Raw genomic sequence first — 57,149 nt, 5'->3', positions numbered from 1 at the left:
TGAGAAAATTGCGGCTGACGTTGGTGTCGAGTTAGGAACCCTTTCTTCATCCCAATTCAGCGATGGGGAAATCAAAATCAACATCGACGAAAGTATCCGCGGTTGCCACGTTTACGTCATCCAATCAACAAGCTCTCCGGTAAACGACCACTTGATGGAACTTTTGATCATGATCGATGCTTTGAAGCGCGCAAGTGCCAAAACAATCAACATCGTGTTGCCTTATTATGGTTATGCACGCCAAGACCGCAAAGCGCAATCACGTGAACCGATCACAGCGAAACTGGTGGCGAACATGATCACCAATGCTGGCGCTGACAGATTGTTGACACTTGATATGCATGCTCCTCAAATCCAAGGTTTCTTCGATATCCCGGTTGATCATTTATTGGGGGCTCCGTTGTTGGCAAGCTACTTCTTGGATCATGAAGTCTTGCATGATGACGTAGTCGTTGTTTCGCCTGATCACGGTGGCGTGACAAGAGCCCGCAAACTGGCTGAATTCATCAAAGCTCCGATTGCCATCATCGACAAGAGAAGACCGAAAGCGAACGTTGCTGAAGTAATGAACATCATCGGTAATGTCGAAGGTAAAAAATGTATCCTGATCGACGACATGATCGACACTGCCGGAACAATCACATTGGCTGCCCAAGCACTGCAAGATGCAGGCGCGTTGGATGTCTATGCTTGCTGCACACATGCTGTATTGTCAGGTCCAGCCATGGACCGCATCAACAACTCCGTAATCAAAGAATTGATCGTTACTGACTCGATCAATATCCCTGCTGACAAAGTCAGCGATAAAATCGTAATGGTTTCCGTGTCACAATTGATTGCTGAAGCAATCAAACGTATCCACGAAAACCGCTCAGTAAGCCCGTTGTTCCAAGAAAAATTCGTAATCATCGACTAAAAATCCGTTAGACAAAAAAAGTCCTCCCTTGGAGGGCTTTTTTTGTTTGGAGCTGCGGTTGTAGCTTCGTAATGCGGCTGGAAAACATGAATAACTCAAAAGAATCCATGTTTTCGAGCCCCCAACCCCCAACAGCCCCTAAAAAACCAAACCCCACATCACCGAAACCCGCAACAAACCAAAATAAAAAAACACCCGCCAGTCCCAAAAAGGGACTGGCGGGTGTTTGAAATCGGATACGATTATTTTGCGTCTGCTTCCAGGCTGGCGAATCCTTCTTCCAACACTTTTTTCAATGTGTTAGCGGATAGATCCATTTTTTCCTGTTCTGCATCAGATAAAGGAATTTCGATGATGTTGCGGATACCGGCACGGTTGATGACTGCCGGCACGCCGATGAAGATATCTTTGTGGTTATATTCCCCATCCAGATAGACGGATAAAGGCATGATCGCATTTTCGTCATTCAGGATTGCTTTTGTGATACGGGCTAAGGCTACGGCGATACCATAGAAAGTCGCTCCTTTTTTCTCGATGATTTCATATGCGGCATCGCGCACTTTGAAGAAGACATCGACTAAAGCTTGTTCATCAACAGCTGAAGTTTGTTTCACCCATTCGTAAATTTGCAGGCCGCCAACATTAGCGTGGGACCATACAGGGAATTCTGTGTCGCCGTGTTCCCCTAAGATATAGGCGTGAACGTTACGGGCATCTACGCCTACAAGCGCAGAGATGCTTTGACGGAAGCGAGCGCTGTCCAGTGAAGTGCCGGAACCGATGACGCGGTTAGCAGGAAGTCCTGAAAATTTCCAAGTCGCATAAGTGAGCACATCCACTGGATTGGATGCTACCAAGAAAATGCCGTCGAAACCGCTAGCCATGATTTCTCCGATGATTGACTTGAAGATGCGCAAGTTTTTGCTTACTAAATCGAGACGTGTTTCACCAGGTTTTTGAGCAGCTCCTGCAGTCAATACAACGATATCAGCGTCGTGGCAATCTGCGTATGATGCTGCATAGATTTTCTTGGGTGAAGTATAAGCTAAAGCGTGGGAAAGATCGATGGCGTCTCCCTCTGTTTTTGCTTTGTTTATATCAATGATACCCAACTCATGACCAATATTTTGTGTAACCAATGCGAACGCATAACTTGACCCTACAGCGCCGTCACCGACTAAAATAACTTTTTGTCCTGTATTTCCACTCAATTCTGCCATTATAATGCTCCTCTCGCTATTTGCTGATTCTATTATAACACTAAACAAAGGTGATTACTCTTTGGGCCTATCCCGCTCGGCAAAGATTTTCAGAATCAGCGAAGATTGCGCGAATGTGATAGACAGTGAACAACCTGTGAAATATTATATAAAGATATTATAAAATAAAACGCTGTTGTTTTCAATGGGGAGTTGCGATTTTGTTCACAATATTTTTTGCGGGTCCCAATCCGATTTCTTACGATTCTCCGATGATTGTGGTATACTGTTCGAAAGCAAACTGTGCGGATGATATCCGTGCGGCCTTTTTTGGCGTAATAGAGCAGAAAAGCACACACTTGCTCTTGCAAACATAACTATGACTGGAAACAATAGGGGAATATAAATGAAAATGATCGTTGGATTGGGGAACCCAGGTCCTAAGTATACCGACACGAAGCACAATGTCGGCTTTATTGCTTTGGATGAATGGGCTTTTCAGAATAAAGAGAAATACAATAAAAATAAATTTGAAGCCTTGTACATAGAAACGACCGTAAACGGTGAAAAAGTTTTATTCGTCAAACCGTTGACTTTCATGAATGATTCCGGAAGAGCGGTAAGACCGTTGATGGACTACTACAGCATTCCGATCGAAGATCTGGTTGTCGTGTACGATGATATGGATATGCCGGTAGGCAAAATTAGACTTCGCCAAAAAGGTGGAGCTGGCGGACATAATGGCATCAAAAGTTTGATCCAGCACTTAGGGACACAGGATTTCAATCGGATCCGCATCGGAGTAGGACGGCCCCAACATAATATGACTGTCATTCAGCACGTGTTGAGCCCTTTTCCAAAGGACGAGCACGCCGAAATGTTGCACTCAGTACGGGATAGTGTCGAGGCGATCGACCATTTCATCAAAGGGAACAATTTTTTGGAGACAATGAATCAATTCAATAAAAAAGGTTAGGTTCAGCTTCAGCTGGACCTCTTTTGTGTCTGCCGCACAGCCTGCATAGCTGAATCAAGATGAAAGCGATAACCTTTTTCCGCAGAACATACCATGAACGAGGAGAATATTCATGAAAGAAATAGAGAAATATTTAAAAAGCACGAAAAATATACAGACAGTGTTGTCTGAAATCACTTCAGAACTACCGCAGTTGGTAGCTGGGCTTTCCGGATCAGGCCGCAATCTGTTGACGAATATCCTGTTCGAAGAATTGCAGAAGCCGGTCATCGTCTTGACCCCCAATCTGCTCCAAGCGACCCAAGTGTATGAGGACATCAGTCAAATCGCACCCGAAGTTCCCATCCATATTTTCCCTGTGGAGGAATCGGTCGCGGCGGAACTGGCTTTTTCATCACCGGAATACCGAAGCCAACGGGTCGAAACGTTGGATTTTCTGAAGAGCGGCAAAAAAGGGATCGTCGTGATTCCGGCTGCCGGATTCAAAAAAATCCTCTCTCCAGCTTCAATCTGGGAAACGCATTGTCTTGATTTTTCCATCGGCATGGAGTTGGACCTGGAAAGCCTGCCTGAAAAATTGGTCGCAATGGGCTATACCCGTGAACGGATGGTTGCCAGCCCAGGGGAGTTCAGTATACGCGGAGGCATCATCGACATCTATGCCCTGAACGAAGAGAACCCACTGCGTTTGGAACTTTTCGATACCGAAATCGATACATTGCGCTACTTTGATGCCTATAGCCAAAAGTCCAGCGCATCCATCGAAACCGTCCGGATTTTGCCGGCGCATGACACCATCTTCACGAAAGAGGAGATTGCGAAACAGGCCGGCGCGGTAGAGAAAAAAGCTGGAAAGGCCATCAAAGGCATCAAGAATCAAGAAGTCAAAGAAAGTATGACACGTATCTTCTCCGAGCTGACGGACAACATGAAGCGCGGCGAACTATCGAGGGATCCGCAACTGTACACAAGCTTGGTCTATCCGGAACAGCCTACGGTTTTGGACTATATCGCCGAAGACGCGCTGCTGATCGTGGACGATTACAGTCGCATCCTTGAGGTGGAAAGGACAATCGAAAGCGAATCATCGGAATGGAAAATGGCCAAAGTGTCGGAAGGCGTGTGTCTGCCTTCACAGGATTTCAGCGCAGATATCCGCGAGGTGATCAAAAAATCCAAACAGCACCGCATCTATTATGCACTGTTCCACAGAGGCTTCGGAAATATGCGGTTCCACGGAGTCTATCCTTTCCAATACCGAACGCTGAACAACTTCTTCAGTCAGATGCCGCAAGTCAAGTTGGAAATGGAGCGTTGGCTCAAGCAACATATGACGGTATTCATGATGGTCCCTTCTGCCGAACGTGCCGAAAAGGTACAGCGGATATTCGCTGATTTCGGCATCCATAGCTATATCAAAGGCAACGATCCGTTTATCGAGAACAAAGTGAACATCCTGGTCGGCGGAATGGCGAACGGTTTTGAATTGCCGCAGGAAAAAGTCGTGTTCGTCACCGAAAAAGAACTTTTCAACAAAGTAACGAAGAAGCAACCGCGCCGCCAAAAAATGACGAATGCGGAGAGATTGAAGAGCTACACAGAACTGAATCCTGGTGATTACGTCGTTCATGTGAATCACGGGATAGGCCTCTATACGGGAATGGAAACCATCGAGGTCGGTGGTGTCCACCAGGATTACATGTCGATCGCTTACCAGGAAGGCGCCAAATTATTCATTCCTGTGACGCAAATCCATTTGATTCAAAAGTACGTGTCCTCCGATGCCAAAACGCCTAAAATGCACAAGTTGGGCGGGACGGAATGGGCGAAAACGAAAAAGAAAGTCGCCTCGAAAATCGAAGACATCGCCGATGAATTGATCGAACTTTACGCTAACCGGGAATCCGAAAAAGGCTATGCCTATCAACCCGATACGCCGGAGCAACTCGACTTCGAAAATGCCTTCCCGTACACAGAAACCGATGATCAATTGCGCAGTGCCGCTGAAATCAAAGCGGACATGGAGAACGTCAAGCCGATGGACCGATTGCTGGTCGGTGATGTCGGATACGGCAAAACGGAAGTGGCGATGCGCGCCATCTTCAAGGCTGTGCAGGAAGGAAAGCAAGCAGCGTTCCTTGTCCCTACGACCATCTTGGCACAGCAGCACTATGAATCGTTGACGCAACGGTTTGAAGAGTACCCATTCGAAATAGGTTTGCTGAGCCGTTTCCGCACGAAAAAACAGCAGGAAGAAACATTGGCCGGCATCCGGAAAGGCACGGTCGATATCGTCATCGGCACGCATCGGATCTTATCGAAGGACGTCGTGTTCGCTGACTTGGGATTGTTGGTTGTCGACGAAGAGCAACGTTTCGGTGTGAAGCACAAAGAGCGCTTGAAACAGATGAAAGCCTCTGTGGATGTCTTGACGTTGACGGCAACTCCGATCCCGCGTACCCTGCACATGTCGATGCTGGGGGTCAGAGATCTCTCTGTCATCGAAACGCCGCCGGCAAACCGTTATCCGGTCCAGACATATGTCATGGAACAGAATAACGGAGCCGTCCGGGATGCGATCGAAAGGGAAATGGCCCGTGGAGGTCAAGCCTTCTACCTCTACAATCGGGTGGAAACAATCGAGAAGAAAGCCGAAGAGATCCGCGAGCTCGTACCTGATGTCCGTGTCGCAGTGGCGCATGGCCAGATGACCGAGGTCCAGCTCGAGAATGTCATTATGGATTTTATCGAAGGCCGCTACGATGTGCTTGTCACCACAACCATCATAGAAACGGGTGTGGATATCCCAAACGTCAACACACTCTTCATAGAAAATGCCGACCGGATGGGATTGTCGCAGCTCTACCAACTGCGAGGACGTGTAGGCAGAACGAATCGGATTGCCTACGCCTACTTGATGTATCAGCCGAATAAAATGCTGACTGAAGTCAGCGAGAAAAGACTGCAGTCCATAAAGGAGTTCACGGAACTGGGTGCAGGATTCAAAATTGCCATGCGTGACTTGTCCATCCGCGGAGCAGGGAACCTTTTGGGTGCGCAACAACACGGCTTCATCGACTCGGTCGGATTCGATCTGTACTCCGAGATGCTGGGAGAGGCAGTTGCGGCTAAACGTGGCCTGAAAGCGAAAACGAAGCGTTCAATCGTTGAAATCGACTTGAGCATCGACGCGTACATACCAGCCGATTATATCGAGGATGAGCGCCAGAAAATAGACTTCTACAAACGGATCCAACGCATCGACGGCGTGGCTGATTACGATGAAATCGATGCGGATCTGATTGATCGCTTCGGCGATTACCCGCAAGAGGTTTCCGATCTGCTGGAGGTTGGTCTGATCAAAAATTATGCCGAAAAGAGCCAGATTGAAACAATCAAACGCCAAGGCGAAACAATTGTCATCACCTTTTCACAGGAAGCGACAGTCCGCTTGCAGGGGCCGGCAGTGTTTGAAGCCCTCAGCAAAATCCCGTTGAAGGCCCAAATCAATTTGAATAATGCCAAATTGGGTGTCAGTCTGGTCATCGGGAAATTACCGAACCGCCAATGGTTGAATCATCTCAATGCATTCGTCAAAGCGTGCGTCGCCGAATCGGACGAAACAACGGGAGCAACCGATGGAAAATAATCGCTTGAAGCAGATGATGAAGGGTGCGTTGTTGCTGTCTTTGGCCGCTTTTATCAGCAAGGTGCTCAGCGCGGTGTACCGAGTGCCATTTCAGAACATGGTGGGAAATACAGGTTTTTACGTTTATCAGCAGGTTTATCCTATCTATGGCATCGGTATGACCTTCGCTTTATCGGGTTTTCCGGTATTTTTTTCGAAGCTGATTGCGGAAACGCCGGACAGCGGGACCCGCAGAATGATGCTGAAGCGCAGCTTAATCATACTTGGCGTCTTTGGCTTCATCCTGTTCATGGGTATCTATGGCTTTTCCGGTCAACTGGCGCTCTTGATGGGTGACCCGGAGTTGAAGCCCATTTTGCAGTCGGTATCCTGGATGTTTTTGTGGATGCCGATACTGGCGACGATGAGGGGGTACTTCCAAGGCAACTACCGCATGGAACCGACAGCGATTTCGCAGGTGTCGGAACAACTGGTGCGTGTAGGGGCGATCCTTTTCGCGGCTTATCTGTACACGAAAACAAAAGGTGACCTCTATGCGATGGGCGCAAATGCCATGAGCGGCGCGACTGTAGGTGCGGTTCTGGGCAGCCTGATCCTATTGATCGCTTATTACAAAGAAAGGCGGAATCATGATTCGCCAACGCTTGATGGGCGACACCTGAAACAGGAGGCGCCCGCCGCACGATGGGGACGCCTGATCCGCCGCTATGCGACTGAAGGGGCGACGATTTGCTTGCTCAGCGCTATCCTGGTCCTGTTCCAACTCATCGACTCGTTTACGCTCTACAACGGCTTGCTGGATGGCGGTACAGCCAGTGATTTGGCAAAAAATGTCAAGGGCATCTATGACCGTGGCCAACCGCTTGTGCAGCTGGGCATGGTCGTAGGGACCGGGTTTTCGGCCAGCTTCATTCCGATGATGAGTCATGCGCATGCACAAAATCGCCAAGGCGAATTTACGCGATCCGCCGTGTCTTTGCTGAGGATGACAAGTGTCTTTTCAGCAGCCGCGGTGACGGGGTTGCTGGCTATTTTGCCTAATGTCAACAACATGCTCTTCGGGGACCGGGAAGGCATCGCGGTTTTGTCCGTATATATTTTGGCCATTTTTGCGGCTTCAATCATGACCGCCTATCATTCGATCCTGCAAAGTCTGGGTCAGTACAAGATTTCCTTGGTTGCCCTGGCAGCGGGTCTTGCGGTCAAGTTCTTCGGCAATCTGCTGTTGGTGGAACGGTTGGGGACGATGGGGGCAAGCATTGCTTTGATAGCCGGTTTGGCTGCCATGGTGTTGGTGCTTTGGATGAACAGTGAACGCGCCTTGCGGGATGTCTGGTTCACGGATCACTTTTTCCTCAAACTGCTGGCTGGATGCGTTGTCCTTTTTGTTACGGTATGGGCGTTGCGGATCGGTCTGGAAAGGTATCTCTTCACGGATGGAGGCCGGCTGACGGATTCCGTGATAGCTGCGGTGACGGTTTGTGCTGGTGTGGGCGTATTCTTATGGTATATTCTAAAAGTGAGGCTCTTTACTTTGCGGGAGTGGATAAGCATTCCGTTCGGGAAAAAACTGCTGCGCAAATTGCCGGATAAAACGAGCGGCTTAAAATAGGAAAGATTTCCAGAAGGAGAAATATATGGGTAAAATTGAAATAATGGGGCTTGGAGCCGGAGATTTGGAACAACTGCCGTACGGCGTATACAGTCGATTGCTGGCAGCTGATTTCGTCCATCTGCGGACCAAAGAGCATCCTGTCGTTGAAAATCTGAAGGCTGCAGGCGTGCAGTTTGAAAGTTTTGATGACATATATGAATCGAAGGATAATTTTGATGACGTATACCGTCAGATCGCAGATCAGTTATTGGATAAAGCAAAAACGCAGGATCTGATTTATGCAGTGCCGGGACACCCGTTGGTTGCGGAGGATTCCGTCAAGCATCTGCTGGAGAACGAGGCGGGGATCGAAGTGGAAATCGTTGGAGGGAAGAGTTTCATCGACGATTTCTTTCAGGCGGTAGCCATTGATCCGATCGAGGGTTTCCAATTGTTGGATGGGTTGACCTTCCACCAGGACCAGCTGAGCTTAGGCAATCACCTGATCATCATGCAAGTTTTCAATGAATTTGTGGCCAGCGATGTGAAATTGAAGTTGATGGAGAAATATCCGGATGAGCACCAAGTGGCTTTGGTCGATGCGGCAGGGACAAAGATGCAGAAAGTGACCTGGTGCCCGTTGTACGAGATGGACAGGCTAGAGGGCGTGCACAACTTGCTCTCCTTGTATGTTCCGCCGCTTGAAAAAGATGAGCGAACCAAAAGCTTTGAGTTGACCCAAACCTACATGGATGCCATCGTAGAAAAAGATGTTTGGGTGCAATCGCAGACACATGAAAGTCTGTTGCCCTATCTGAAGGAAGAGTGCGAAGAAGTGGCCGAGGCGATTCAGAACGATGATATCGATAACCTGATCGAAGAGTTGGGCGATATTCTGCTCCAGGTTTTCTATCACGCCTCATTCGGCGAGCGGGAAGGGTTTTTCACGATGGAGGATATCCTGGAAACGTTGAATAAAAAGTTACGCAGACGCCATCCGCATGTTTTTGACGGGGTGAAGGCTGATACGATCGAGGAAATCGATAAAATGTGGCAAGCGATAAAAGCAAAAGAAAAGGGGAATTCCGATGAGACTAGATAAATTTTTGAAAGTATCCCGCTTAATCAAACGCAGATCAGTAGCCAAAGAAGTGGCGGACAAGGGGCGCATCCTGATCAACGGCAAGCAAGCGAAGTCGAGTTCGACTGTAAAAGCCGGCGATGAAATGACGCTGCAATTCGGGAATAAGACCGTCGTCGTGCGCGTCGACAAAATTGTGGAAACGACCAAGAAGGATGAAGCACAGGAAATGTATACCCTCATCAGCGAAACGGTTGCACCAAGAGCGGAAGAAAATCGCTTCTGATGATGCGAAAGGCCATGGACAATCCGCGCTGTTTCTTCTATACTTTTACATGAGTAAAACTATTCGGAGATAATGTGGGTGTGGAAGTTTTCAAGGAGGCGATCAGGGTGAATGAAAAGACCAAGAAAAAGACAGCTGACAACGTAACCGTCATGCAAAATGATTTCACGAAGGCGCAGCACAGTCAGAAACGTATATTTCAGAGGGCGAAGAAAGCCCATATGAGAAGATTGTCGCTGATCTTTTTCTTCGGCGCTGCCCTGATTGTGCCGTGCCTGTGGAAAACAGTCGGCAACTGGCTGGAAATCCGTAATCTGGATGCAGCCATCGCTTTGGCCCAAACAGAGAAAAAACAGGCTGAGGACGAAAATACGCAATTGACCTATGAAGTCAAATTGTTGCAGGATGATGAATACATCGCCAAATTGGCGCGCGGTAAATATTACTTGAGCAAGGATGGCGAGATCATCTTCAGTTTGCCTGAAGATAATCAGACAAAAATGGCCGAGAAACAAGAGAATGCGGCAGATTCTGATTCATGAATACAGCAATGAATAAAGATTCTATTTTTTTCTGCATAATCCGTGTTATAATTAGTTGAGCAAAAATGAAGGAGGAACTTTTTTTTTATGTCAATTGAAGTTGGGAATAAAGTATCAGGAAAAGTTACAGGGATTACAAATTTTGGTGCATTCATTGATTTAGGTGGCGGTAAGACAGGATTAGTTCATATTAGTGAAATTTCTGATACTTTTGTAAAGGAAATAAAGGATGTTTTGAAGGTTGGCGATGAAGTGACCGTTAAGGTTATGTCCATTGCGGATGATGGGAAGATCGGTTTATCCATCCGTAAAGCTGTGGACAAGCCAGCAGGGGAAGTTTCCAGACCTCAACGAGAAAGCAGACCTTATCAAAAAAGTACAACTCCTCGTCCAGAAGGCTCTTTTTCCAAAGGCAGAAAAGATTTCTCAGCCCATCAGGACAAAGGTCTGAAAAATGACTTTGACTCGTTGATGAGCAGCTTCTTGAAGGACAGCGAAGATCGTCTGACTTCCATCAAGCGCAATACGGAAGGCAAACGCGGCGGCCGTGGCGGCAGACGTGGATAGAAAACAGTAATTTCTAGAGGTTGGGCAAAAGGGAAACCGATTGTCGCACCCTCTTTTTTGCTTTACGAGTAAAGAGAGCAGGGATGTTATGCAGGAATATATTCTGCGTCTATGCAAAGAGTTGGGACGCCAACAACTTTGGGATAATGAGAGCCGCTTGCTTTTGGCGGTATCCGGCGGTGTGGATTCCATGGCGTTGCTGGGGCTTGTCCAACAATTGCCGCCGGAATGGCAACCACAGTTCGCGGTGGTGCATATCCACCATCATCTCAGGGAAGAGTCGGACGAGGAATACCGGATGGTCAGAGACTACTGTGAGACCCAAAAAATCGCTTTTTTTGCCGAACACTGGAAAGAAGAAAGCCACCCAAAGTCAAACCTGGAAATGGCAGCAAGGGAATTCCGCTATGCCTTCTTTGCTGATATGATGGAAAAATGGCCAGCGACCCACTTGGCGACAGCACATCACGCGGATGATCAGCTGGAGACGATCCTGATGCGCCTGGTCAGGGGCAGCACGCTGAAGGGCATCTCCGGAATCGCTGCGACGCGCATTTTTGGTCGTGGGCAGCTCGTCCGCCCATTGCTGCAGTTCCAAAAAGACGAGCTCTATCAGATTTGCGGAATAGCCGGGATCCCTTATCGGGAAGACAGCACCAATTCGGAGCTGACTTTCACGCGGAACAGATACCGAAACAGCATCATTCCACTACTGAAGGTGGAAAACAACCAAGCATCCAGGCACTTCGGCGATTTTTCGGAAGATCTGCAGGATGTGTTGAGGGTCGTTCAACCTGTTGTCTCCCAGGCGTTTCGCTCGTTGTTCAACAAGGTTGAAGCGGACTGGGTATTGGATCTGACCGGATGGCAAGCGTGTGACGTTTCCTTGCAACGGCTCGTGCTCAGTCATTTTGTGACGGAGCGGTTGATACCGGCAGGGCAACTCTTCCGCAGGAGCCAGCTGACTGCCATCATGGATCTTATCGAAAACCAGTCTCCCCAAAAGCAAATATCTTTGGCGGGAGGGTGGCAGGCCAGAAAAAGGTATGATAAACTTACTTTCTTATCCCCCGATTCAGTCAGGATCGATTTTTCCGATTTTTCTGAGCAATTGGAGCTAAATAGATGGGTAACCTTGCCTTCTCATGGTAGAATAGGATTATTTCATAACGATAATGCGGTTTCAAAAGAACTGCCGCTGGAGGCTCTGAGCGTTGGAATCACTGACGAATCGGCGCTGATGCCTTTTACGGTACGTTCCCGGCATTCGGGCGACAAGATAGTATTGAACAAAAATCAGCCATTCACAAAAAAAGTGAGCCGGCTTTTTGTGGATAAAAAAATTCCGGATGAAGAAAGACGTAACGCCTGTATCGTCACTGATGACGAGGGACGTATTTTATGGGTGCCGGGCTATGCCCAGTCCGTCTGGTTGTCCGAGAATGACAAAGAACAAACGCGTTACAGATTGATTTACATTAAATAAATTTTTGAGGTGAAAGAAATGTTGCATCCTGATATCAAGGAAGTATTATACAGTGAAGAAGAAATCAGCGCAGTAGTCAAAGACTTGGGCGCGCAATTGACGAAAGAATATGAAGGGAAAAATCCATTGGTGATTGGCGTGCTGAAAGGTGCAGTCATGTTCATGACCGACTTGTCGCGCGCGATGGCATGCGATCTGGAATTGGATTTCATGGACGTCTCCAGCTACGGAGCCGGAATGGAATCAAGTGGAGATGTGAAGATCCTGAAAGATCTGGATACGACCGTGGACGGCCGCGACCTGTTGATCGTCGAGGACATCATCGATACCGGAAGGACGTTGAGCTACCTGATCGAAATCTTTAAATACCGTAAAGCCAAATCCATAAAAGTGGTCACTTTGATGGACAAGAAAGAACGCCGCGTCGTTGATTTGGAAGCGGATTACATCGGAATCAACGTTCCGAACGAGTTCGTCGTCGGATACGGATTGGACTTCAACGAAAAGTACCGTAACCTCCCTTATATCGGGGTTTTAAAAACCGAAGTTTATGAGTAAAATCATTCGTTAAAATTGGTCAGATATGATATGATTAGTGAGATACCAGTATATTGTACAAACAAAAAAGATGAGACGTAAGATAAAGTCTGCGAAGAACGATATCTGACGAGGAGGTTCTAATGAAAAAAAATAATTTTCTTAAAAGCAGCGGCTTTTATGTGCTGATCTTCCTTGCGATCATTGCAGTGGTTTCGATGATTACAGGCGGCATGGACACAGAGACGAGCCAAGAAATTTCCGCAAGCGAATTTATGGATGCCTTGAACTCGGAAGAGGTGGATAGCTTTACGATCCAACCGGGTGCAGGCGTTTATGAAATCAGCGGTGAATACCGCACCGAACAAGAACTGGAAGTGGCTGATTCATCCAGCGATCTGCTGTTGTTTGATGATACGACCAGTACTACAACGAAGAATTTCACAACCAGAGTTTTACCGAATGATGAAACGCTGAAACAGATCACGGACATCGCCGAAACGACGGATACACAGATGGTGCCGTTGGAAGAAGATCAGTCCGGCGCATGGATCAGCATCCTGTTCAGTGTATTGCCGATCGTCATCTTCATCTTCTTCATGTACATGATGATGGGACAAGCTGGAGGCGGGCAAGGCGGTAACCGCAATGTCATGAACTTCGGAAAAACAAAGTCAGAGGATGCAACCAAGAAACCGATGAAAGTACGTTTTTCAGACGTCGCTGGTGCAGAGGAAGAGAAACAAGAGCTTGTTGAAGTTGTGGAATTCCTGAAGGATCCTCGTCGTTTCACGGCGCTTGGAGCGAGAATTCCGGCTGGGGTTTTGCTGGAAGGACCTCCTGGAACAGGTAAGACCTTATTGGCAAAAGCTGTCGCTGGTGAAGCCGGTGTGCCTTTCTTCTCGATTTCCGGTTCGGAATTCGTGGAAATGTTCGTCGGTGTCGGTGCCAGCCGTGTGCGTGATTTGTTCGAGCAAGCAAAAAAAGCGGCTCCTGCCATCATCTTCATCGATGAAATCGATGCTGTCGGACGTCAACGTGGCGCCGGTATGGGTGGCGGACATGATGAACGCGAACAAACACTGAACCAATTATTGGTTGAGATGGACGGTTTTTCCGGTAATGAAGGCATCATCGTAATTGCCGCTACCAACCGTTCGGACGTACTCGATCCGGCTTTGCTCCGTCCAGGCCGTTTTGACCGCCAGATTTTGGTTGGCAGACCGGATGTAAAAGGCCGTGAAGCGATACTGAAAGTACATTCCCGTAATAAACCGTTGGCAAGCAACGTCGACCTGAAAGTTGTCGCGCAACAGACGCCAGGCTTCTCTGGGGCCGATCTGGAAAACCTGTTGAACGAAGCTGCCTTGGTTGCGGCCAGACGGAACAAAACAAAAATTGATGCTCTTGATGTTGACGAAGCGCATGACCGTGTAATTGCCGGTCCTGCCAAGAGAGATCGTGTCATCAGCAAACGCGAACGTGAAATGGTTGCTTACCATGAAGCCGGTCATACGATCGTCGGTATGGTGCTGAGCGATGCGCGTATTGTCCACAAAGTTACGATCGTTCCGCGCGGTCGCGCTGGAGGATACGCAATCATGCTTCCGAAAGAGGATCGATTCCTTATGACGAAGGATGAATTATTGGAGCAAGTTGTCGGCTTGCTTGGTGGACGTGTTGCGGAGGAAGTTGTCTTCAACGTCCAAACTACAGGCGCCAGCAACGACTTCGAACAAGCTACCGGCTTGATCAGAAGCATGGTTACTGAGTACGGTATGAGTGAGAAGCTGGGCACTGTGCAGTATGAAGGGAACCATCAAGTATTCGTCGGGCGTGACTATGGCCAAACCAAAGCTTACTCCGAAGATATTGCTTACCAAATCGACTCGGAAGTCCGTCGTATGATGAGTGAAGCGCATGTCAGAGCGCGTCAGATCATCGAAGAACACCGTGAACAACTGAATTTGATCGCTGCAAAATTGTTGGAATTGGAAACATTGGACGAGAAAACAATCCGCAGCTTGTTCGAAACCGGCCAAATGCCTTCGGACTCGAATCCAGAAGAATTTCCAAGTGAAAAAGCGCAGTCTTTTGAAGAAGCCAAACGGGCCCTTGAGAAGAAAGAGGCTGAAAAAGTTCGTCAAGAAGAGCAGATGCTTGCTGATGACGAATCCGAAGTTTCATCTGAAGATTCATTGCCAGTTGCTGATGAAAAAGCGGAAAATGAAGCTACAGATACGGAAGAAAAATAAAACAAATAGCGTTTTGCAAAAAGTCTGGGATGACAATCCCGGACTTTTTGTCATCAAAGAGCAACTCTGCAAAAGTAAGTGAGCAAAGTATAGTTGCTTTCGTTCCGACCTATAGTAGAATGATAGAGAAACAATTTAAGAATGCGATGGAGGATTATATATGAGCGACTATTTAATTAAAGCGTTAGCCTATGAAGGACAATTCCGTGCCTACTCGATTGACGCTACAGCAGCGGTTGCAGAGGCCCAAAGAAGACATGATACATGGAGTGCCTCTTCTGCAGCTTTAGGCCGCACGATGGTAGGGACGTTGTTGCTGGCAGCTGCCGGTTTGAAGAACGAAGAAAAAATGACCGTCATCGTGAATGGGGATGGCCTGGGAGGCCGCATACTCGCAGATGCGAACGGTAAGGGCGATATCAAAGCCTATATTGCAAACCCGAATGTCAATCTCTCCTTGAACGACCATGGCAAATTGGATGTGCGTGCAGTTGTGGGGACGGAGGGCACCTTGACCGTCATCAAAGATTTAGGGATGAAAGAACCGTTTACGGGACAAGTTTCGCTTGTCAGCGGTGAATTGGGCGAGGATTTCACCTACTACATGGCAAATTCTGAGCAGATACCTTCGGCCATCGGTTTGAGCGTGTTGGTGGACACCGACGATTCGATCAAAGCTGCTGGCGGTTTCATGATCCAGGTGATGCCAGACGCCAGTGATGAAGCCATCACGAAAGTGGAAAAGAATATTGCAGCCATTCCGTTGGTTTCCAGATTGATGGAAAACGGTGAAACACCTGAACAGATTCTGACGCGCATATTGGGCGAAGAAAATGTGGAAGTGTTGGAGAAGATGCCTGTGCGTTTTCACTGCGATTGTTCAAGGGATCGTTTCAGCGAAGGGTTGAGTTCGATCGGCAAGACTGAGCTGCAGGAAATGATCGAAGAAGATCATGGCGCTGAAGTTGTCTGCCATTTCTGTGGCGAAAAGTACCACTATTCGGAAGCAGATCTGCAGGAACTGGTGACGGCCATTGATGAAAAGCGCGCTGCCAACATCTGATGGCGTCGGCTTCTCTCTTGTAATGCGGTTTCACGTAACCTACAATGAAAGTAATCTATCCGTTTGACGGAACTGATCAGTAAAATCTATCTGAGCTGGAGGAATCGACATGGTAAAAATAGTCTCTTCAATTGCAAGTTTGATCGGGGAAACGCCGATAATCAAACTGAATAAAGTGGTACCCGAGGGTGTGGCTGATGTTTACGTCAAGCTTGAATCATTCAATGCAGGCGGAAGCGTGAAAGATCGCATCGCTCTGAATATGATAGAAGTGGCGGAAGAAGAAGGCCTTCTGAAGCCTGGGTATACAATCGTGGAACCGACCAGCGGGAATACAGGCGTCGGCTTAGCAATGCTGGCTGCGGCAAAAGGCTATAAAGCCATTTTTGTGATGCCTGATACGATGAGCATGGAAAGACGCTTATTGTTGGCAGCTTATGGCGCCGAATTAGTTTTGACACCTGGAGCTGAAGGGATGAACGGTTCAATTGCGAAGGCAAGGGAAATCGCAGCGCAACCGGAACACTTTATGCCGATGCAATTCGATAATCCAGCCAATCCAGCTGTGCATGAAGCCATTACCGGCCCGGAAATCATCGAGGCGTTTGAAGGCAAGACGCCGGATGCCTTTATTGCCGGAGTCGGAACGGGCGGAACCGTGACTGGAGTCGGCAAGGCATTGCGCAAAGTCAATCCTAACGTGGAGATCTATGCTCTGGAGCCGACCGACTCGGCTGTACTGAGCGGAAAGCCGAAAGGCCCGCACAAAATCCAGGGTATCGGGGCGGGCTTTATCCCGTCTGTCTTGGACACGACACTTTACAACGGTATCGTCCAAGTCTCCAATGAACAAGCCTTCGAAATGGCTCGCCGTGTTGCGCAGGAAGAAGGCATACTGGTGGGCATTTCAGGCGGGGCTGCCATTGCCGGTGCGATCGAAGTGGCCATCCGTTTGGGCAAAGGCAAGTCCGTCTTGACTGTGGCGCCGGATAGCGGCGAACGTTACCTCTCCACGCCTCTGTTCAGCGTACAATAATAAATGGATAAGAAGGACAGGCCGATCGGATGGCTTGTCCTTCTTCTTATTGTTGACGCGTCATCTTCAATCAGGCAAGATATTTTTCTTTTCTTACTGATTGTAAGATGATAGAATGGTCCAAGAGTTTTTCGAGCATCCAGCAAACGGATGGGATCACCATAAATAAATAACAAAGGAAGTAAAAAATGTATAAAATTGGCAATATAGAAATCAATAATCCAGTCGCAGTCGCACCGATGGCCGGAATCAGCAACGCCGCCTTCCGTGTTACCGTCAAAGAGATGGGCGCCGGTTTGGTCGTCTGCGAGATGATCAGCGACAAGGGCATTCAATTCCGCAACGAGAAGACTTTGCGGATGCTGCACATCGAGCCGAATGAGTATCCGTTGAGCGTGCAGATCATGGGCGGCAACAAGGATACATTAGTAGAAGCGGCAAAATATGTGGCGGAAAACACAGAAGCAGCCATCATCGACATCAACATGGGCTGCCCCGTCAGCAAAGTCATCAAGGCGGAAGCAGGGGCAAAGTGGTTGTTGGATCCGGGCAAAGTCTATGAAATGGTTTCCGCTGTCGTGGATGCCGTTGATAAGCCTGTAACCGTGAAAATGCGGACCGGTTGGGACTCCGATCATCTTTTTGCAGTTGAGAATGCTTTGGCTGCAGAACGCGCTGGTGCAGCCGCAGTTGCGATGCACGGCCGCACACGCGTACAGATGTATGATGGCAAAGCCGACTGGAACATCTTCAAGGAAGTCAAACAAGCTTTGACGCGTATCCCATTATTGGGGAACGGAGATGTGAAGACTCCTGAAGATGCGAAGCGGATGATGGACGAAACAGGCGTGGATGGTGTCATGATCGGCCGGGCTGCCTTGAGCAACCCTTGGATGATCAAACAAACAGTCCACTATCTGGAAACCGGAGAGATGTTGCCGCAGTCGACCCCGCGTGAAAAATTAGAAATTGCAAAACTGCACTTGGACCGATTGACCGATCTTAAGGGCGAAACAGTCGCTGTAAAAGAATTCCGCAGCATCGCGGGTTATTACCTGAAAGGCATTCCGCGTGCTTCAAAAACAAAAGCTGCAGTCACGTCTGCATCCAGACAACAAGAAGTTGTCGACTTGTTGGATCGGTTCATTTTTGAAATAGAAGAACGCGAAGCCTCGAAAGAAGCGCCTACATCCGAAAAAATCGAAATAAATAGCTAAGACGGCTTGATTTTTCACTCTTTTATTGGCAATATTAAGAAGATTATGAAACAAGTAGATTTAAGAACGGAGTGACCTCATTGAGTCAAGAAAAACATTCAGAAGAAATGAATGACCAATTACTGATTCGCCGTGAAAAAATGCTGACTTTACGCGAAGAAGGAATTGAACCCTTTCAAAATGGTTTTGTAAGAACACATTTATCCGCAACTATCCATCAAGATTTCGATGCTTTTACGAAAGAGGAAATCGAAGCAAAAGATGAGACCATCGTTTCCGTAGCCGGCAGAATCATGACAAAACGAGGCAAAGGCAAGGTTGGTTTTGCACATTTGCAGGACAGCAAAGGCCAAATCCAGATTTACGTGCGCAAAGACGCTGTTGGGGAAGAGAATTATGCAATCTTTAAACAGGCCGATCTCGGCGACATCATTGGCGTAACTGGCCCAATCATGAAAACAGATGCCGGTGAAGTCACCATCAAACCGACGCAACTTGTGCATTTGACGAAAGCCTTGCGTCCGTTGCCTGACAAATATCATGGGTTGACTAACGTTGAACAAAAATATCGTCAACGCTATCTTGACTTGATCAGCAACAAAGAGAGCTTCAATAAGTTCGTGCAACGCAGCCAAATCATCAGCGAAATCAGAACCTATCTGAATGGCCTCGGCTACCTTGAAGTCGAAACGCCGACTTTGCACAACATGGCTGGTGGGGCTACCGCAAGACCTTTCATCACGCACCATAACGCATTGGATATGGAATTGTACATGCGCATCGCGTTGGAGTTGCACTTGAAACGCCTTGTGATCGGCGGCATGGAAAAGGTTTATGAAATCGGTCGCGTATTCCGTAACGAAGGAATCGACACAACCCATAATCCGGAATTCACGATGCTGGAAATGTATACAGCCTATACAGACTTCCACGATGTGATGGAAGTGGTTGAAGGCATCTTTGAGACGGTTACAACCAAGGTCAAAGGCTCCTCAACAGTGGTCTATGACGGCATTGAAATCAACTTGGCCGGACCATATCCGCGCATCCACATGGTTGACGCAGTCAAATCCGTTACAGGCGTCGATTTCTGGGCACCGATGACGGATGCAGAAGCGCAAGCTTTGGCGGAAAAACACAATGTGCCTTTCACGAAGAATATGACGGTAGGGCACATCATCAATGAATTTTTCGAGGCATTCGTGGAAGACACGTTGGTTCAGCCGACATTCATCTACGGTCATCCGCTGGCAATCTCTCCATTGGCACGTAAAAATGAAGAAGATCCGCGCTTTACGGACCGTTTTGAAATCTTCATCATGGGCAAGGAATACGGAAACGCCTTTACCGAACTTACGGATCCAATCGATCAAAGAGAACGATTCGAAGCGCAAGCGATGGAAAAAGAGCAAGGCAATGACGAAGCGCATGGCGTGGACGAAGACTTCATCGAAGCTTTGGAATACGGTATGCCTCCGACCGGCGGATTGGGCATCGGCATCGACAGATTCGTGATGATGTTGACCGACAGCCAATCAATCAGGGACGTCCTGCTGTTCCCAACGATGAGAAACCTAGAGATTTAACTTGGATGTAAGGGGCTGCCGCAATCTGCGGTAGCCCTTTTGTATGTTTAAGGAGCAGCTTACTCCAGTTGCTCCCGTATTCGAATAATAAAAATTGAAAAAAACCGGAAAATATTACAAATAATACAAGACAAATGGTTGACGGACAGAATTATACATGTTATGATTCATAAGGTGATTTTATACACAGATTCCTGAACAATATCTTTCAGTCGTGCTGACTGGTGTATGATTGTCACAGAAAGAATAGTAAGTCGAAATATTCGATTTATTTATTTTTTTAACTAAAAAGGAACCACCTGGATGTGTGGACCTAGCTATCCCATCGAGGAAGGAGGAAAATCAATGCCTACAATCAATCAATTAGTGCGTAAACCTCGCAAATCTGCTATTGTAAAGTCAACTGCTCCTGCTTTAGGAAAAGGTTACAATAGCTTCAAGAAATCTCAAACAAATACAAACTCACCTCAAAAGCGTGGTGTTTGTACTCGTGTGGGTACAATGACTCCGAAAAAACCTAACTCAGCGTTACGTAAGTACGCTCGTGTACGTTTGTCTAACTTGTTAGAAGTTACAGCTTACATTCCTGGTATCGGACATAACCTACAAGAACATAGCGTGGTGCTAATCCGTGGCGGACGAGTAAAAGACTTGCCAGGGGTACGTTATCATATCGTTCGTGGCGCTCTTGATACAGCTGGTGTAGCCAACCGTATGCAAAGCCGTTCTAAATACGGAGCTAAGAGACCTAAGAAAAAATAATTAAACAATAAACGAAAAACAAAAGTTAAGGAAGGAGGAATTTGAATGCCTCGTAAAGGTCCAGTTACAAAACGTGAAGTAATGCCAGATCCGATTTACAATTCAAAATTGGTGACTCGTTTAATCAACCGTATCATGGTTGATGGAAAACGTGGTAAAGCTGCTACAATCTTATATAACGCATTTGAAATGATCAAAGAATCTACAGGAAACGACCCGTTGGAAGTTTTCGAACAAGCTATGAAAAACATCATGCCTGTTTTAGAAGTAAAAGCACGTCGTGTAGGGGGTTCTAACTACCAAGTTCCTATCGAAGTACGTCCAGATCGTCGTATGGCTTTAGGATTACGTTGGTTGGTAAGCTACTCTCGTCTACGCGGTGAAGATACTATGGAAGAGCGTCTAGCTAAAGAAATTATGGATGCTGCTAACAACTCTGGTGCTTCAGTTAAGAAACGTGAAGATACACATAAAATGGCAGAAGCTAACAAAGCTTTCGCTCATTACCGTTGGTAAAATTTTCTTGCAAGAATTTTTTCTTGCAAGAAATTTGCTTTATGGTTGTATAAGTCACCATTTTTTTAATAAAATGGACTTGCAATTACTTTTACAAGAGAGAGGTGTTTGAAGAAGATGGCACAAAGAGAATTTTCTCTACATAATACGAGAAATATCGGTATCATGGCTCATATTGACGCTGGTAAAACAACGGCAACTGAACGTATTTTGTACTATACCGGTAAAATCCATAAGATCGGTGAAACCCACGAGGGTGCTTCACAAATGGACTGGATGGAACAAGAACAAGAACGTGGTATTACCATCACTTCAGCTGCTACTACTGCACAATGGAAAGGGTATCGCGTTAACATCATCGATACTCCCGGACACGTGGACTTCACTATTGAAGTTGAACGTTCCCTACGTGTATTGGATGGCGCTGTCGCTTTACTTGATGCACAATCAGGCGTAGAACCTCAAACTGAAACAGTTTGGCGTCAAGCTACAACTTATGGTGTTCCTCGTATTATATTCGCTAACAAAATGGACAAAATGGGTGCAGATTTCTTATATTCTTTAGGAACTCTCCATGACCGTCTGAATGCTAATGCGCATCCGATTCAATTACCGATTGGTTCTGAAGATACATTCAAAGGTATCATCGATTTAGTCGAAATGAAGGCTGAAATCTATGACAACGATGAAGGTACTGAATACCATGAAGAAGATATCCCTGCGGAATATCTTGAAACGGCTGAAGAATGGCACACTAAATTAGTTGAAGCTGTTGCTGAAACTGATGAAGCTTTGATGGAAAAATATCTTGATGGTGAAGAAATTACGAAAGAAGAATTGAAACAAGGTATTCGTACTGCTACATGTAATGTAGAATTTTTCCCGATGCTTTGCGGTTCTGCTTTCAAAAATAAAGGCGTTCAATTATTGCTTGACGCAGTTATTGACTACCTTCCATCACCATTGGATGTTGCTGCCATCACAGGTACTGACGTAGATACTGAAGAACAAATCGCTGTTCCTGCAAGCGACGAAGCGCCATTTGCAGCCTTAGCATTTAAAGTTATGACTGACCCGTTTGTAGGCCGTCTGACATTCTTCCGCGTATATGCTGGTACTCTACAAAGTGGTTCTTACGTTCAGAATGCCACTAAAGGCAAACGCGAACGTGTAGGCCGTATCCTACAGATGCACGCTAACCACCGTAACGAAATCCCAGAAGTATTTGCTGGAGATATCGCTGCTGCAGTTGGTTTGAAAGATACAACTACAGGCGACACTTTGTGTGATGAAAAGAAACAAGTAATCCTTGAATCCATGATTTTCCCGGAACCAGTTATCGAAGTTGCTATTGAGCCTAAATCAAAAGCTGACCAAGATAAAATGGGTATCGCGCTACAGAAACTTTCTGAAGAAGATCCTACTTTCCGTGCTTCCACTAACCCAGAGACTGGTCAAACGATCATCGCTGGTATGGGTGAGTTGCACTTGGACATCATCGTTGACCGTATGAGACGTGAGTTCAAAGTTGAAGCTACAGTAGGTGCTCCTCAAGTATCTTACCGTGAAACATTCCGTCAATCAGTTCAATCTGAAGGTAAATTCGTTCGTCAATCAGGTGGTAAAGGTCAATTCGGTCACGTATGGGTTGAATTTACTCCTAATGAAGAAGGAAAAGGCTTTGAGTTTGAAAATGCTATCGTCGGTGGGGTTGTTCCTCGTGAATACATCCCTGCAGTTGAAGCTGGTTTAAGAGACGCAATGGAAAACGGTGTGTTGGCTGGTTATCCTTTAGTTGACGTTAAAGCTAAATTGTATGATGGTTCTTACCATGATGTCGATTCATCTGAAACAGCATTTAAAGTTGCTGCTTCACTTGCTTTGCGTAACGCAGCTAAGAAAGCTGACCCTGCAATCCTTGAACCAATGATGGCTGTAGAAATTACAGTTCCTGATGACTATTTGGGAGATGTAATGGGTCATGTAAGTTCTCGTCGTGGACGTATCGAAGGTACTGAAGCACGCGGTAACGCACAAATCGTTAAGAGCAGCATTCCATTGTCAGAAATGTTTGGATATGCTACAACTTTACGTTCTTCTACACAAGGCCGCGGAACGTTTTCAATGACATTCGATCATTACGAAGCTGTTCCTAAATCTGTTCAAGAAGAAATCATCAAGAAGAGCGGAAAAAATAGCGAAGAGTAATCTCGCTGTTGCTTAGCTTGTATATTGCTTTTTCGAGCACAAATCGGTATACTTTATACGATAGACGATTAAAGTCTAGACAAATTATAAGCACTCAATATGAGGAGGAAATGATTTAAAATGGCAAAAGTAAAATTCGACCGTTCAAAGCCCCATGTAAACGTTGGTACAATCGGACACGTTGACCATGGTAAAACAACATTAACTGCAGCTATCACAACAGTTTTAGCTAAAAAAGGGTTCGCTGAAGCATCTAACTATGCTGCAATCGACAACGCTCCAGAAGAAAGAGAACGTGGTATCACGATCAACACTTCTCACGTTGAATACTCAACTGAAACTCGTCACTACGCTCACGTAGACTGCCCAGGCCATGCTGACTATGTTAAAAACATGATCACTGGTGCTGCACAAATGGACGGAGCTATCTTAGTAGTTTCTGCTGCTGATGGTCCAATGCCACAAACTCGCGAGCACATCTTGTTGTCTCGTCAAGTTGGTGTTCCTTACATCGTAGTATTCTTGAACAAAGTCGACATGGTTGACGATGAAGAATTATTAGAATTAGTTGAAATGGAAGTTCGTGACCTGTTAACAGAATACGATTTCCCTGGCGACGATGTTCCTGTAATCTCTGGTTCAGCTTTGAGAGCTCTTGAAGGCGACGCAGCTTACGAAGAAAAAATCTTGGAATTGATGGCTGCTGTTGACGAATACATCCCAACTCCAGTTCGTCAAACTGACAAGCCATTCATGATGCCTATCGAGGACGTATTCTCAATCACTGGACGTGGTACTGTTGCTACAGGCCGTGTTGAACGTGGACAAGTCCGCGTTGGTGACGAAGTTGAAATCGTCGGTATTGCTGAAGAAACTAAGAAAACAGTTGTTACCGGTGTTGAAATGTTCCGTAAATTATTGGATTACGCTGAAGCTGGCGATAACGTAGGAGCTTTGTTACGTGGTGTTACACGTGAGCAAATCCAACGTGGTCAAGTATTGGCTAAACCAGGTTCAATCACTCCACACACAACTTTCACTGCTGAAATTTATGTACTTTCAAAAGAAGAAGGCGGACGTCACACTCCATTCTTCACTAACTACCGTCCACAATTCTATTTCCGTACAACTGACGTTACAGGCGTATGTAACTTACCAGAAGGCGTTGAAATGGTAATGCCTGGCGACAACGTTACTATGACTATCGAATTGATCCACCCAATCGCTATCGAAGACGGAACTAAGTTCTCTATTCGTGAAGGTGGACGTACAGTAGGCGCTGGCGTTGTAGCTTCAATCACTAAATAATTTTATTTCAAAATAAAATTCGAAAAACGGGAGCCTCGGCTTCCGTTTTTTTTTTTTTGAAAAATTCCGATATGGGAAGGCGCTCTTGAATAGAGCGTCTTTTTGTGTTGGAGTTGGAGCAAAGGGGCTGCCGGAGAGAGAAACCCAGAATTTTTACCATATCAGCTTTATCCATATTAATGTTCATAATATATAGAAGAAAGAGGATTTTCGACCGGGTGTACTGAATCAAACCATTGCTGGCACACTTGTATTTTTGCTGATATATTGCCCAATTTTGAGCATTTTTTGTTGTGACTTCATTCCATGTGAGCTATCTTTACGCGATTTACATGATTAAATCGATTTTATGACGTACTCGCAGCACTTATTGAGCGCGTATTAACCTTTTATTGCTGGTAGGGCAACTTGCACAGTCTCCAGCCGCGAGAGCGCCTTGTTCATGTCACATTTCATGACGCGAGTCGTCATCATTTTGATGATTTTCTTTTTTTTAGGGTGTAAAGTAAGAAACATCACAAAGCAGTAATACACCAGAAAAATTATCAGCAAAAGGAGAATCTATATGGAGAACATTAATTATGCAGATACAACTTTCGTCTTCCTCGCAACAATCCTTGTCATGATGATGACGCCGGCTTTATCCCTATTCTACGGAGGGATGGTCCGGAAGAAAAATGTCCTCAGCACGACGATGCACAGTTATGCTGCCATCGCTATCGTTTCTATCCAATGGCTATTATTCGGATATTCTTTTGTATTCGGAGGCGACTCAAAATTTTTCGGCGATTTGTCCTTCACATTACTCAACGGTGTAGGCTTCACGCCTATTGATTACGCACCGACCATTCCGCATCAACTATTCATGATGTTCCAGATGGCTTTCGCAATCATCACCCCAGCCTTGATTTCAGGAAGCATCGCGGAACGCATGAAGTTTCCCGCATTCCTTGCCTTCATCCTTTTATGGACGACTTTCGTCTATGATCCGATTGCCCACTGGATCTGGGGAAATGGCGGTTGGATCCGCGAACTGGGTGCACTCGACTTTGCTGGCGGGAGCGTCATCCATATCAGTTCCGGTATATCGGCTCTGGTAGCAGCCATTTATCTAGGCAAAAGAAAAAACCACGATTCCGTCAAGCCGCATAATATTCCGATGACGATGATCGGCGCCGGCCTTCTGTTGTTCGGCTGGTTTGGCTTCAACGCCGGAAGCGCTCTGGCGATCAACGATATTGCACTGGATGCCTTCATCACTACAAACACTGCCGCTGCCACAGCCGGCATAAGCTGGATTATCTGTGAATGGATCATCCACAAGAAACCGACTGCTCTTGGATTTGTCAGCGGAATCGTTGCTGGTCTGGTTTCCATCACGCCTGGCGCCGGATTCGTCAGCCCGGTTTCAGCCTTAGCCATCGGTTTCATCGGCGGTATCGTCTGCTTCTACGGCGTATCCGTTCTGAAGAAGAAATTTGATTATGATGATGCACTTGATGCATTCGGTTGCCATGGTATCGGAGGAATCTGGGGTGGAATCGCAACTGGTATCTTCGCATCAAGCAGCATCAATCCTGCCATTGAAGGCGGGTTGGTAGATGGCAGTGCCTCACTTTTGATTGCAGAAGTTGTCAGCATTTTAGCTGTGCTTGCATACGCGGGTATCATGTCCTATCTACTGTTGAAACTAATCAGTAAATTCATGCCAATGCGTGTCTCTGCAGAGGAGGAAGAAATCGGATTGGATTATGCTCTCCATGGCGAAACAGCATATGGCAGTCTCGCCGTAGCTTTGAGTGATACCAATTATTCAAATACAGCTGCGTCTGTCGTGCCGGGCGAATTGAGAACGGCTTTCCAAAAATTGCAGGAGCGCACTTTCGGAAGCAACGATCAAGAATTGGCCTTCGCGAATGTTTCTCTGGAAGACCTTAAAAAGTCAGTTGTTGTGGAATACCAAGCCTCCGGCGCAACAACAGGCGGTCAAGATGCACAAACTAAAATCACCAAAATTGAAATCATCACGAACGAAAGTAAATTTGAAGGTTTGAAAAAAGCACTGAACAGCATCGGCATCACAGGCATGACCGTTTTCGATGTATTCGGCTACGGCATGCAAAAAGGGCATAGCACCTATTATAGGGGCGTCGAGACCGAAGCCGACCTGCTGCCAAAGATCCGTGTCGAAGTTGTCGTCAGCACGGTTCCCGTCCAAGAAGTAGTCGATGTTGCCAGAAAAGCATTGTACACAGGCAACATCGGGGATGGAAAAATTTTCATATATAATGTAGAAAACGTCATCCGCGTCAGCACAGGTGATGAAGGCAAGAAAGCTTTGGAATATCCAAACGAATAAGCAATAAGGGACTGTCTCATTCGAGATGGTCCCTTATTTAATTTTGTTGCATTTCTCGAGTCAGGATATTCAACATTATCATGGGGCTTGCATTCTTCTTACAGATCAGTATAATAGTGAAGGGACAAAATGCTTCACAGTGCTCAGGCAATACAAGTCATTTGGATAATAGCAGAAACTGAATATTATTTTCAGAAAAGACTTGCTTTAACTAATGGGATTATGTATAATATATTGGTACGGCATTCATGGTTATGAATAATGTATTGGGGACCGTTCATTCGGGAACTGCAGCTTAGAGACGAGAGGTTGCGACACACCCGGTCGCTTTGTCACGGCGGGTGTGCCGGGGAATTTTCGTGGAGCTAGTCTTATGAATTACATCTGACGAAGGAGGGAACAACATGGCAAAACAAAAAATACGTATTCGTTTAAAAGCATATGAACACCGTGCTCTTGATCAATCAGCGGATAAAATCGTGGAAACAGCAAAAAGAACGGGAGCTACCGTTTCTGGTCCGATTCCATTGCCGACTGAAAGATCACTATACACAGTGATTCGTGCTACTCACAAGTACAAAGATTCTCGTGAGCAGTTCGAAATGCTTACACACAAACGTCTAATCGACATCATCAACCCAACAACAAAAACTGTTGACGCTTTGATGAAACTTGACTTACCAAGCGGCGTAGACATCGAAATCAAATTATAATCAAACCTATCATATAAAAAACAAACGGAGGTGTTACCATGACCAAAGGAATCTTAGGCAAAAAAGTAGGAATGACTCAATTCTTTACTGCAAACGGTGAGTTAGTACCAGTTACAGTTATCGAAGCTACTCCAAACGTTGTTTTACAAGTTAAAACCAACGAAACGGACGGCTACGAAGCGGTACAACTAGGCTACCAAGAAATGCGTGAAGTATTGTCAAACAAACCTGCTAAGGGTCATGCAGCAAAAGCAAAAACTGCTCCTAAGCGCTTCATTCGTGAATTTAACAATGTTGAGCTAGGAGAATACGAAGTAGGAAAAGAAATCAAAGTTGATATCTTTGAAGCCGGCGACATTGTTGATGTTACTGGTACCACTAAAGGACATGGCTTCCAAGGCGTAATCAAACGTCACGGACAAAGCCGCGGGCCAATGGCCCACGGATCTCGTTACCATCGTCGTCCGGGTTCAATGGGTGCTGCTTCATTCCCATCCCGCGTATTCAAAGGTAAAAAATTAGCAGGACGTATGGGTAACGACCGCGTTACTATCCAAAACCTTGAAGTCGTTATGGTTGACGTTGAGAAAAACGTTATCCTGATCAAAGGTAACGTACCTGGTTCTAAAAAATCATTAATCGAAATCAAAGTAGCTCGCAAAGCTGCAAACAAATAATATAAAAGAGAGGAGGAACGAGAAAAATGCCAAACGTAGCCTTATTTAAACAAGATGGAACACAAAACGGTGAAGTAACTTTGAATGAAGAAATCTTTGGGATTGAGCCTAACGAAAACGTTGTTTACGATGCAATCATCATGCAACGCGCTTCTTTAAGACAAGGAACTCACGCAGTAAAAAACCGCAGCGCTGTCAGCGGTGGTGGTCGTAAACCATGGAAACAAAAAGGAACAGGCCGTGCACGCCAAGGTTCAATCCGTTCACCACAATGGGTTGGCGGTGGAGTTGTCTTTGGACCAACACCTCGTTCTTACAGCTATAAATTAAACAAGAAAGTTCGTCGCTTAGCTATCAAATCAGTCCTTTCAACGAAAGTTGCTGAAGGAGACTTGATCGTAGTTGAAACATTGAACTTCGATGCACCAAAAACAAAAGAATTTGCAAATGTGTTGAAAAACCTTAACGTTGATACGAAAGTATTGGTTGTTGTAGAAAACGACAACGATTTTGCAGCATTATCAGCACGTAACCTTCCTGGCGTAACAGTCGTTAACGAAACAGGAATCAACGTATTGGATGTTGTTTCAAACAACAAATTAGTCTTGACACAAGCTGCTCTTTCTAAGGTAGAGGAGGCTCTTATATAATGGAAGCAACAGACGTTATCAAACGCCCAATCATCACGGAAGCTTCTATGCTTGCAATGGATGAAAAGAAATATACCTTTGAAGTGGATGTACGTGCTAACAAAACATTAGTTAAACAATCTATCGAATCATTGTTCGGTGTAGATGTTAAAAACGTAAACATCATGAATGTACGCGGCAAACTTAAACGTATGGGCAAATACAAAGGCTATACAAAAAAACGCCGTAAAGCAATCATCACTTTGACTGAAAATTCTAAAACAATCGAATTATTCGAAAATTAATTTACTGAAATAATCAAATAGGAGGGGAAAAAACGTGGCGATTAAGAAATACAAACCTACCACAAACGGCCGTCGTAATATGACTGGTTCTGATTTCGCAGAAATTACAAAAACAACACCTGAGAAATCTTTGGTCGAACCAATCAAAAGAAAAGCCGGTCGCAACAACCAAGGTAAAATTACCGTTCGTCATCAAGCTGGTGGACACAAACGTGCTTACCGTGTGATCGACTTCAAACGTAATAAAGATGGAGTCGTTGGTATCGTAAAAGCTGTCGAGTACGATCCAAACCGCACTGCAAACATCGCGTTGATCCAATATGTTGATGGAATCAAAACTTACATTATTGCCCCTAAAGGCATCGAAGTAGGCCAACAAATCGAATCTGGAGTAGGATCTGATATCAAAATCGGAAACGCAATGCCATTGTCAACTATCCCAGTCGGTACTGTTATCCACAACATCGAAACAAAACCAGGCAAAGGCGGTCAATTGATCCGTTCAGCTGGTACAAGTGCTCAAGTACTTGGACAAGAAGGTAAATATACACTAGTTCGTTTGAACTCAAGCGAAGTACGTTTAATCCTTTCAACTTGCCGTGCAACAATCGGTTCAGTAGGTAACGAACAACACGAATTGATCAACATCGGTAAAGCTGGACGTAACCGTTGGTTGGGTAAACGCCCTACTGTCCGTGGTTCTGTAATGAACCCGAACGATCACCCACACGGTGGTGGTGAAGGTAAATCTCCAATCGGACGCAAAGCGCCAGTTACTCCTTGGGGTAAACCTGCTCTTGGTTACAAAACTCGTAGCAAGAAAGCTAAATCTAGCAAGCTAATCGTTCGTGGACGTAAAAAATAATTATCACAACAATAATTAACTGAAGCAACACATAATCGAAAGGAGGCTTCACCATGGGTCGTAGTTTGAAAAAAGGACCTTTTGTCGATGAACATTTAATTAAGAAAGTTGAAGCTGCTCTAGCTAGCGAAAAGAAACAAGTAATTAAAACTTGGTCTCGCCGCTCTACAATTTTCCCACAATTCATCGGACAAACGATTGCAGTTTATGATGGAAGAAAACACGTTCCAGTTTACATTCAAGAAGACATGGTAGGACACAAATTAGGAGAATTCGCTCCAACAAGAACATACCGTGGCCATGCCGCAGACGACAAGAAAACAGGTCGCCGTTAATTACGAGGGGAGGAAATAACATGCCAGAACAAATCACAGCTGCAAAAGCATCTGCACAAACTGTTCGCATTGCCGCTCGTAAGGTTCGTTTAGTAGTGGATCTTATCAGAGGCAAGAGCATCGGAGAAGCAATCTCCATTCTGAAATTCACACCGCGTGGCGCTTCGCCCGTTGTAGAAAAAGTGTTGATGTCAGCAATTGCCAATGCAGAACATAATTATGATTTAGATATCGAAAACTTGGTAGTAAGCGAGGCTTATGTTAACGAAGGACCAACGATGAAACGTTTCCGTCCACGTGCAAAAGGATCAGCTTCACCAATCATGAAACGTACTAGCCACATCACAATCGTGGTATCAGAAAAGAAGGAGGGATAATCTGTGGGTCAAAAAATTCATCCATTAGGATTACGTGTCGGCATCATTCGTGACTGGGATGCTAAATGGTACGCTGAAAAAGATTTCGCAGCTTTCTTACATGAAGATTTACGTATCCGTAAATATATCGAAAAGAACTTAAGCGAAGCTTCTGTTTCTAAAATTGAAATTGAACGTGCGGCTAACCGCGTGAACGTTTCTATTCATACTGCCAAACCTGGTATGGTAATCGGTAAAGGCGGTTCTGAAGTTGAAAAAACTCGTAAAGAGTTAAATGAACTGACTGGTAAAAAAGTACACATCAACATCGTGGAAATCAAAAGACCAGACTTGGATGCTAAATTGGTTGCTGAAGGTATCGCTAAACAGTTGGAAAACCGTGTAGCTTTCCGTCGTGCTCAAAAACAAGCTATCCAACGTACAATGAGATCTGGCGCTAAAGGGATCAAAACGCAAGTTTCTGGTCGTTTGAATGGTGCAGATATCGCTCGTGCTGAAACTCATGCTGAAGGAACTGTTCCATTGCATACATTGCGTGCGGACATCGACTACGCTTGGGAAGAAGCAGACACAACTTATGGTAAATTAGGCGTTAAAGTTTGGATTTACCGTGGTGAAGTTTTACCAGCAAAAAAAACAACTGAGAAAGGAGGGAAATAACCAATGTTAGTACCTAAACGTGTAAAACACCGTCGTGAGTTCCGTGGAAAAATGCGCGGAGAAGCTAAAGGCGGAAAAGAAGTAGTTTTCGGCGAATATGGTTTGCAAGCTGTTGACTCTCATTGGATCACAAACCGTCAGATCGAAGCTGCTCGTATCGCTATGACTCGTTACATGAAACGTGGTGGGAAAGTTTGGATCAAAATATTCCCTCACAAATCATATACATCTAAAGCTATCGGAGTCCGTATGGGTTCTGGTAAAGGGGCACCTGAAGGTTGGGTATCTCCAGTTAAACGCGGCAAGATCATGTTTGAAGTAGCAGGCGTCCCTGAAGAAGTGGCACGCGAAGCTCTACGTCTTGCATCTCACAAATTGCCAGTTAAAACAAAAATTGTAAAACGTAAAGAAATTGGTGGTGAATCGAATGAAGGCTAATGAACTTAAAGAGTTATCCACTGCTGAAATGATTGATAAAGAAAAACAATTCAAAGATGAATTATTCAATCTACGATTCCAACTTGCAACCGGACAGTTAGAAAATACTGCCCGCTTGAAAGAAGTACGCAAATCAATTGCACGTATTAAAACTGTATTGCGACAACAAGAATTGCAAAAATAGTAGATCAGCAAAGGAGGTCACAACGAAATGACTGAAGAACGTAACCAACGTAAAGTCTACCAAGGTGTTGTTGTTTCCGATAAGATGGATAAAACAATTGTCGTAGAAGTATCTACAACAAAAACACATTCAACTTATGGTAAACGCGTTAAGTACTCTAAAAAGTACAAAGCACATGATGAAAACAACCAAGCTAAAATGGGAGATGTAGTTAGAATTATGGAGACTCGTCCTCTATCTGCTACTAAAAACTTCCGCTTACTGGAAGTTGTTGAAGAATCAGTAATCATCTAATCAGACAAATAAATATTTTTATATCCGGAAGGAGGATACTGAAGTGATACAAACAGAATCCCGCTTAAGAGTTGCCGATAATTCAGGCGCTAAAGAAGTGTTAACTATCAAAGTGTTAGGTGGTTCAAACCGCAAATTCGCAGGAATTGGTGATACAATCGTCTGCACAGTAAAACAAGCTACACCCGGTGGTGTTGTCAAAAAGGGTGATGTAGTTAAAGCTGTTATCGTTCGTACGAAACACGGCGCACACCGTAAAGATGGTTCTTACATCAAATTTGACGAAAATGCTTGTGTAATCATTCGTGACGACAAGAGCCCTCGTGGAACACGTATCTTTGGACCAGTTGCACGTGAATTGCGTGACAACAACTACATGAAGATCGTTTCCCTTGCTCCAGAAGTATTGTAATCAACTGTCATAAATGAAGGAGGTGCAACAAAGCATGCACGTAAAAACTGGTGATAAAGTTAAAGTCATTACTGGAAAAGATAAAGGTAAAGAAGGAGTCATCCTTAAAACTTTCCCTAAAAAAGATCGTGTTATTGTCGAAGGCATTAATATTGTCAAGAAACATCGCAAAGCTTCTCAAACAAACCCAACAGGTGGAATTCTTGAAGAAGCAGCACCTATCCATGTTTCTAACATTATGTTAATTGATGCTAAAACTGGCGAACCTACTCGCGTAGGATCTAAAGTCGTAGATGGCAAAAAAGTCCGCGTTTCCAAAAAAACCGGCGAAATCATTGATTAATTATTAGAGGAAGGAGGATATTCTAAATGAACCGTTTAAAAGAAAAATACACAAAAGAAATCGTTCCATCATTGATGGAAAAATTTGAATACACTTCAATCATGCAAACACCTAAAATTGACAAAATTGTCATCAATATGGGTGTGGGTGATGCAGTGTCAAACACAAAAAACCTAGATAAAGCAGTTGAAGAACTAACATTGATCTCTGGTCAAAAACCAGTCATCACATTAGCTAAAAAATCAATCGCTGCATTCCGTTTACGTGAAGGTATGCCTATCGGCACTAAAGTTACTTTACGTGGCGAAAGAATGTACGACTTCTTGGATAAACTAGTAACAGTTTCATTACCACGTGTACGTGACTTCCGTGGGATCAGCAAAAAATCTTTTGATGGTCGTGGAAACTATACTTTAGGTATCAAAGAACAATTGATTTTCCCAGAAGTTGACTATGATAGAGTCGACAAAGTACGTGGTATGGATATCGTTATCGTAACTACTGCTAACACTGACGAAGAATCAAGAGAATTATTGACACAACTTGGAATGCCATTCCAAAAATAAGCTAAGGAGGCGAATAATAATTGGCTAAAAAATCCATGATTGCTAAAAACAAACGTCCCGCAAAACATTCTACTCAAGCTTACTCTCGTTGTGAACGTTGCGGACGTCCACATTCAGTTTATCGCAAATTCAAACTTTGCCGTATTTGCTTCCGTGAACTTGCCTATAAAGGACAAATTCCCGGCGTGAAAAAGGCTAGCTGGTAATTTAACCATACTCGCAAAAGGAGGTATAATGTAAATGGTCATGACAGATCCAATCGCAGATTTCTTAACTCGTATTCGTAATGCCAACATGGTACGTCACGAATCTTTAGAAGTGCCTGCATCAAAGACAAAATTAGAGATCGCTAACATTCTTAAGGCTGAAGGTTTCATCAAAAACTTTGATTACACTTCAGACGATAAACAAGGTGTTATCCGTGTATTCTTAAAATATGGTCCAAACAACGAACGCGTCATCACTGGTTTGAAACGTATTTCAAAACCAGGTTTGCGTGTATACGCTAAAACTGGCGACATCCCTAAAGTATTGAATGGTTTAGGAATCGCAATCGTGTCTACTTCTGAAGGTGTTATCACCGACAAAGAAGCAAGAGCGAAAAACATCGGCGGCGAAGTATTAGCTTACATTTGGTAATTTTTAAAAAAATAAGAGAAAATAAAGGAGGTGCAGCCCTGTGAGTCGTATTGGAAATAAAGCAATCGAAATCCCAGCTGGCGTAACCGTTACTCAACAAGGTAACACTGTTACGGTTAAAGGCCCTAAAGGCGAATTAACTAGCACATTTAATGAAATGATCGGCATCAAGATCGATGGAAACACTGTTACTTTCACTCGTCCTAACGAAGAGAAATTCACTAAATCCATTCATGGTACTACACGCGCGTTGGTAAACAACATGGTTGTAGGTGTATCTGAAGGATTTATGAAAGAATTGGACTTAGTAGGGGTTGGGTACCGTGCTCAATTGCAAGGCAACAAACTTGTATTGAACGTCGGCTATTCTCATCCAGTTGAATTCACACCAGAAGACGGTATCGAAGTGGAAGTACCAACTAACACTAAGATCATCGTTAAAGGTTACGATAAAGCTAAAGTTGGCGCTTTGGCAGCCAACATCCGTGGCGTACGCCCACCAGAGCCTTACAAAGGTAAAGGTATCAAATACGTTAACGAAATCATCCGTCGTAAAGAAGGTAAGACAGGTAAATAATAGTCCGCTATTATTACTTGCTTCCTGAGCGACCCAACAAAATAACATTAAAGAGGTGACAATTGTGATTACTAAACCAGATAAAAACAAAGTGCGCCAAGCTAGACACGCACGCGTAAGAAGAAAAATCTCTGGTACTGCAGAGTGCCCACGCTTGAACGTTTTCCGTTCCAACAAAAACATCTACGCTCAATTAATTGATGACGTAGCGGGTGTGACGCTAGCAAGTGCCTCTACAAAAGAAACAGAAATCGCAACCGGTACTAAAACTGAAGCTGCTGCTGCAGTTGGAAAACTGATTGCTGAACGTTCTGTTGCTAAAGGTATCAAAAAAGTAGTCTTTGACCGTGGTGGCTATCTGTACCATGGCCGTGTACAGGCTTTAGCTGAAGCTGCTCGCGAAAATGGACTAGATTTCTAAGAAAAGGAGGATAACCACACATGGTTTATGTTGACCCAAATCATATTGAATTAGAAGACCGCGTTGTTGCGATCAATCGTGTAACAAAAGTTGTTAAAGGTGGACGTCGTCTACGTTTTGCTGCTTTAGTTGTTGTAGGAGACAGAAACGGACATGTAGGATTCGGTACTGGTAAAGCAGCCGAGGTTCCTGAAGCTATTCGTAAAGCTATCGAATCTGCTAAAAAGAGCCTTATTGAAGTTCCAATGTCTGAATCAACAATCCCTCACCAAGTTATCGGATCTTTCTGTGGCGGTAACGTAATGTTGAAACCTGCTAAATCCGGTTCCGGAGTTTCTGCAGGCGGACCAGTCCGTGCCGTTGTCGAATTAGCTGGTATCGCTGATATCACAAGCAAATCCCTTGGTTCGAACACACCAATCAACATGGTACGTGCTACAATCGATGGCTTGAAACAGTTGAAAAATGCTGAAGACGTCGCGAAATTACGCGGCAAAACAGTTGAAGAATTACTAGGATAAGGAGGACTACATAATGGCAGAAGTAAAGATCACTTTAAAACGCAGCTTGATTGGACGTCCTCAAAACCAAAAAGATACTTGCAAAGCTTTGGGATTGTCCAAAATCGGCAAATCTGTTGTTAAACCAGCTAACCCAGCTATCTTGGGCATGGTCAACACAGTAAGCCACTTAGTTACATCAGAAGAAGTTAAATAATAAACATCAGATTAAAGGAGGTGCCAAGTTACTATGAAACTTCATGAATTAAAACCTGCTGTAGGTTCACGTAAAGAACGTAACCGTGTCGGTCGCGGATCTTCATCCGGTAATGGTAAAACATCCGGTCGTGGACATAAAGGCCAAAAAGCTCGTTCAGGCGGCGGTGTGAGACTTGGATTCGAGGGTGGACAAACTCCATTGTTCCGTCGTCTTCCAAAACGTGGATTCACGAACATCAACCGTAAGGAATATGCTGTAATCAACTTAGAAATCTTAAACCGTTTCGAAGATGGTACAGAAGTTACTCCAGCTTTATTAGTTGAAACTGGTATTGTCAAAGATGAAAAATCAGGCATCAAAGTTTTGGGCAACGGAAGCGTTGAGAAAAAACTGACAGTTAAAGCTAATAAATTCTCCGAAGCAGCACAAAAAGCTATCGAAGCTGCAGGTGGGACTGTTGAGGTGATCTAATGTTTGCTCTTCTGAAAAATGCATTTCAGGCGAAGGACATTAGAAATAGAATCTTTTTTACTCTAGGTATGTTGATTGTGTTCCGTCTCGGAACACATATTACTGTACCGGGTGTTGATGCGGGTGCCATCACAAACTTGGCATCGACGGGCTTGTTCAGTCTGTTGAACACATTCGGAGGTGGAGCACTGAGTCAGTATTCCATTTTCGCTATGGGTGTTTCGCCATACATCACTTCTTCTATTGTCGTTCAATTGTTACAAATGGACATTGTTCCGAAATTTGTGGAATGGTCCAAACAGGGTGAAGTAGGTAGAAGAAAGTTAAATCAAGTTACAAGATATTTGACAGTCATTTTAGCATTTGTGCAATCTGTCGGTGTTTCGATCGGTTTCAATCAACTCTCTAATTTGGGTTTGGTCAACGATCCAGGTATGACAACCTATATGATCATCGCGTTAGTGATGACGGCAGGTTCGATGCTTGTTGTTTTTCTCGGAGAATCCATTTCAATGCACGGTATCGGAAACGGCACGTCATTGATCATCTTCTCAGGTATCATCGCAAGAATCCCAACAGATCTTTACACTTATTACAATGATCGTTTTGTGGATGCAGGATCCGATTTAATGAACAACATTTTGTTCTCGGTTGCACTTTTGACAGCAATATTATTGGTGGTCATACTCGTTGTGTACGTTCAACAAGCTGAACGTAAAATCCCCATTCAATATTCCAAGCGTGCTTCCGGATCTAATCAATCCGCGCATTTACCTTTAAAAATCAATTCTGCTGGAGTTATTCCAGTAATCTTTGCCAGTTCTTTCATGATGACCCCGCAGACGATCCTTGGATTTTTCGCGGCAAGTCAAAGTGAAGCTAGCTGGTATCAAATTTTGTCAACCATCTTTAATTACCGTGAACCCATCGGCGCAACAATCTATACGGTGTTGATCGTTGTCTTCACTTACTTCTATGCCTTCATTCAGATCAATCCTGAAAAGATGGCAGAGAACTTGCAAAAGCAAGGCGGCTATATTCCAAGTGTACGTCCGGGTAAAGGGACAGAAGATTACATTTCCGGCATGATTATGCGATTAAGTACGGTCGGCGCGCTATTTCTTGGACTGATTGCGTTATTGCCTATCATTGCCTCAGGTTTGTGGGATTTGCCGGACTCGCTCGCCCTTGGCGGTACAAGTCTTCTGATTGTAGTTGGTACTGCATTGGAAACGGCAAGACAAATTGAAGGTCGAATGGTTAAACGTAATTACCAAGGATTTATTCAATAGTAAGTTTGTGGGGGGGAAAGTGATTTCCTCGTCACATATTCTTACATCTTTAGGAGGCAGTAAAATGATGAACCTAATTATTATGGGTCTTCCCGGTGCTGGAAAAGGAACACAGGCTGAAAAGATCATCGCGAAATACAATATTCCGCATATCTCTACAGGAGACATGTTCCGAGCTGCCATGAAAAATGAGACAGCGTTGGGCCTGGAAGCAAAATCATATATGGATAAAGGCGAACTTGTTCCAGATGAAGTTACAAACGGAATCGTTAAAGAGAGATTAGCAGAATCTGATACTGAAAAAGGCTTTTTATTGGATGGTTTTCCAAGAACCCTCGTACAAGCAAAAGCTCTTGAAGCTATCATGGATGAACTCGACAAAAAAATCGATGCTGTTATTAACATTGATGTGAACCCTGAAGTTTTGATGCAACGTCTAACGGGTAGAATCATTTGCCGCTCTTGCGGAGCGACTTACCACAAAGAGAACAATCCTCCCAAAGTGGAAGGAACGTGCGATCGTTGTGGCGGACACGAATTCTATCAACGCGAAGATGATAAACCTGAAACCGTAGAAAATCGCATTCAGATTAATCTAGAACAGTCTCAACCAATCATTGCATTTTACAGCGAAAAAGGATTGGTACACAATGTGGATGGCGGAATCGGCATCGACAACTTGTTTACCGAAATCCAAAAGATTATAGAATAGTTGCAAATATCATTTGAAATTAATCGGAATTTTCTTTTCAATTGATACTTGCTATGGTATAATCTAGCAGTTAGAGTAAAAATTGCCAAGACATAAGATTAATCAGCTCAACAGAATGTTAGGAGGTTAGCAGGCGTGGCGAAAGACGATGTAATTGAGATCGAAGGAGTTGTCGTTGAAACTTTGCCCAATGCAATGTTTAAAGTCGAACTTGAAAATGGTCACATAGTATTAGCTCACGTATCTGGTAAAATTAGAATGCATTACATCCGCATTTTGCCAGGCGATAAAGTTACGGTAGAATTATCACCGTACGATCTTACTCGTGGACGCATTACTTACCGCTTTAAATAATTGCACTCCATCACTAAATAGGAGGGAATTTAAATGAAAGTTAGAGCATCAGTAAAACCCATTTGCGAAAAATGCAAAGTCATTCGCCGCAATGGTCGTGTTATGGTGATTTGCGAAAATCCCAAACACAAACAACGCCAAGGATAATAACAAGGAGGTGCCTATAAATGGCTCGTATCGCAGGAGTAGATGTTCCGCGTGACAAACGTGTAGTTATTTCATTAACTTATATTTTTGGTATCGGATTGAACACAGCTCAAAAAGTTTTAGCAGCAGCTGAGGTTTCAGAAGATACTCGCGTTCGTGATTTAACGAATGATGAATTAGACCGTATCCGTATTGAAGTGGATAAATTAAAGGTTGAAGGTGATCTTCGTCGTGAAGTTAACCTAAATATTAAACGATTGATTGAAATTGGATCTTACAGAGGAATGCGTCACCGTCGTGGTTTGCCTGTTCGCGGACAAAACACTAAGAACAACGCACGCACTCGTAAAGGCCCAGCTAAAGCAGTCACTGGTAAGAAAAAATAATAATTAAGTGAAGGAGGTCAAAACTTCATGGCTAAAAAAGTAGCTCGCAAACGCCGCGTGAAAAAGAATGTTGAAGCTGGTGTAGCACATATCCGCTCAACTTTTAATAATACTATTGTTATGATTACAGATGTTCATGGAAATGCTATTTCATGGTCATCAGCAGGTTCATTAGGATTCAGAGGTTCTCGTAAATCTACTCCTTATGCTGCACAAATGGCTGCAGAAGCAGCAGCTAAAGTTTCTATGGAACATGGCATGAAAACAGTTGAAGTAGCTGTTAAAGGTCCTGGTTCTGGACGTGAAGCTGCCATTCGTTCATTACAAGCAGCAGGTTTGGAAGTTACCGCAATCCGCGACGTAACGCCTATTCCTCATAATGGATGCCGTCCACCAAAACGTCGTCGTGTTTAATTGAGAATTGTACTTGTATGTAACGAAACGCAATGGACTCACTAACATGAACTTCACGTTTTGAAAGGGGTAAATTGATAAATGATCGAAATTGAAAAACCAAGAATTGAAACGATTGAGATCAGCGAAGATGCTAAATTCGGCAAATTCGTTGTAGAACCACTAGAACGCGGTTATGGAACAACACTTGGGAACTCATTACGTCGAATTCTATTATCTTCACTTCCTGGTACAGCTGTAACAACTATCCAAATCGATGGTGTTCTACACGAATTTTCAACGATTGATGGTGTTGTCGAGGATGTTACCCAAATCATTCTGAACATCAAAAAATTAGCTTTGAAATTGTATACGGACGAAGACAAAACAATCGAGATTGACGTAAAAGGTCCAGCAGTCGTGACTGCAGCGGATATTACCCATGACAGCGATGTGGAAATCTTAAACCCTGATTTATATATATGTACAGTTTCAGAGGGAGCACATTTTCATGTTCGCTTGGACGTAAAAAATGGCCGTGGTTATGTTCGTTCCGAATATAACAAGACGGAAGATATGCCGATCGGTGTTTTACCAGTCGACTCCATCTATACTCCAATCAGCAAAGTGAATTATCAGGTTGAAAACACTCGTATCGGACAAAAAAATATTTACGATAAATTAACGTTGGATGTCTGGACAGATGGTTCCATCAGCCCGGAAGAAGCAGTCAGCTTGGCTGCCAAAATTTTAACGGAACATTTGAATATTTTTGTTAATCTGACCGATGAAGCCCGCAAGGCCGAGATAATGGTTGAAAAAGAAGAAACACATAAAGAAAAAATGCTGGAAATGACTATCGAAGAATTGGATTTATCCGTACGTTCTTATAACTGTTTGAAACGCGCAGGCATCAACACAGTACAAGAATTGACAGACAAGTCTGAAGCAGAGATGATCAAAGTACGTAATCTGGGACGCAAATCACTTGAAGAAGTGAAAAACAAGCTGAATGATCTTAATCTAGGCTTGCGTCAAGACGACTAGTACTGTACAAAGGAGGAAAACCTAGGATGGCTTACCGTAAATTAGGACGCACAAGCGCCCAAAGAAAAGCAATGCTTCGTGATTTGACTACTGACTTACTCATCAACGAACGAATCGTTACAACTGAAGCTCGTGCTAAAGAAATTCGTTCAACTACTGAAAAGATGATTACTTTAGGCAAACGTGGAGATTTATCTGCTCGTCGTTTAGCAGCAGCATACGTTCGTAACGAAGTTGCAGATGTACGTGAAGAAGATGACAAAATCGTTGTTCAATCAGCTTTACAAAAATTGTTCTCTGATATCGCACCTCGCTATGCAGAACGTCAAGGCGGATACACACGTATCTTGAAGACAGAACCTCGTCGTGGCGACGCTGCACCAATGGTTATCATTGAATTAGTATAATTCAATCGCATAATGATGAAACGTTCACTTTTAGATGAAATAGAGTGTTATGATGATGGGATTGCTTCTGGCTTCCCTAGTCTAGCTCAAGGTTCTTCCGAAGATCGCATGATCTTCGGGAGGGCATTTTTTCATCAAAAAAAGTGCTTTTTTTATCAAAAGAAACTAGAAAATGCCACTATATTTTCTAGTTTCTTTTGATATATAAATAAAAGCGTTTTATTTCCGTGCTGTGTCAAGACAGTGGATGAAAAATATGGAAGAGTAGTTTATACTTACAAAGTAGACATTCCTTTTCCGTAATTTTCATCTTTTTTTTATACCCGCTTGGCTGTGGGGCGGATGAACGGTTATGGGTAGTAAGATTCAACTATAGAGAAAGTAGGACAGCCATCATGAATGAAATTATCGAGTTGCGCAATGTGACTTTTTCCTATTCAGAGGAAGATGCAAGACCTGCATTGAACAACGTTTCGTTAACAATCCAGCAGGGTGAATGGATCGCCATCATCGGGCCAAACGGTTCAGGCAAGTCAACCTTGGCCAAAACGATCAACGGCTTGATAGAAGCGAACTCCGGAGAAGTGATCATTGAAGGGATACCTTTGAATGCAGAGACAGTTTGGGATGTACGCAAAAAAATCGGGATGGTTTTCCAGAATCCGGACAATCAGTTCGTCGGTTCGACCGTTCAGGACGATGTTGCCTTCGGTTTGGAGAATGTCGGTATTCCCCGTGAGGAAATGGTGAAGCGCGTTGCTGATGCAGTAGCGGCTGTGAACATGGCCGATTTCATGGATAAGGAGCCGGCACGTCTTTCGGGCGGACAGAAGCAACGGGTGGCGATTGCTGGGATCGTGGCGTTGTCTCCGGACATCATCATCCTGGATGAGGCGACGACCATGTTGGATCCGGAAGGCCGTCATGAAGTCATCGAGACCATCCAGGAGATCAAGGAAAAAGAAAATTTGACTGTGATTTCGATCACCCATGACATCGATGAGGCCGCCAAAGCGAACCGCATTTTTGTGATGGAAGCCGGGCAGTTGAAACGGATCGGCACACCGGAAGAGATATTCAGCTTGGGCAAGGAAATCATCGATATCGGATTGGATATCCCATTCCCTGAAAAGCTGAAATACCAATTGAAGAGACAGGGACTGGAAGTTCCTGAAGAATATTTGACTGAGGAAGGGATGGTGAGTTGGTTATGGACATTACTTTCGAAAAAGTAGGCTATTCCTACTCGGCCGGAACGCCCTTCGAAAATCGGGCACTTTATGATGTGAATCTGAATATCCCGGACGGTAGCTATACGGCATTGATCGGCCATACCGGCAGCGGCAAGTCGACGGTCACGCAGCATCTGAACGCATTATTGAAGCCAACTGAAGGCTGCGTAACGATCGGAGACCGCATCATAACGAACAAATCGAACAACAAAAACCTGAAGGACCTGCGCAAAAAAGTGGGGATTGTGTTCCAGTTTCCGGAGTCGCAGCTGTTCGAGGAGACGATTGCGAAGGATATCGCCTTCGGTCCGATGAACTTCGGCGTCAGTGAAGCGGACGCAATGGCGATTGTGAGGCGCGTGTTGCCTTTGGTCGGCTTGGATGAGTCCTTCATGGAGCGTTCCCCGTTCGATCTCTCAGGGGGGCAAATGAGACGCGTAGCGATCGCTGGAGTATTGGCGATGGAACCGGAAGTGCTGGTTTTGGATGAACCGACGGCTGGATTGGATCCTGCCGGCAGACGCGAAATCATGAATATGTTTTATCAACTCCATATCGACAAAGGCTTGACCATCGTATTGGTCACTCATCAGATGAATGATGTCGCAACGTTTGCGGATCATGTGGTCATCCTTGAGAAAGGTACGGTTGTCCGGATGGGCCCGCCAGCAGAGATTTTCCAGGATGCCGCTTGGCTCCAGGAGAAACAATTGGGCTTGCCGTCCGCACTGGCTTTCCTGGATACATTCAGCAAAAAGACAGGCATCGATTTCGGAAACGAAAGACCGCTGCGTACGGAACAACTGGCGGCTGTGCTGATTGCGAAAATAAATGAGAACAAAGGCTCCAAAGATGCCGCTAAGGAAGAGGGTGGCATCGATGTTGGATAAATTATTGTTCGGGCGCTATATCCAAGGCAACTCGCTGATTCATCGACTGGATCCGCGAGCGAAGCTGATCGGAGCTTTCTATTTCATCCTCGTCATTTTCCTGGCCAATAACTGGCAGACCTATCTGATCATGACATTGTTCACATTTCTGTGCGTCATCCTGTCCGACATCAAACTGTCGGTCTTTCTGAACGGTGTGAAGCCGCTGATTTGGCTGATCCTGTTCACGGTGTTGCTGCAGATCCTCTTCACACGGGGCGGGGAAACATACCTGGAACTGGGACCGATCAGCATCACTTCGTTCGGGGTGATCAACGGCGCCTTCATCTTTATGCGCTTCGTCCTGATCATCTTCATTTCGACGTTGTTGACGCTCACGACGATGCCGCTGTCGTTGACCGATGCAATCGAAAAGTTGCTTGGGCCATTGAAACGCTTTAAGGTTCCTGTCCATGAGATCGCCTTGATGCTTTCCATCGCACTGCGTTTCGTGCCGACATTGATGGATGAAGCATCGAAGATCATGAACGCGCAACGGGCTCGCGGTGTCGAATTCGGTGAAGGCAATATCGTGAAGCAGATGAAGGCAGTCACACCGATTTTGGTGCCGCTGTTCGTCAGTTCGTTCAATCGTGCCGATGAATTGGCGAATGCCATGGAAGCACGCGGGTATCAGGGCGGGGAAGGCCGGACGAAATACCGCATCCTCAGTTGGCAGTTGCGCGATACGCTGAGTCTGCTGGCGTTTGTCGCACTGACAGGGCTGTTATTGTTCTTCCGATCTTGAACGCATACAGGCTGAGTCAGCCGCTATAGAACGAGTCTGGGGACCGGGTAGTATTTCCGGTCCCTTTTAAAATAGAAAAAACCATAATCCCACAAATTATCCAGAAAAAGAAAGGGGCATACGCCAACCATGACTGCACAACGATACAAATGCATCGTGCAATATGACGGAACGGGTTATGTGGGCTATCAGGTCCAACCTAACGGCAACAGTGTCCAGACGGAAATCGAAAAAGCTCTGAAAAAAATGTCGAATGGGCAGATCATTCCGATCCATGCATCCGGCCGGACGGATTCGGGCGTCCATGCGCTCGGACAAGTCATCCACTTTGATTACCCGGCTGCAATCAAGCCTGACCATCTGCTGCGGGCGTTGAACAGTTTGCTGCCCGATGACATTTTGATCAAATCCGTGGAGCTCGCTTCAGAGGAGTTCCATTCGCGTTATCATGCGATGGGTAAAAAATATATTTACCGGGTCGATCTTGATCGCTTCCCGAACCCATTCAAACGACTCTACACGACGCACCATCCTTACCGTTTCAATATGGATAATTTGGAAAAGGCCATCAAAAAACTGGAGGGCGAGCACGACTTCACCAGTTTCTGTTCGACAAAAACGGACAAGACCGACCTGGTCCGGACTGTCTATGAAGCGAGCGTCAGGAAGGACGAGGAAAACAATGAGCTGGTCTTCACCTTCAGAGGCAATGGCTTTCTCTACAATATGATCCGCATTTTCGTGGGGACGCTGTTGCAGATCGCTGACGGCCTGAAAAAGGTCGAGGAAATCGACCACCTTTTGGAAGTGAAGGACCGACGCAAAGCCGGACCGACAGCCCCGTCGCAAGGATTGTATCTCGTGGAAGTTTATTACGATGAAGAAAGATTAAGGAATGGATAGGGGGAAGATGATGTTTAAAAAGGAAAGAGCGGAGATCGATGCAATCGACCAGGAACTGGTAAGACTGTTCGAACGCCGGATGGATGCGGTGACGGAGATTGCGCGGATCAAGAAAGCGCACAAATTGCCGATCCTGGACCAATCCAGGGAAGATAGGGTGCTCGATAAAGTGCGCGGGCTGACCGAGAACAAAGCCTACGAAGACAGCGTGGAAGACCTCTTCCGTTCCCTGATGACGATCACAAAAGCATTCGAAACCAAGCAGAACGAAGAATAGAGCAAAAAGGATGCTGAAAAAGCGGGTGTGGAAAAGAGGAAATCTTTTCCACACCCGCTTTTTTGCGTGCTTGGGAAACGGAAATCAGCGCCAGCTCCGGTGTAGCCATAGCTCATCGGAGGACAGCTTCTGCAATCTCCGCCAGCTCCTATGAAGCACGTCCCGCAGGAGCTGACGCTCCCGCAATATGTCCGAATTCCGGCGAAGCCGTCGTTCCCCGGAGGACAGCGCCAAAAATAAAATCCCCCGTCAAGCGCTATCGCTCTTCGGAGGTTTTCAACATATTTTCTTTTACAATTTACTTTATCAGACTTTAGCTGTGACCGCAGCCTTCGCAAAAGCCTGACGCAGATCGGCGATCAGATCATCGGGATCCTCGATTCCTGTCGAGATGCGCAGCAGATCGTCCGTCAACCCATAGGATTCGCGGATTTCAACCGGAATATCGGCATGGGTCTGGGTGGTCGGGTAGGTGATTAGACTCTCCACGCCGCCCAAGCTTTCAGCGAAAGTGAAGATGTTCAGGGCATCCAACACAGCAGGGATGTATGCTTTATCATGGAGCGTGAAGCTGAGCATGCCACCTTTGCCCGGATAATAGACTGATTTGATCAGATCTTCCGATTCCAGATAAGCCACGACAGCTTTTGCATTCGCTTGATGCTGCTTCATGCGCAACGGCAACGTCTTCATCCCGCGGACCAAGAGCCAACAGTCGAAGGCGTCTAAAGTGCCGCCTGCCGTGTTCAATTGGAAAGCCAACTGTTCGCCGAGCGCCTTGTCGTTCGTCACGACTGCACCTGCCAACAGGTCGTTGTGGCCGCCTAGGTACTTGGTGGCGCTGTGGACGACGATATCGGCGCCCAAATCTAGCGGGCGCTGCAAAAGAGGGGTGTAGAAGGTATTATCCACAATCACCAGTAAGCCGTGTTTTTTGGCGATCTCAGCCACAGCCGCGATATCCGTTTCCTTCATCAGGGGGTTCGTCGGTGTTTCGATATAGACAGCGGCCGTATTGTCCTGGATGGCGGACGCGATATCGATCGGGTCATCGACATAAGTGAAGGAGTAGAATCCTTTTCTCTCCATATCCTGGAAATAACGGAAGCTGCCGCCGTAAAGATCCCTGGATGCGACGAAATGGCTGTTGACCGGGAAAATGCTGAAGGCGAGCTGGATGGCGCTCATACCGGAGCTTGTGGCGAACCCTTGGACGCCGTTTTCAAGCACAGCCAAGCCTTCCTGAAGGATATCCCTTGTCGGATTGGCTGTGCGGGTGTAGTCATAGCCGGTCGATTGGCCCAAGCCGGGATGTCCATAAGCTGTGGACAAATAAATCGGTGCACTGACGGCACCGGTTTTTGGGTCTTTTCTGTTGCCCAATTGCGCAAGATAACTTTGAATGCTGATCTTATCCATCATCGATTCCCCTTTATGCGAAATGACACACATGAGTGCATTGTCATTTATTTATCATTTAAAATTAATATTAGTGCAATGGTAGCATGAGGTCTTAGAGTGGTCAATATTTTTATGTATTTAAAGTCAGTGAAGCTGCGAGAAATAATCGATCACGCTTGAACGGTTATTTCGCTGGAATGATGTTAAAATTCCGAAACTCGCGTATAATGGAAGTATAAGAATGAATGAAGGAGAGTGGAAACATGGTAACGTTCATCAAGGAACTCAAACGCATCCCACGCGGCGATGTGCCGGATTTTGTGTCTGCCGCTATGCCCCAGTTTTATGAAGCAATCGGATGCCCGAATGATGTTGTCCTTTCCGTGCAAGCCAGCATGGCGCATTACTCGACCCCAAAAAAGAACGTCGAAGCCGAAGAATACGAAGCATTTGAATTGACGATCACCAAAAAAGGTGAGTTCGTTTCGGTGGAAGACATCGTGAAGGATAAAAGTATCATCGAAGCGTTCAAGCCACACAAGACTTCCAGCAAAGGTGCCTATCCATTTGTGCCAGCCGAGGTCATCGAGCAATTATATTTATATTTAAAAAAATAATCTGAAAAGCCTTCACAGTCGCGGTCCATGCGGTATGTGGAGACTTTTTTGCGAAGTAAATGATAAATTATTTCTTTTGAATCGTTTGACAATTCCTTTGGGATGTCGTATCATATAAGACGGTATTGTTTGCCCCACGATGAGCCCCGGAAACTCAATTGGATCAAACAGACAGAGAAGAATATGGAGGAAACAAACGTGCGTACAACATACATGGCTAAAGCAAACGAGATCGACCGCAAATGGTTCGTAATCGACGCGACTGACATCCCATTGGGACGTTTATCAACACAAGTTGCAACTATTTTACGCGGTAAAAACAAACCAACTTTCACACCACACGTAGATACTGGTGATTATGTGATTGTTATCAATGCAGACAAAGTTACATTAACAGGTAAAAAAGCATCTGACAAAATTTATTCCCGTCATTCAGGTTATCCAGGTGGGCTAAAACAAATTTCAGCTGGTGAATTACGTGCTAAGAATTCAAGAAAATTAGTTGAATTGTCTGTTAAAGGCATGCTACCTAAGAACTCTTTAGGTGCTAAACAATTCACTAAGTTACACGTATACGGTGAAGCAGTTCACCCACACGAAGCTCAATTACCAGAAGTTTTAGATATCACTAACCTAATTTAAGGAGGGAATTTCATTGGCACAAGCACAATATATCGCAACTGGTCGTCGTAAGAATTCGACTGCACGCGTACGTTTATTACCTGGCACAGGTAAAATCATCTTCAACAAAAAAGACATGGAAGAATACATCCCATTCGCTTACTTATATGAAGTAATCAAACAACCTTTAAACCTTACAGGTACTTTAGGTAGCTACGATATCTTCGTTAACGTAAACGGCGGCGGATTCACTGGACAAGCTGGAGCAGCTCGTCACGGTATCTCTCGTGCATTATTAGAAGTAGATCCTGACTTCCGCGGACCATTAAAAGCAGCTGGACTGTTAACACGTGACCCACGTATGGTTGAACGTAAGAAACCAGGTTTGAAAAAAGCGCGTAAAGCATCACAATTCTCAAAACGTTAATATTTATTGTATCAACGTTTTCAAAAAAGTTTTTTGCTTCAATTTGGTTCAAAAGACCAATTTGACAAATCAATTAACAGCCTTAAAGCATCGGCATCTTGCTGATGCTTTTTTTATGGCATAAAATCAATAGAATGAAAGCATGGAGTGTTCCATCAACAAAGGCGGTGTAAACAGTGAATCCAAAAGAAAAAATGTTAGAAATAATCAAGAATAAACAAGGCGGCGGAAGGTCCAAGCAAATCGACACGCCGAAAAATGACATTAAGAACATGCGTAAAGGTCCAAAGATTTATAATAAATAAGCCGATCTATGATATTTTGGAGATCCCATTCGATAGAGTGAGGTCTTTTTTTTTTTATAGAAATGAGGGGCAGGCTCAAATTCAATAGTGGGCAATGAACAGCTAGTAAACCTTAACTTAAGAGCAGAATATCTCCGTTCTTAGAACACTGTTTACAATAATTATTAACTTTCGTGAGTAAATTGTAAACGGTATTATTAAATGGAAAATTTGACTGATTAACAAGAGGACTCATGTTATTATTTGTGGTATCAGGGGGTGTTGTCTTTGAACTATATCAGAACATTTTTGGCGTATTGTTTAGCTGGTTTTTTGGTCCCTTACCTTTGGAGTTATGTTTCCATTTTGGGAATTTATGCTGGTTTTGCAGCGGCAATATTAATAATTGGACCCGTTTGGTATATTGTTCACTACAAGGGTCTGATCTATCAAGACAGTGAGGCAGCGACAGTCGATATGGGAGCTGGCATCGCGATTGCTGTTTTTACGAGAGATGTTTTATCTAACGGGGTCATTAGTAGCTTTTCATCCTTACCAACAATTGTTCTTTTATCAATCGGCGCAGTGTTTGCAGCAGTAGTTTCACACTACTTTGAAAGAAGGCAGGGGAATCCCGATGTATAGAGAAATAGAAATATTAACAATTATAGGCGGATTTATATTGCCTTTCACTATTTTACAAGTATGGGGAAGATTGGTAAACCGCTGGAAAGTAGCAGGAGGTTTTTTGTCGGCTTTTCTAATTGTTGGTCCAATATGGTTAATGAACCATGGCATGACTTTTTCTCTTATACACCAAACTGGAGGAGCTTTTGTTGATATGGGATTAGCAACTGGCGTAGGTATATTTGTGTATGGATTATTAGGAGGAAAAAGTTTTCAAAAATCACTATACCTATTATCAGCTGCGCTTCGTGGGGGGCTAATTGCAGGTATTTTACTCTATTTAGTCAGTAAATAACTATCCTTACATAACCCTTATGACTTCCAAAAAATATTTCTTGGGCGGTGCACTTGCTGCGCGCATGTTACAAATTGGGTGATCCTATTCAGAAGAGTGGGATCTTTTTGTATTTTTCTAATTTAAATCGGGTTTATCAAGCAACTTACTTTACAAAAGTTTGTCGCTGTTTTATAATTGATTAATCAACAGTTGACGAGTCAATTGTTTGGTCAGTCAGGTAAATCCGCATAATCGAGGTGAATGTTTATGAACTTAAGAGAAATCAGTAGGCTGCTTTATCAAATCAAACTCACAAATCAGGAAATCAACACCCTGTTCGAAAAAGAAACTGGCTTCAGTTTGACGCGGTATGAGATGCTGATGTTCCTGAAAGAAAAGGGGATTTGTTCCCAAAACCAGATCCAGACAGAGCTGAAGATAGATAGCGCGGCAATTACGCGCCATCTGAAAATATTGGAACAAAAGGGCTATGTCATCCGGGAACGGAACGCTGACAACAACAGAGAGGTCTTTGTTCAATTATCCGACAAAGCGATCCAGGATTTGGAGGCTTGCGGAAAAGAACATGATCAGGGGAAATCTTCCCTGACCCTTTCATTAAGCGATGAGGAAGCGGAACAATTATCCGAATTGCTGAACAAACTATACTTGAAAAGATAAAAAGAAAGAGGCTATAAACATGACCAATAAATTTATCAACAACGATTTTTCGGATATCACATTCGGAAGAAAATCGATCCGTCTTTATGATGAAAATTTTAAAATCAGTCAGGAAGAAATGCTGGAAATGATCCAGGAAGCCACGACGACCCCCTCATCCGTGAACATGCAACCTTGGCGTTTTGTGGTTGTCGAGAGCGAGGAAGCGAAGGCCAAATTGAAGCCGCTGATCCGTTTCAACACAAGACAAAATGATACCTCGTCAGCGATGGTGCTGATATTCGGCGATATGCAATGCTACGAATATGGGGAAGAAATCTACAACGCAGCCGTCGAAAAAGGGAAAATGTCCGCAGAAGTCCGGGATCAACAACTGGCTGCCATCATTCCTTACTACAAGAACTTTTCAAAAGAACAGATGAATGATGTTGTAAAAATCGATTCCAGTCTGGCAGCGATGCAGTTCATGCTGGTGGCTCGTGCCCATGGCTATGACACGAACCCTATCGGAGGATTTGAAGCGGATCAATTGGCAGAAGTGGTTGATTTGGACAAAGAAAGATATGTTCCGGTCATGATTTTGTCAATCGGCAAGGCAATGGAAGAAGGCTACGAATCCGTTCGGTTTGCACCAGAAAAAATCACGGCATTCAAATAAGCGAGAAGGTGCTGGAACAGACCTTGCGAACTGCTGGAAATCAGAAAGATAGAGGAGTCACTAAAATGTCATTATTATTGTCACCAACAGAAGTAGCCGGCTTATCCTTGAGCAATCGGGTGGTTTTGGCTCCGATGTGCATGTTCGAAGTCGAAAAAGAGGACGGTGTGCTTGCTCCTTTCCATTTTGCCCATTACGGCGCCCGTGCAATCGCTAAGGCTGGCTTGATCATTATTGAAGCAACCGGCGTGGAACCAGATGGACGGATCAGCAACCGGGATCTGGGCCTATGGAACGATGATCAGGCGCTGGAACTGAAGCGTTTGGTGGATATGCTCCATTCATTGGGAAGCAAAGTAGGCATCCAACTTGGGCATGCAGGCCGCAAAGCGGAGAATGCCGATTACATGATCGCACCCAGCGCCATCCCATTCAGCAATGAATACGGGAGGCCCAACGAAATGACCAGAGAAGAAATCAAGCGTGTCCAAGCGTCCTTTGTGGCGGCTGCAGAACGTGCCGCATTTGCTGGGGTCGATATGATCGAGCTGCATGGCGCGCACGGCTATCTGATCAATCAATTTTTGTCCCCGTTGACCAATGAACGGACGGATGCATACGGCGGTTCATTGGAAAACCGTTATTTGTTCGCAAATGAAATCACCGAACAAATACGCGGTTCCTTCAAAGGCTCCTTATGGATTAGGTTATCCTTGACTGCATATGATGATTCAGAGAAGCAGCACAGCCTTGATGATTGGAAAATAATCGGCAAATGGCTTGAAAAAGACGGCATCGATTGCATCGATGTTTCCACAGGCGGACTTCTTGATAAGAAACCGAACATCCCCGTCCGTCCAGGCTATCAAGTCCCTTACACCACTGCGATGAAAGAGGCAGTTTCAATCCCGGTTACCGCGGTCGGCCTGCTGGACAATCCGGGCTTGTGCGAACACATCCTGCAAACCAACCAAGCGGACCTGATCCTGCAAGGCAGAGCCCTCATCCGCAACGTAAACTGGTTAGCGGATGCTGCTGAAGAACTTCACGACACTAATTTCGAAGTGTACAATCATTCATACCAAAGAGGGCAACGAAGGAAATAACAAAGTGGGGTATTTGAAAGGGAATTTTATGGTTTTCGGGAATTAGAATAACTTGCAAAATCAGCTTAAAAAAAACTCACATACCTTCACGATTCTCAAAATGTTAGTCTTTCTCATAGTATAAATTTAAGATCTCATTCGGAGGAGTGGGGTCTTTTTGAACTAGATATCGGTCTACCAACACTAGTTACTCAATGAGAAACTAAGCTTGATAATTACTATCATCTTGAAAACTATCATGGGCAAATATTTTTAAAAATGGTACAATTTATTTAAAATATGCCCATCAGGAGAATGAATGATGAACGAAGCTTATATTGTAACGAGTATAGTTGTGGTTATCTTTCTGTTAGTTTTTTTAATTTTTAGAGCAATACAAAAAAAGAATACGTCTGAGAAAAATGGCAGCACGCATACAGCATTAACAGATGAACAAATGATAAATCAAGAACAAATCAAACCTGTTGAAGAGTTTCAACCACTCGTTTCAGTCTCAAAATTACCAATGAACGTTGAGGTGGAAGAACATCTTTTGCACGAGATAACTGCTCCAAATATAATGACAAGGCTTTCTTCGTTGAGCCCAGCTATTGTTAATGCACTCGGAAAAACCCAGACAGTGGCGACCACGACAACGACAAAAATGTCAGGAGAATATTATCGAGTCAGTCTAAAAAAAGGCGGAGAATTAGTAAAGTCAAAGAATATGGAAAATGCTTATCGTGGTTTTACCCGCGGTCCTAAGGGAGTAAAAGAGCACGCAAACTTAATGAAAGTCAGCCCAACCAAAACTAAAAAAATAACAACAAATACCAAGATGGCAACATCAGCAACGGCAAATATCATGAACGTTGCCTCACTTATCGTGGGTCAGTACTATATGTCTGAGGTAAATTCAAAGCTGGAAGGCATGAACAAGTCATTGAGCGCAATAAGTGATTACCAGAAACGTGAATTCAAAAGCCGTGCCCGTTCTCTAGTTGCTAATGTTCAAGCCATATCAACATTTACTGAGGAAATTTTTGAAGACGAAACTATCCGTAATAACAAACTAATACACTTACAACAGTTGCAGGAACAAACAACACAGTTATTAGAACAAGTCAATCTTGAAATTGAAGAATTGATTCAAAAGGAAACACAAATTAGCTATGAGGAATATTCAAGTATCGTCAATAAACTCGACGGTTTAGTTTTCTTTCAAAAAATACTGCTTAGGGTTTTACAGGAAGTTGGGAAATTAACGGTTGTTTTTGTAAACGGAAAGTTATCCCAAGAAAGTATCTTTTCTTTAGTGCATACCTATGTAGAACAAATTGCAATATTAAGCGATGATTTGACCGTCTGGCAGAATCAATACATAGATAATTTTGAAATCGACTTGGATGCAAGTAAACGCAGAAAACAAGGGATTGAGGGTGTGGTTACAAATATTACAGGAGTGATTAAAGACGACTGGCGGTATGCTAAATTGGAAGAAGGCTTAACGGTTAAGATCAAACAGCAAATGACTCCTGATAAGATTGAGTGGAAGTCTCAAGAGACAGACCTATATCAAAAAGATCTTCAACTCTTAATAAAAGATGGGAAAACATATTTGTGGTTACCGGAAAAGTAACAAACATAGGCTTTTCTACTGCTAAGTTCATATTTGCCAATCTAATGTTCAAAATCGAACTATGATAATTACTTCAAAATTTACAATGATTGATGGGAGTGTATGTGAGTGGATGACGTTCAAAAAAGAATTGATGATTTTAAAGAGTGGTCAGCAGAAAACTTGGGGGAAAAAACAGGTCTTTGGTATGCCCCTTACTTAGAAAGAATTGGTGAGCTGCTGAAAAAATTCGAATTTGAAGATACAGATGATTTAAAGGAGAACTTTTTTTATTATGGTACTTATCAAGAATTCGAATCAGTTTACAGAAAAATATTTGGGGAATCAGATATAAGTGTCGAACTGATAATTAACGGAAAAAATTTGCGTTACCCTAAAGAGAGCGTTTTGAAAATAAAAGATTTCACTCAAAAATTTGCGCAGCATACTTTTGAAAAAGGCGAGCGGAGTAAACCTGAAAATTTTGGGGGAATACCTAGTTTGGGTACTATTTGCCGCGCATATCTCAGATTTTTGTATTATCATGAAAACCCGCAGTTAATGTACCCAAAGAAAAATGAAAAAATTAAAACGCAAGAAGGTATTGTAGACGACAGCATCAACTATTGGATATTTTCCGCGGGTGAACAATCTTTAATGTGGGAGGAATTCTATAATTCTGCAGTAATGGGTTTAGGATGGGATTATCTCGGTAATTTGGCGGACTATTCAACTCGTGAAAGCATAGAGGCGAAAATGAGAGAGATTCGGGGTGATGGGATTCATCCGAAAAATGACTCTAAGGCTGTTTGGGAATTTTTACATGATGTTCAAATCGGGGATGTCGTCTATGTCAAGAAAGGAACAAAAAGAATTGTAGGTCGGGGCATAGTGACCAGTGATTACTATTTTGACAATTCATCAAATTCCTATAAACATCGAAGGACAGTCGATTGGACAAACAAAGGAGAATGGGATCTACGGGATGCCATTGCTCAAAAGACATTAACCAAATTCAATCAGTCCACAGATTGGATTGATTATGCAGAGCGTCTCATCAATGGTGAAGAAATACCGGATGAGAAGACGAAATTTATAAAACAATTTGAGCTTTGGTTGGCCAATCAGAAGTTACCTTCCGGTGAAGTGATGGATGAAAAAAGCGTACGCAGTAGAGTGAATGCACTTGTTGAGGCTGAGAAGATACTTGGTAAGGGCATCTTCGGGGAAAGCGATCCAAATATGCTGGAAGATTTAAGAGATGAAATGCTAAAAAATAGAGACACTCAAAATAATCGCGTTGTAATCACAAGTTCATTTGATTATTATTTGCGATATTTGGAATCTCGTCCTGTAGTGAAGGAAGAGATTGAAGCGTACACTAAAAGAGAATTTCTTAATGATGTTTTTATCGACGAAAAAGGATATGATCGACTGGTTTCGTTGCTTCAAAACAAGAAAAATCTTATCTTGAAAGGAGCGCCTGGTGTAGGGAAAACGTTTATGGCAGATCGCCTAGCCTATTCAATGATGGGATCAAAAGATGATAGTCGTCTCCAGTTTGTCCAATTCCATCAAAGCTATAGTTATGAAGACTTCATTGAGGGATTTCGTCCTAAAGAAGATGGTGACGGCTTTGAGAGAAAGACAGGTCCTTTTGTTAAATTTGCGCGAAAAGCAAGCGAGGATAAAGACCGTGACTATTTTTTCATTATAGATGAAATCAATCGAGGGAACATGAGCAAAGTTTTTGGAGAATTAATGATGCTGATTGAGTCTGATAAAAGAGGCAAGTCCATAAATCTTTTGTATTCAAATGAGCCATTTTCTGTGCCTGAAAATCTTTACATCATCGGTATGATGAATACGGCAGACCGAAGCTTGGCGTTATTGGATTATGCATTGCGCAGACGATTTGCCTTTGTGGATGTCGTACCCGCGTTTGATTCAATGGGATTTGAACGATTCGTCTCTTCGTTGGATAATTCAAGCGAGTTTCGCCAAGTAATAGGAACTGTAAAACAACTTAATAAGGATATAAGGAATGAATTGGGTTCCGGATTTGAGATAGGACATAGCTATTTCGTTGATGATGCCTATAAGATAAGCACAAATCAACGTCTGAAAGAAGTGATAGATTATGAAATCGGCCCCCAATTAATGGAGTTCTGGTTTGATGATCCCGAAAAAGCAAAGCAGTGGATAATTAACTTACAGTCGAGTATGAACTATGAAGAGTAAAATTCCCATTCGTAATATTTATTACATGCTGGCCTATACACATGATTCCTTAAAATTTCAAGAGTTCAAGCGAGTTGGAGAAGAAGAATTTGAGAATGTTCTTGAACTTTATGCTACTATCTTATCTTTGGGTGTTCCTTCTTTGATTCGTGCCGGGTTGCTAAAAGAGTACAGGGTTTTTACTGAACAAAGTGGAGTTGTTCGCGGTAAGATAAACTTATCAGATACGATTAAGAGCAATTCATTGATACGAAAAAAATTGATAGTATCTTATGACCAGTTTTCAGAGGACAATTTGTTGAATCAAATCATAAAAGCGACACTTGAAAATTTTCGCAGTCAAAAGAGAGTTAGCACACCAATACGAAAGAAAATATCCTCGCTGTTGCCTTATTTTGCGGATGTCTCTGATGTTCAATTGGATTTGAGGCTTTGGGACGGAATCATATATTCGAAACAAAATATTCGCTATAATTTTATGGTGGATATATGCCGTTATGCATTTGAGCAGATTTTAATTGATGAAAGCCAAGATGATTTTTTACGAAAAAGCGTTAATGATAATCGGAAACTCTCTGCGTTGTATGAGAAATTTGTTTATGAATTTTACAGGAGAGAATCTCCATACACTGTCACGCATAACCAAATTAATTGGCTAGTTAGTGATGGATACACATCTGCCTTACCCAAAATGCAAACGGATATCGTCTTAAGAGATGGAAAAAGTACTCTGATTATTGATACTAAATTTTATTCAAAAAATATGGCGCAGAGTTTTGAAGGTGCTGAGTATAAGCAGTTAAGCAGTAATCTTTATCAGATGTTTGCGTATCTAAATAACTGGAGCATGATAACAGACGCAAATGTTGGTGGTATGATTTTATATGCAAAAACCTCAGATGAATATCAGCCAAATCATAGTTACTGGATAAAAGGACAGAGTGTCGTAATTGATG

68 protein-coding genes (2 of these 68 cut by a window edge) are annotated in these 57,149 nt (G+C 44.2%); 66 read left to right on the top strand and 2 right to left on the bottom strand.

Features of this window, described 5'->3' with window-relative positions:
* Positions 1-916: the 3' portion of a ribose-phosphate diphosphokinase gene (locus ACKPBX_RS04520; RefSeq protein WP_086626890.1), read on the top strand. It extends 65 nt beyond the left edge of the window; 916 of the gene's 981 nt are visible here — the last part of the coding sequence; its start codon lies beyond the left edge, outside the window; its stop codon occupies positions 914-916.
* Positions 917-1,158: 242 nt separating this feature from the next.
* Here the strand turns inward: ACKPBX_RS04520 and ACKPBX_RS04515 are convergent, their stop codons facing one another.
* Positions 1,159-2,136 carry an L-lactate dehydrogenase gene (locus tag ACKPBX_RS04515; RefSeq protein WP_086626891.1) on the bottom strand — a complete coding sequence of 326 codons (978 nt, stop codon included), beginning with the start codon at positions 2,134-2,136 and terminating at the stop codon, positions 1,159-1,161.
* Between the two features lie 385 nt (positions 2,137-2,521).
* On the opposite strand from ACKPBX_RS04515, the gene pth reads away from it, so the two are divergent.
* The 53 genes from pth (at position 2,522) to ACKPBX_RS04250 (ending at position 45,596) form a co-directional block, all read left to right on the top strand.
* On the top strand, positions 2,522-3,091 hold the full coding sequence (gene pth / locus ACKPBX_RS04510; RefSeq protein WP_319996112.1) for an aminoacyl-tRNA hydrolase: 570 nt from the start codon (positions 2,522-2,524) through the stop codon (positions 3,089-3,091).
* Between the two features lie 112 nt (positions 3,092-3,203).
* Complete coding sequence (gene mfd, locus ACKPBX_RS04505; RefSeq protein ID WP_319996111.1) at positions 3,204-6,740, top strand: transcription-repair coupling factor; 3,537 nt, start codon at positions 3,204-3,206, stop codon at positions 6,738-6,740.
* Positions 6,730-8,352: a putative polysaccharide biosynthesis protein gene (locus tag ACKPBX_RS04500; RefSeq protein ID WP_319996110.1), complete on the top strand. Its 1,623-nt coding sequence runs from the start codon at positions 6,730-6,732 to the stop codon at positions 8,350-8,352. Before mfd ends, ACKPBX_RS04500 begins: the two co-directional genes overlap by 11 nt.
* Positions 8,353-8,377: 25 nt before the next feature.
* Complete coding sequence (locus tag ACKPBX_RS04495) at positions 8,378-9,436, top strand: MazG nucleotide pyrophosphohydrolase domain-containing protein (protein WP_319996109.1); 1,059 nt, start codon at positions 8,378-8,380, stop codon at positions 9,434-9,436.
* Positions 9,423-9,701: an RNA-binding S4 domain-containing protein gene (locus tag ACKPBX_RS04490; RefSeq protein ID WP_086626896.1), complete on the top strand. Its 279-nt coding sequence runs from the start codon at positions 9,423-9,425 to the stop codon at positions 9,699-9,701. Before ACKPBX_RS04495 ends, ACKPBX_RS04490 begins: the two co-directional genes overlap by 14 nt.
* Positions 9,702-9,808: 107 nt before the next feature.
* On the top strand, positions 9,809-10,243 hold the full coding sequence (locus tag ACKPBX_RS04485) for an FtsB family cell division protein (protein WP_319996108.1): 435 nt from the start codon (positions 9,809-9,811) through the stop codon (positions 10,241-10,243).
* Between the two features lie 87 nt (positions 10,244-10,330).
* Complete coding sequence (locus ACKPBX_RS04480; protein WP_068559014.1) at positions 10,331-10,810, top strand: S1 domain-containing RNA-binding protein; 480 nt, start codon at positions 10,331-10,333, stop codon at positions 10,808-10,810.
* Positions 10,811-10,898: 88 nt separating this feature from the next.
* On the top strand, positions 10,899-12,296 hold the full coding sequence (gene tilS / locus ACKPBX_RS04475; protein WP_319996107.1) for a tRNA lysidine(34) synthetase TilS: 1,398 nt from the start codon (positions 10,899-10,901) through the stop codon (positions 12,294-12,296).
* A gap of 18 nt (positions 12,297-12,314) precedes the next feature.
* Positions 12,315-12,854 carry a hypoxanthine phosphoribosyltransferase gene (hpt, locus tag ACKPBX_RS04470; protein WP_086626898.1) on the top strand — a complete coding sequence of 180 codons (540 nt, stop codon included), beginning with the start codon at positions 12,315-12,317 and terminating at the stop codon, positions 12,852-12,854.
* Between the two features lie 122 nt (positions 12,855-12,976).
* Complete coding sequence (gene ftsH / locus ACKPBX_RS04465; protein WP_086626899.1) at positions 12,977-15,088, top strand: ATP-dependent zinc metalloprotease FtsH; 2,112 nt, start codon at positions 12,977-12,979, stop codon at positions 15,086-15,088.
* Between the two features lie 160 nt (positions 15,089-15,248).
* Positions 15,249-16,151, top strand: coding sequence for an Hsp33 family molecular chaperone HslO (gene hslO, locus ACKPBX_RS04460; RefSeq protein WP_319996106.1), 903 nt, complete (start codon positions 15,249-15,251; stop codon positions 16,149-16,151).
* 109 nt (positions 16,152-16,260) lie between these two features.
* Complete coding sequence (gene cysK / locus ACKPBX_RS04455) at positions 16,261-17,187, top strand: cysteine synthase A (protein ID WP_086626901.1); 927 nt, start codon at positions 16,261-16,263, stop codon at positions 17,185-17,187.
* A gap of 188 nt (positions 17,188-17,375) precedes the next feature.
* Positions 17,376-18,404: a tRNA dihydrouridine synthase DusB gene (gene dusB, locus ACKPBX_RS04450; RefSeq protein WP_086626902.1), complete on the top strand. Its 1,029-nt coding sequence runs from the start codon at positions 17,376-17,378 to the stop codon at positions 18,402-18,404.
* Between the two features lie 107 nt (positions 18,405-18,511).
* Positions 18,512-19,990, top strand: coding sequence for a lysine--tRNA ligase (gene lysS / locus ACKPBX_RS04445; protein ID WP_119092513.1), 1,479 nt, complete (start codon positions 18,512-18,514; stop codon positions 19,988-19,990).
* 345 nt (positions 19,991-20,335) lie between these two features.
* Positions 20,336-20,752 (top strand): 30S ribosomal protein S12, encoded by a 417-nt coding sequence (gene rpsL / locus ACKPBX_RS04440; RefSeq protein ID WP_086626903.1) that lies wholly within the window; start codon positions 20,336-20,338, stop codon positions 20,750-20,752.
* A gap of 45 nt (positions 20,753-20,797) precedes the next feature.
* Complete coding sequence (rpsG, locus tag ACKPBX_RS04435; protein ID WP_086626904.1) at positions 20,798-21,268, top strand: 30S ribosomal protein S7; 471 nt, start codon at positions 20,798-20,800, stop codon at positions 21,266-21,268.
* 117 nt (positions 21,269-21,385) lie between these two features.
* Positions 21,386-23,476 carry an elongation factor G gene (gene fusA / locus ACKPBX_RS04430; protein WP_319996105.1) on the top strand — a complete coding sequence of 697 codons (2,091 nt, stop codon included), beginning with the start codon at positions 21,386-21,388 and terminating at the stop codon, positions 23,474-23,476.
* A 120-nt stretch (positions 23,477-23,596) separates the two neighbouring features.
* Positions 23,597-24,784: an elongation factor Tu gene (gene tuf / locus ACKPBX_RS04425; protein ID WP_319996104.1), complete on the top strand. Its 1,188-nt coding sequence runs from the start codon at positions 23,597-23,599 to the stop codon at positions 24,782-24,784.
* A gap of 565 nt (positions 24,785-25,349) precedes the next feature.
* Positions 25,350-27,143: an ammonium transporter gene (locus ACKPBX_RS04420; RefSeq protein WP_407702571.1), complete on the top strand. Its 1,794-nt coding sequence runs from the start codon at positions 25,350-25,352 to the stop codon at positions 27,141-27,143.
* Positions 27,144-27,547: 404 nt separating this feature from the next.
* Positions 27,548-27,856, top strand: coding sequence for a 30S ribosomal protein S10 (gene rpsJ, locus ACKPBX_RS04415; RefSeq protein WP_068558995.1), 309 nt, complete (start codon positions 27,548-27,550; stop codon positions 27,854-27,856).
* A 38-nt stretch (positions 27,857-27,894) separates the two neighbouring features.
* Positions 27,895-28,533, top strand: a complete 639-nt coding sequence (gene rplC / locus ACKPBX_RS04410; protein WP_086626906.1) for a 50S ribosomal protein L3 — start codon at positions 27,895-27,897, stop codon at positions 28,531-28,533.
* A 26-nt stretch (positions 28,534-28,559) separates the two neighbouring features.
* Positions 28,560-29,183 carry a 50S ribosomal protein L4 gene (gene rplD / locus ACKPBX_RS04405; protein WP_068558991.1) on the top strand — a complete coding sequence of 208 codons (624 nt, stop codon included), beginning with the start codon at positions 28,560-28,562 and terminating at the stop codon, positions 29,181-29,183.
* Positions 29,183-29,467 carry a 50S ribosomal protein L23 gene (gene rplW / locus ACKPBX_RS04400; protein WP_068558989.1) on the top strand — a complete coding sequence of 95 codons (285 nt, stop codon included), beginning with the start codon at positions 29,183-29,185 and terminating at the stop codon, positions 29,465-29,467. The genes rplD and rplW overlap by 1 nt, the downstream gene beginning before the upstream one ends.
* Positions 29,468-29,501: 34 nt before the next feature.
* Positions 29,502-30,332, top strand: coding sequence for a 50S ribosomal protein L2 (gene rplB, locus ACKPBX_RS04395; RefSeq protein ID WP_086626907.1), 831 nt, complete (start codon positions 29,502-29,504; stop codon positions 30,330-30,332).
* Between the two features lie 53 nt (positions 30,333-30,385).
* The gene (gene rpsS / locus ACKPBX_RS04390) at positions 30,386-30,667 is read left to right on the top strand and encodes a 30S ribosomal protein S19 (RefSeq protein WP_068558985.1); all 282 of its coding nucleotides are present in this window, start codon (positions 30,386-30,388) and stop codon (positions 30,665-30,667) included.
* A gap of 20 nt (positions 30,668-30,687) precedes the next feature.
* Positions 30,688-31,044, top strand: coding sequence for a 50S ribosomal protein L22 (gene rplV / locus ACKPBX_RS04385; RefSeq protein ID WP_086626908.1), 357 nt, complete (start codon positions 30,688-30,690; stop codon positions 31,042-31,044).
* A 3-nt stretch (positions 31,045-31,047) separates the two neighbouring features.
* Entirely contained in the window at positions 31,048-31,704 is a 657-nt protein-coding gene (gene rpsC / locus ACKPBX_RS04380) for a 30S ribosomal protein S3 (RefSeq protein WP_086942212.1), read from the top strand.
* A 3-nt stretch (positions 31,705-31,707) separates the two neighbouring features.
* A complete protein-coding gene (gene rplP / locus ACKPBX_RS04375; protein ID WP_068558979.1) occupies positions 31,708-32,142 on the top strand; it encodes a 50S ribosomal protein L16 in 435 nt (144 codons plus the stop codon).
* Entirely contained in the window at positions 32,132-32,326 is a 195-nt protein-coding gene (rpmC, locus tag ACKPBX_RS04370) for a 50S ribosomal protein L29 (RefSeq protein ID WP_086626910.1), read from the top strand. The genes rplP and rpmC overlap by 11 nt, the downstream gene beginning before the upstream one ends.
* Before the next feature lie 27 nt (positions 32,327-32,353).
* Positions 32,354-32,620, top strand: coding sequence for a 30S ribosomal protein S17 (gene rpsQ / locus ACKPBX_RS04365; protein WP_086626911.1), 267 nt, complete (start codon positions 32,354-32,356; stop codon positions 32,618-32,620).
* Between the two features lie 43 nt (positions 32,621-32,663).
* A complete protein-coding gene (gene rplN / locus ACKPBX_RS04360; RefSeq protein ID WP_068558973.1) occupies positions 32,664-33,032 on the top strand; it encodes a 50S ribosomal protein L14 in 369 nt (122 codons plus the stop codon).
* A 34-nt stretch (positions 33,033-33,066) separates the two neighbouring features.
* Complete coding sequence (rplX, locus tag ACKPBX_RS04355; protein WP_068558971.1) at positions 33,067-33,375, top strand: 50S ribosomal protein L24; 309 nt, start codon at positions 33,067-33,069, stop codon at positions 33,373-33,375.
* Positions 33,376-33,401: 26 nt separating this feature from the next.
* Positions 33,402-33,941 carry a 50S ribosomal protein L5 gene (gene rplE / locus ACKPBX_RS04350; RefSeq protein WP_086626912.1) on the top strand — a complete coding sequence of 180 codons (540 nt, stop codon included), beginning with the start codon at positions 33,402-33,404 and terminating at the stop codon, positions 33,939-33,941.
* Positions 33,942-33,961: 20 nt separating this feature from the next.
* Positions 33,962-34,147, top strand: coding sequence for a type Z 30S ribosomal protein S14 (locus tag ACKPBX_RS04345; RefSeq protein ID WP_072763659.1), 186 nt, complete (start codon positions 33,962-33,964; stop codon positions 34,145-34,147).
* A gap of 34 nt (positions 34,148-34,181) precedes the next feature.
* A complete protein-coding gene (gene rpsH / locus ACKPBX_RS04340) occupies positions 34,182-34,580 on the top strand; it encodes a 30S ribosomal protein S8 (RefSeq protein ID WP_086626913.1) in 399 nt (132 codons plus the stop codon).
* A gap of 40 nt (positions 34,581-34,620) precedes the next feature.
* Positions 34,621-35,157 (top strand): 50S ribosomal protein L6, encoded by a 537-nt coding sequence (gene rplF / locus ACKPBX_RS04335; protein WP_086626914.1) that lies wholly within the window; start codon positions 34,621-34,623, stop codon positions 35,155-35,157.
* A 64-nt stretch (positions 35,158-35,221) separates the two neighbouring features.
* Positions 35,222-35,578 (top strand): 50S ribosomal protein L18, encoded by a 357-nt coding sequence (gene rplR / locus ACKPBX_RS04330; RefSeq protein WP_086626915.1) that lies wholly within the window; start codon positions 35,222-35,224, stop codon positions 35,576-35,578.
* A gap of 20 nt (positions 35,579-35,598) precedes the next feature.
* A complete protein-coding gene (gene rpsE / locus ACKPBX_RS04325) occupies positions 35,599-36,099 on the top strand; it encodes a 30S ribosomal protein S5 (protein ID WP_086626916.1) in 501 nt (166 codons plus the stop codon).
* Between the two features lie 13 nt (positions 36,100-36,112).
* Positions 36,113-36,295 carry a 50S ribosomal protein L30 gene (rpmD, locus tag ACKPBX_RS04320; RefSeq protein WP_086626917.1) on the top strand — a complete coding sequence of 61 codons (183 nt, stop codon included), beginning with the start codon at positions 36,113-36,115 and terminating at the stop codon, positions 36,293-36,295.
* A 33-nt stretch (positions 36,296-36,328) separates the two neighbouring features.
* Positions 36,329-36,769, top strand: a complete 441-nt coding sequence (gene rplO, locus ACKPBX_RS04315; RefSeq protein ID WP_086626918.1) for a 50S ribosomal protein L15 — start codon at positions 36,329-36,331, stop codon at positions 36,767-36,769.
* Complete coding sequence (gene secY, locus ACKPBX_RS04310) at positions 36,769-38,061, top strand: preprotein translocase subunit SecY (RefSeq protein ID WP_086626919.1); 1,293 nt, start codon at positions 36,769-36,771, stop codon at positions 38,059-38,061. The genes rplO and secY overlap by 1 nt, the downstream gene beginning before the upstream one ends.
* A 67-nt stretch (positions 38,062-38,128) precedes the next feature.
* Complete coding sequence (locus ACKPBX_RS04305; RefSeq protein WP_086627525.1) at positions 38,129-38,773, top strand: adenylate kinase; 645 nt, start codon at positions 38,129-38,131, stop codon at positions 38,771-38,773.
* Positions 38,774-38,908: 135 nt separating this feature from the next.
* Positions 38,909-39,127 (top strand): translation initiation factor IF-1, encoded by a 219-nt coding sequence (gene infA / locus ACKPBX_RS04300; RefSeq protein ID WP_068558953.1) that lies wholly within the window; start codon positions 38,909-38,911, stop codon positions 39,125-39,127.
* A 33-nt stretch (positions 39,128-39,160) separates the two neighbouring features.
* A complete protein-coding gene (rpmJ, locus tag ACKPBX_RS04295; RefSeq protein WP_062470716.1) occupies positions 39,161-39,274 on the top strand; it encodes a 50S ribosomal protein L36 in 114 nt (37 codons plus the stop codon).
* Positions 39,275-39,294: 20 nt separating this feature from the next.
* A complete protein-coding gene (gene rpsM / locus ACKPBX_RS04290) occupies positions 39,295-39,660 on the top strand; it encodes a 30S ribosomal protein S13 (RefSeq protein WP_108031672.1) in 366 nt (121 codons plus the stop codon).
* Between the two features lie 27 nt (positions 39,661-39,687).
* Positions 39,688-40,074 (top strand): 30S ribosomal protein S11, encoded by a 387-nt coding sequence (gene rpsK, locus ACKPBX_RS04285; protein WP_068623076.1) that lies wholly within the window; start codon positions 39,688-39,690, stop codon positions 40,072-40,074.
* A gap of 81 nt (positions 40,075-40,155) precedes the next feature.
* Entirely contained in the window at positions 40,156-41,100 is a 945-nt protein-coding gene (locus ACKPBX_RS04280; protein WP_068558946.1) for a DNA-directed RNA polymerase subunit alpha, read from the top strand.
* Between the two features lie 26 nt (positions 41,101-41,126).
* Positions 41,127-41,507: a 50S ribosomal protein L17 gene (gene rplQ, locus ACKPBX_RS04275; protein ID WP_086626921.1), complete on the top strand. Its 381-nt coding sequence runs from the start codon at positions 41,127-41,129 to the stop codon at positions 41,505-41,507.
* 395 nt (positions 41,508-41,902) lie between these two features.
* Positions 41,903-42,742 (top strand): energy-coupling factor ABC transporter ATP-binding protein, encoded by an 840-nt coding sequence (locus tag ACKPBX_RS04270; RefSeq protein ID WP_086626922.1) that lies wholly within the window; start codon positions 41,903-41,905, stop codon positions 42,740-42,742.
* A complete protein-coding gene (locus ACKPBX_RS04265) occupies positions 42,718-43,629 on the top strand; it encodes an energy-coupling factor ABC transporter ATP-binding protein (protein ID WP_319996103.1) in 912 nt (303 codons plus the stop codon). Before ACKPBX_RS04270 ends, ACKPBX_RS04265 begins: the two co-directional genes overlap by 25 nt.
* A complete protein-coding gene (locus tag ACKPBX_RS04260) occupies positions 43,619-44,416 on the top strand; it encodes an energy-coupling factor transporter transmembrane component T family protein (protein ID WP_140185359.1) in 798 nt (265 codons plus the stop codon). Before ACKPBX_RS04265 ends, ACKPBX_RS04260 begins: the two co-directional genes overlap by 11 nt.
* A gap of 129 nt (positions 44,417-44,545) precedes the next feature.
* Positions 44,546-45,319, top strand: coding sequence for a tRNA pseudouridine(38-40) synthase TruA (gene truA, locus ACKPBX_RS04255; protein WP_086626925.1), 774 nt, complete (start codon positions 44,546-44,548; stop codon positions 45,317-45,319).
* A gap of 10 nt (positions 45,320-45,329) precedes the next feature.
* Positions 45,330-45,596: a chorismate mutase gene (locus ACKPBX_RS04250; protein ID WP_319996102.1), complete on the top strand. Its 267-nt coding sequence runs from the start codon at positions 45,330-45,332 to the stop codon at positions 45,594-45,596.
* Positions 45,597-45,902: 306 nt separating this feature from the next.
* On the opposite strand, the gene ACKPBX_RS04245 is transcribed toward ACKPBX_RS04250, so the two are convergent.
* Positions 45,903-47,018, bottom strand: a complete 1,116-nt coding sequence (locus ACKPBX_RS04245) for a PLP-dependent transferase (protein WP_370738864.1) — start codon at positions 47,016-47,018, stop codon at positions 45,903-45,905.
* Between the two features lie 242 nt (positions 47,019-47,260).
* Here ACKPBX_RS04245 and ACKPBX_RS04240 point away from each other — a divergent pair, with 242 nt between their 5' ends.
* The 12 genes from ACKPBX_RS04240 to ACKPBX_RS04185 all read left to right on the top strand — a co-directional run.
* Positions 47,261-47,614, top strand: a complete 354-nt coding sequence (locus ACKPBX_RS04240) for a hypothetical protein (protein ID WP_086626928.1) — start codon at positions 47,261-47,263, stop codon at positions 47,612-47,614.
* 198 nt (positions 47,615-47,812) lie between these two features.
* Positions 47,813-48,256: a 50S ribosomal protein L13 gene (gene rplM, locus ACKPBX_RS04235; protein WP_086627527.1), complete on the top strand. Its 444-nt coding sequence runs from the start codon at positions 47,813-47,815 to the stop codon at positions 48,254-48,256.
* Between the two features lie 13 nt (positions 48,257-48,269).
* Entirely contained in the window at positions 48,270-48,662 is a 393-nt protein-coding gene (rpsI, locus tag ACKPBX_RS04230; protein WP_086626929.1) for a 30S ribosomal protein S9, read from the top strand.
* A gap of 176 nt (positions 48,663-48,838) precedes the next feature.
* Positions 48,839-48,967, top strand: a complete 129-nt coding sequence (locus ACKPBX_RS04225; protein ID WP_256327668.1) for a hypothetical protein — start codon at positions 48,839-48,841, stop codon at positions 48,965-48,967.
* A 267-nt stretch (positions 48,968-49,234) separates the two neighbouring features.
* A complete protein-coding gene (locus ACKPBX_RS04220) occupies positions 49,235-49,591 on the top strand; it encodes a Lin0368 family putative glycerol transporter subunit (RefSeq protein ID WP_319996101.1) in 357 nt (118 codons plus the stop codon).
* Positions 49,584-49,928 (top strand): Lin0368 family putative glycerol transporter subunit, encoded by a 345-nt coding sequence (locus ACKPBX_RS04215; RefSeq protein ID WP_319996100.1) that lies wholly within the window; start codon positions 49,584-49,586, stop codon positions 49,926-49,928. Before ACKPBX_RS04220 ends, ACKPBX_RS04215 begins: the two co-directional genes overlap by 8 nt.
* Before the next feature lie 249 nt (positions 49,929-50,177).
* Entirely contained in the window at positions 50,178-50,591 is a 414-nt protein-coding gene (locus ACKPBX_RS04210) for a MarR family winged helix-turn-helix transcriptional regulator (protein ID WP_319996099.1), read from the top strand.
* Between the two features lie 19 nt (positions 50,592-50,610).
* Positions 50,611-51,249, top strand: coding sequence for a nitroreductase family protein (locus ACKPBX_RS04205; RefSeq protein ID WP_319996098.1), 639 nt, complete (start codon positions 50,611-50,613; stop codon positions 51,247-51,249).
* 65 nt (positions 51,250-51,314) lie between these two features.
* Entirely contained in the window at positions 51,315-52,355 is a 1,041-nt protein-coding gene (locus ACKPBX_RS04200; RefSeq protein ID WP_319996097.1) for an oxidoreductase, read from the top strand.
* A 301-nt stretch (positions 52,356-52,656) separates the two neighbouring features.
* The gene (locus tag ACKPBX_RS04195) at positions 52,657-53,973 is read left to right on the top strand and encodes a hypothetical protein (RefSeq protein ID WP_319996096.1); all 1,317 of its coding nucleotides are present in this window, start codon (positions 52,657-52,659) and stop codon (positions 53,971-53,973) included.
* 108 nt (positions 53,974-54,081) lie between these two features.
* Entirely contained in the window at positions 54,082-56,193 is a 2,112-nt protein-coding gene (locus tag ACKPBX_RS04190; protein WP_319996095.1) for a DUF8426 domain-containing protein, read from the top strand.
* On the top strand, positions 56,183-57,149 hold the 5' portion of the coding sequence (locus ACKPBX_RS04185; protein ID WP_319996094.1) for a 5-methylcytosine restriction system specificity protein McrC. Its footprint extends 95 nt past the window's final position; only the first 967 of its 1,062 coding nucleotides appear in the window; its start codon is at positions 56,183-56,185; the stop codon falls past the right edge of the window. Before ACKPBX_RS04190 ends, ACKPBX_RS04185 begins: the two co-directional genes overlap by 11 nt.

The organism is Trichococcus shcherbakoviae (genome assembly GCF_963666195.1).
Taxonomy (GTDB): Bacteria; Bacillota; Bacilli; order Lactobacillales; family Aerococcaceae; genus Trichococcus; species Trichococcus shcherbakoviae.
The sequence above is the reverse complement of the archived record's forward strand: the minus strand, read 5'-3'. Positions and strand labels throughout refer to the sequence as shown.

Coding starts and splice junctions, on each gene's coding strand:
- rpsM (WP_108031672.1), top strand. CDS start 39,295: ATGGCTCGTATCGCAGGAGTAGATGTTCCGCGTGACAAACGTGTAGTT.
- fusA (WP_319996105.1), top strand. CDS start 21,386: ATGGCACAAAGAGAATTTTCTCTACATAATACGAGAAATATCGGTATC.
- rpsK (WP_068623076.1), top strand. CDS start 39,688: ATGGCTAAAAAAGTAGCTCGCAAACGCCGCGTGAAAAAGAATGTTGAA.
- rplO (WP_086626918.1), top strand. CDS start 36,329: ATGAAACTTCATGAATTAAAACCTGCTGTAGGTTCACGTAAAGAACGT.
- rplD (WP_068558991.1), top strand. CDS start 28,560: ATGCCAAACGTAGCCTTATTTAAACAAGATGGAACACAAAACGGTGAA.
- ACKPBX_RS04305 (WP_086627525.1), top strand. CDS start 38,129: ATGAACCTAATTATTATGGGTCTTCCCGGTGCTGGAAAAGGAACACAG.
- ACKPBX_RS04245 (WP_370738864.1), bottom strand. CDS start 47,018: ATGATGGATAAGATCAGCATTCAAAGTTATCTTGCGCAATTGGGCAAC.
- mfd (WP_319996111.1), top strand. CDS start 3,204: ATGAAAGAAATAGAGAAATATTTAAAAAGCACGAAAAATATACAGACA.
- tuf (WP_319996104.1), top strand. CDS start 23,597: ATGGCAAAAGTAAAATTCGACCGTTCAAAGCCCCATGTAAACGTTGGT.
- ACKPBX_RS04260 (WP_140185359.1), top strand. CDS start 43,619: ATGTTGGATAAATTATTGTTCGGGCGCTATATCCAAGGCAACTCGCTG.
- ACKPBX_RS04215 (WP_319996100.1), top strand. CDS start 49,584: ATGTATAGAGAAATAGAAATATTAACAATTATAGGCGGATTTATATTG.
- rpmJ (WP_062470716.1), top strand. CDS start 39,161: ATGAAAGTTAGAGCATCAGTAAAACCCATTTGCGAAAAATGCAAAGTC.
- rpsS (WP_068558985.1), top strand. CDS start 30,386: ATGGGTCGTAGTTTGAAAAAAGGACCTTTTGTCGATGAACATTTAATT.
- ACKPBX_RS04490 (WP_086626896.1), top strand. CDS start 9,423: ATGAGACTAGATAAATTTTTGAAAGTATCCCGCTTAATCAAACGCAGA.
- ACKPBX_RS04280 (WP_068558946.1), top strand. CDS start 40,156: ATGATCGAAATTGAAAAACCAAGAATTGAAACGATTGAGATCAGCGAA.
- ACKPBX_RS04480 (WP_068559014.1), top strand. CDS start 10,331: ATGTCAATTGAAGTTGGGAATAAAGTATCAGGAAAAGTTACAGGGATT.
- rplQ (WP_086626921.1), top strand. CDS start 41,127: ATGGCTTACCGTAAATTAGGACGCACAAGCGCCCAAAGAAAAGCAATG.
- ACKPBX_RS04210 (WP_319996099.1), top strand. CDS start 50,178: ATGAACTTAAGAGAAATCAGTAGGCTGCTTTATCAAATCAAACTCACA.
- ACKPBX_RS04240 (WP_086626928.1), top strand. CDS start 47,261: ATGGTAACGTTCATCAAGGAACTCAAACGCATCCCACGCGGCGATGTG.
- ACKPBX_RS04200 (WP_319996097.1), top strand. CDS start 51,315: ATGTCATTATTATTGTCACCAACAGAAGTAGCCGGCTTATCCTTGAGC.
- tilS (WP_319996107.1), top strand. CDS start 10,899: ATGCAGGAATATATTCTGCGTCTATGCAAAGAGTTGGGACGCCAACAA.
- ACKPBX_RS04250 (WP_319996102.1), top strand. CDS start 45,330: ATGTTTAAAAAGGAAAGAGCGGAGATCGATGCAATCGACCAGGAACTG.
- rpsG (WP_086626904.1), top strand. CDS start 20,798: ATGCCTCGTAAAGGTCCAGTTACAAAACGTGAAGTAATGCCAGATCCG.
- ACKPBX_RS04495 (WP_319996109.1), top strand. CDS start 8,378: ATGGGTAAAATTGAAATAATGGGGCTTGGAGCCGGAGATTTGGAACAA.
- ACKPBX_RS04420 (WP_407702571.1), top strand. CDS start 25,350: ATGGAGAACATTAATTATGCAGATACAACTTTCGTCTTCCTCGCAACA.
- rpsE (WP_086626916.1), top strand. CDS start 35,599: ATGGTTTATGTTGACCCAAATCATATTGAATTAGAAGACCGCGTTGTT.
- rplX (WP_068558971.1), top strand. CDS start 33,067: ATGCACGTAAAAACTGGTGATAAAGTTAAAGTCATTACTGGAAAAGAT.
- hpt (WP_086626898.1), top strand. CDS start 12,315: ATGTTGCATCCTGATATCAAGGAAGTATTATACAGTGAAGAAGAAATC.
- rplE (WP_086626912.1), top strand. CDS start 33,402: ATGAACCGTTTAAAAGAAAAATACACAAAAGAAATCGTTCCATCATTG.
- ACKPBX_RS04265 (WP_319996103.1), top strand. CDS start 42,718: ATGGACATTACTTTCGAAAAAGTAGGCTATTCCTACTCGGCCGGAACG.
- rplW (WP_068558989.1), top strand. CDS start 29,183: ATGGAAGCAACAGACGTTATCAAACGCCCAATCATCACGGAAGCTTCT.
- truA (WP_086626925.1), top strand. CDS start 44,546: ATGACTGCACAACGATACAAATGCATCGTGCAATATGACGGAACGGGT.
- ACKPBX_RS04195 (WP_319996096.1), top strand. CDS start 52,657: ATGAACGAAGCTTATATTGTAACGAGTATAGTTGTGGTTATCTTTCTG.
- rpsH (WP_086626913.1), top strand. CDS start 34,182: ATGGTCATGACAGATCCAATCGCAGATTTCTTAACTCGTATTCGTAAT.
- ACKPBX_RS04515 (WP_086626891.1), bottom strand. CDS start 2,136: ATGGCAGAATTGAGTGGAAATACAGGACAAAAAGTTATTTTAGTCGGT.
- rpsQ (WP_086626911.1), top strand. CDS start 32,354: ATGACTGAAGAACGTAACCAACGTAAAGTCTACCAAGGTGTTGTTGTT.
- ACKPBX_RS04500 (WP_319996110.1), top strand. CDS start 6,730: ATGGAAAATAATCGCTTGAAGCAGATGATGAAGGGTGCGTTGTTGCTG.
- cysK (WP_086626901.1), top strand. CDS start 16,261: ATGGTAAAAATAGTCTCTTCAATTGCAAGTTTGATCGGGGAAACGCCG.
- dusB (WP_086626902.1), top strand. CDS start 17,376: ATGTATAAAATTGGCAATATAGAAATCAATAATCCAGTCGCAGTCGCA.
- rpmC (WP_086626910.1), top strand. CDS start 32,132: ATGAAGGCTAATGAACTTAAAGAGTTATCCACTGCTGAAATGATTGAT.
- rplP (WP_068558979.1), top strand. CDS start 31,708: ATGTTAGTACCTAAACGTGTAAAACACCGTCGTGAGTTCCGTGGAAAA.
- rplC (WP_086626906.1), top strand. CDS start 27,895: ATGACCAAAGGAATCTTAGGCAAAAAAGTAGGAATGACTCAATTCTTT.
- rpsJ (WP_068558995.1), top strand. CDS start 27,548: ATGGCAAAACAAAAAATACGTATTCGTTTAAAAGCATATGAACACCGT.
- pth (WP_319996112.1), top strand. CDS start 2,522: ATGAAAATGATCGTTGGATTGGGGAACCCAGGTCCTAAGTATACCGAC.
- ACKPBX_RS04270 (WP_086626922.1), top strand. CDS start 41,903: ATGAATGAAATTATCGAGTTGCGCAATGTGACTTTTTCCTATTCAGAG.
- hslO (WP_319996106.1), top strand. CDS start 15,249: ATGAGCGACTATTTAATTAAAGCGTTAGCCTATGAAGGACAATTCCGT.
- rplV (WP_086626908.1), top strand. CDS start 30,688: ATGCCAGAACAAATCACAGCTGCAAAAGCATCTGCACAAACTGTTCGC.
- lysS (WP_119092513.1), top strand. CDS start 18,512: ATGAATGACCAATTACTGATTCGCCGTGAAAAAATGCTGACTTTACGC.
- secY (WP_086626919.1), top strand. CDS start 36,769: ATGTTTGCTCTTCTGAAAAATGCATTTCAGGCGAAGGACATTAGAAAT.
- ftsH (WP_086626899.1), top strand. CDS start 12,977: ATGAAAAAAAATAATTTTCTTAAAAGCAGCGGCTTTTATGTGCTGATC.
- rpmD (WP_086626917.1), top strand. CDS start 36,113: ATGGCAGAAGTAAAGATCACTTTAAAACGCAGCTTGATTGGACGTCCT.
- ACKPBX_RS04205 (WP_319996098.1), top strand. CDS start 50,611: ATGACCAATAAATTTATCAACAACGATTTTTCGGATATCACATTCGGA.
- rpsL (WP_086626903.1), top strand. CDS start 20,336: ATGCCTACAATCAATCAATTAGTGCGTAAACCTCGCAAATCTGCTATT.